Origin of the sequence: Polyangium sorediatum, from assembly GCF_029946465.1 — a bacterium.
GTDB lineage: Bacteria > Myxococcota_A > Polyangia > Polyangiales > Polyangiaceae > Polyangium > Polyangium fumosum.
Map to the genome: position 1 here is coordinate 1 of NZ_JARZHI010000066.1, position 57671 is coordinate 57671.

43 protein-coding genes and 1 pseudogene (1 of these 44 running past the window's edge) are annotated in these 57671 nt (G+C 67.2%); 27 read left to right on the plus strand and 17 right to left on the minus strand.

The genetic code is table 11. The annotated features are described in order from the left end of the window. Nucleotides 1–648 precede the first annotated feature (648 nt). From QHF89_RS40145 to QHF89_RS40175, 7 genes and pseudogenes are all read left to right on the plus strand, one after another. The gene (locus QHF89_RS40145) at nucleotides 649–2601 is read left to right on the plus strand and encodes a DUF2169 family type VI secretion system accessory protein (protein ID WP_284721546.1); all 1953 of its coding nucleotides are present in this window, start codon (nucleotides 649–651) and stop codon (nucleotides 2599–2601) included. A 183-nt stretch (nucleotides 2602–2784) separates the two neighbouring features. Continuing rightward, nucleotides 2785–4263, plus strand: a pseudogene (locus tag QHF89_RS50275) (type VI secretion system Vgr family protein); the annotation flags it as partial. Between the two features lie 952 nt (nucleotides 4264–5215). Next, nucleotides 5216–7903: a DUF2169 domain-containing protein gene (locus QHF89_RS40155; RefSeq protein WP_136972456.1), complete on the plus strand. Its 2688-nt coding sequence runs from the start codon at nucleotides 5216–5218 to the stop codon at nucleotides 7901–7903. Beyond that, the gene (locus QHF89_RS40160; RefSeq protein WP_136972455.1) at nucleotides 7900–8943 is read left to right on the plus strand and encodes a pentapeptide repeat-containing protein; all 1044 of its coding nucleotides are present in this window, start codon (nucleotides 7900–7902) and stop codon (nucleotides 8941–8943) included. Before QHF89_RS40155 ends, QHF89_RS40160 begins: the two co-directional genes overlap by 4 nt. Nucleotides 8944–8973: 30 nt before the next feature. Next, a complete protein-coding gene (locus tag QHF89_RS40165) occupies nucleotides 8974–9624 on the plus strand; it encodes a DUF3540 domain-containing protein (protein WP_136972454.1) in 651 nt (216 codons plus the stop codon). A gap of 10 nt (nucleotides 9625–9634) precedes the next feature. Continuing rightward, on the plus strand, nucleotides 9635–10024 hold the full coding sequence (locus QHF89_RS40170; protein ID WP_136972453.1) for a DUF4150 domain-containing protein: 390 nt from the start codon (nucleotides 9635–9637) through the stop codon (nucleotides 10022–10024). 11 nt (nucleotides 10025–10035) lie between these two features. Next, entirely contained in the window at nucleotides 10036–10482 is a 447-nt protein-coding gene (locus tag QHF89_RS40175) for a hypothetical protein (protein WP_136972452.1), read from the plus strand. Between the two features lie 5 nt (nucleotides 10483–10487). Here the strand turns inward: QHF89_RS40175 and QHF89_RS40180 are convergent, their stop codons facing one another. The 4 genes from QHF89_RS40180 to QHF89_RS40195 all read right to left on the minus strand — a co-directional run bounded on the left by QHF89_RS40180 (nucleotide 10488) and on the right by QHF89_RS40195 (nucleotide 16049). Continuing rightward, entirely contained in the window at nucleotides 10488–11441 is a 954-nt protein-coding gene (locus tag QHF89_RS40180; RefSeq protein WP_136972451.1) for a formylglycine-generating enzyme family protein, read from the minus strand. Next, nucleotides 11441–12385 carry a hypothetical protein gene (locus QHF89_RS40185; protein WP_136972450.1) on the minus strand — a complete coding sequence of 315 codons (945 nt, stop codon included), beginning with the start codon at nucleotides 12383–12385 and terminating at the stop codon, nucleotides 11441–11443. Before QHF89_RS40185 ends, QHF89_RS40180 begins: the two co-directional genes overlap by 1 nt. A gap of 34 nt (nucleotides 12386–12419) precedes the next feature. After that, nucleotides 12420–13757 (minus strand): serine/threonine protein kinase, encoded by a 1338-nt coding sequence (locus QHF89_RS40190; RefSeq protein WP_136972449.1) that lies wholly within the window; start codon nucleotides 13755–13757, stop codon nucleotides 12420–12422. Between the two features lie 810 nt (nucleotides 13758–14567). Then, complete coding sequence (locus QHF89_RS40195) at nucleotides 14568–16049, minus strand: monooxygenase (RefSeq protein WP_136972461.1); 1482 nt, start codon at nucleotides 16047–16049, stop codon at nucleotides 14568–14570. A gap of 136 nt (nucleotides 16050–16185) precedes the next feature. On the opposite strand from QHF89_RS40195, the gene QHF89_RS40200 reads away from it, so the two are divergent. The 14 genes from QHF89_RS40200 to QHF89_RS40265 all read left to right on the plus strand — a co-directional run bounded on the left by QHF89_RS40200 (nucleotide 16186) and on the right by QHF89_RS40265 (nucleotide 29648). Next, nucleotides 16186–16878 (plus strand): TetR/AcrR family transcriptional regulator C-terminal domain-containing protein, encoded by a 693-nt coding sequence (locus tag QHF89_RS40200; protein ID WP_136972448.1) that lies wholly within the window; start codon nucleotides 16186–16188, stop codon nucleotides 16876–16878. Between the two features lie 204 nt (nucleotides 16879–17082). Beyond that, a complete protein-coding gene (locus tag QHF89_RS40205; protein ID WP_136972447.1) occupies nucleotides 17083–17304 on the plus strand; it encodes a hypothetical protein in 222 nt (73 codons plus the stop codon). Continuing rightward, nucleotides 17301–17636 (plus strand): hypothetical protein, encoded by a 336-nt coding sequence (locus tag QHF89_RS40210; protein WP_136972446.1) that lies wholly within the window; start codon nucleotides 17301–17303, stop codon nucleotides 17634–17636. Before QHF89_RS40205 ends, QHF89_RS40210 begins: the two co-directional genes overlap by 4 nt. A 31-nt stretch (nucleotides 17637–17667) precedes the next feature. Continuing rightward, nucleotides 17668–18159: a Fur family transcriptional regulator gene (locus QHF89_RS40215; protein ID WP_136972445.1), complete on the plus strand. Its 492-nt coding sequence runs from the start codon at nucleotides 17668–17670 to the stop codon at nucleotides 18157–18159. A gap of 158 nt (nucleotides 18160–18317) precedes the next feature. Further along, nucleotides 18318–20117, plus strand: coding sequence for an ABC transporter ATP-binding protein (locus QHF89_RS40220; protein WP_136972444.1), 1800 nt, complete (start codon nucleotides 18318–18320; stop codon nucleotides 20115–20117). Further along, complete coding sequence (locus tag QHF89_RS40225) at nucleotides 20114–21883, plus strand: ABC transporter ATP-binding protein (protein ID WP_284721548.1); 1770 nt, start codon at nucleotides 20114–20116, stop codon at nucleotides 21881–21883. Before QHF89_RS40220 ends, QHF89_RS40225 begins: the two co-directional genes overlap by 4 nt. Before the next feature lie 274 nt (nucleotides 21884–22157). Then, on the plus strand, nucleotides 22158–22859 hold the full coding sequence (locus QHF89_RS40230) for a siderophore-interacting protein (protein WP_136972443.1): 702 nt from the start codon (nucleotides 22158–22160) through the stop codon (nucleotides 22857–22859). A gap of 160 nt (nucleotides 22860–23019) precedes the next feature. Next, complete coding sequence (locus QHF89_RS40235; RefSeq protein WP_284721549.1) at nucleotides 23020–23862, plus strand: class I SAM-dependent methyltransferase; 843 nt, start codon at nucleotides 23020–23022, stop codon at nucleotides 23860–23862. Between the two features lie 209 nt (nucleotides 23863–24071). Continuing rightward, the gene (locus QHF89_RS40240; protein ID WP_136972441.1) at nucleotides 24072–25073 is read left to right on the plus strand and encodes an alpha/beta hydrolase; all 1002 of its coding nucleotides are present in this window, start codon (nucleotides 24072–24074) and stop codon (nucleotides 25071–25073) included. A gap of 13 nt (nucleotides 25074–25086) precedes the next feature. Continuing rightward, nucleotides 25087–25674 carry a hypothetical protein gene (locus tag QHF89_RS40245; RefSeq protein WP_136972440.1) on the plus strand — a complete coding sequence of 196 codons (588 nt, stop codon included), beginning with the start codon at nucleotides 25087–25089 and terminating at the stop codon, nucleotides 25672–25674. A 14-nt stretch (nucleotides 25675–25688) separates the two neighbouring features. Beyond that, nucleotides 25689–26777, plus strand: coding sequence for a GlxA family transcriptional regulator (locus QHF89_RS40250; RefSeq protein ID WP_136972439.1), 1089 nt, complete (start codon nucleotides 25689–25691; stop codon nucleotides 26775–26777). A gap of 84 nt (nucleotides 26778–26861) precedes the next feature. Next, complete coding sequence (locus tag QHF89_RS40255; protein ID WP_136972438.1) at nucleotides 26862–27641, plus strand: hypothetical protein; 780 nt, start codon at nucleotides 26862–26864, stop codon at nucleotides 27639–27641. A gap of 306 nt (nucleotides 27642–27947) precedes the next feature. Next, complete coding sequence (locus tag QHF89_RS40260) at nucleotides 27948–28838, plus strand: alpha/beta fold hydrolase (protein ID WP_136972437.1); 891 nt, start codon at nucleotides 27948–27950, stop codon at nucleotides 28836–28838. Between the two features lie 90 nt (nucleotides 28839–28928). Next, a complete protein-coding gene (locus QHF89_RS40265) occupies nucleotides 28929–29648 on the plus strand; it encodes an SDR family NAD(P)-dependent oxidoreductase (protein WP_136972436.1) in 720 nt (239 codons plus the stop codon). A gap of 10 nt (nucleotides 29649–29658) precedes the next feature. On the opposite strand, the gene QHF89_RS40270 is transcribed toward QHF89_RS40265, so the two are convergent. Continuing rightward, entirely contained in the window at nucleotides 29659–30585 is a 927-nt protein-coding gene (locus QHF89_RS40270) for a LysR family transcriptional regulator (RefSeq protein ID WP_136972435.1), read from the minus strand. 279 nt (nucleotides 30586–30864) lie between these two features. Next, nucleotides 30865–32520: an FAD-binding oxidoreductase gene (locus QHF89_RS40275; RefSeq protein WP_284721550.1), complete on the minus strand. Its 1656-nt coding sequence runs from the start codon at nucleotides 32518–32520 to the stop codon at nucleotides 30865–30867. Nucleotides 32521–32605: 85 nt separating this feature from the next. On the opposite strand from QHF89_RS40275, the gene QHF89_RS40280 reads away from it, so the two are divergent. Continuing rightward, entirely contained in the window at nucleotides 32606–33040 is a 435-nt protein-coding gene (locus tag QHF89_RS40280; RefSeq protein ID WP_284721551.1) for a hypothetical protein, read from the plus strand. Here QHF89_RS40280 and QHF89_RS40285 read toward each other — a convergent pair. Then, nucleotides 32967–34154: a hypothetical protein gene (locus QHF89_RS40285; protein ID WP_136972432.1), complete on the minus strand. Its 1188-nt coding sequence runs from the start codon at nucleotides 34152–34154 to the stop codon at nucleotides 32967–32969. The genes QHF89_RS40280 and QHF89_RS40285 overlap by 74 nt on opposite strands. Nucleotides 34155–34484: 330 nt before the next feature. Here QHF89_RS40285 and QHF89_RS40290 point away from each other — a divergent pair, with 330 nt between their 5' ends. Both QHF89_RS40290 and QHF89_RS40295 read left to right on the plus strand, forming a co-directional pair. Beyond that, on the plus strand, nucleotides 34485–35420 hold the full coding sequence (locus QHF89_RS40290; protein ID WP_136972431.1) for a hypothetical protein: 936 nt from the start codon (nucleotides 34485–34487) through the stop codon (nucleotides 35418–35420). A gap of 125 nt (nucleotides 35421–35545) precedes the next feature. Continuing rightward, the gene (locus QHF89_RS40295) at nucleotides 35546–36706 is read left to right on the plus strand and encodes an ATP-grasp domain-containing protein (protein WP_136972430.1); all 1161 of its coding nucleotides are present in this window, start codon (nucleotides 35546–35548) and stop codon (nucleotides 36704–36706) included. A 32-nt stretch (nucleotides 36707–36738) separates the two neighbouring features. Here the strand turns inward: QHF89_RS40295 and QHF89_RS40300 are convergent, their stop codons facing one another. The 4 genes from QHF89_RS40300 to QHF89_RS40315 form a co-directional block, all read right to left on the minus strand. Then, the gene (locus QHF89_RS40300) at nucleotides 36739–42591 is read right to left on the minus strand and encodes an AAA domain-containing protein (RefSeq protein ID WP_136972429.1); all 5853 of its coding nucleotides are present in this window, start codon (nucleotides 42589–42591) and stop codon (nucleotides 36739–36741) included. A gap of 16 nt (nucleotides 42592–42607) precedes the next feature. Then, entirely contained in the window at nucleotides 42608–46306 is a 3699-nt protein-coding gene (locus QHF89_RS40305) for an AAA family ATPase (protein ID WP_284721552.1), read from the minus strand. Beyond that, nucleotides 46303–47433 carry a metallophosphoesterase family protein gene (locus QHF89_RS40310; RefSeq protein ID WP_136972427.1) on the minus strand — a complete coding sequence of 377 codons (1131 nt, stop codon included), beginning with the start codon at nucleotides 47431–47433 and terminating at the stop codon, nucleotides 46303–46305. Before QHF89_RS40310 ends, QHF89_RS40305 begins: the two co-directional genes overlap by 4 nt. A 162-nt stretch (nucleotides 47434–47595) precedes the next feature. Beyond that, nucleotides 47596–47943 carry a hypothetical protein gene (locus QHF89_RS40315; protein ID WP_136972426.1) on the minus strand — a complete coding sequence of 116 codons (348 nt, stop codon included), beginning with the start codon at nucleotides 47941–47943 and terminating at the stop codon, nucleotides 47596–47598. A gap of 680 nt (nucleotides 47944–48623) precedes the next feature. Between QHF89_RS40315 and QHF89_RS40320 the strand changes: the two genes are divergently transcribed. Together QHF89_RS40320 and QHF89_RS40325 are read left to right on the plus strand one after the other, a co-directional pair. Next, entirely contained in the window at nucleotides 48624–49748 is a 1125-nt protein-coding gene (locus QHF89_RS40320; protein ID WP_284721553.1) for a PDDEXK family nuclease, read from the plus strand. Nucleotides 49749–49944: 196 nt separating this feature from the next. Then, a complete protein-coding gene (locus QHF89_RS40325; protein ID WP_136972424.1) occupies nucleotides 49945–50946 on the plus strand; it encodes an alpha/beta hydrolase in 1002 nt (333 codons plus the stop codon). Between the two features lie 22 nt (nucleotides 50947–50968). Here QHF89_RS40325 and QHF89_RS40330 read toward each other — a convergent pair whose 3' ends face one another. From QHF89_RS40330 to QHF89_RS40345, 4 genes are all read right to left on the minus strand, one after another. Continuing rightward, nucleotides 50969–51517, minus strand: a complete 549-nt coding sequence (locus tag QHF89_RS40330) for an SgcJ/EcaC family oxidoreductase (protein WP_284721554.1) — start codon at nucleotides 51515–51517, stop codon at nucleotides 50969–50971. A gap of 58 nt (nucleotides 51518–51575) precedes the next feature. Continuing rightward, nucleotides 51576–52352 (minus strand): 3-oxoacyl-ACP reductase FabG, encoded by a 777-nt coding sequence (fabG, locus tag QHF89_RS40335; protein WP_136972423.1) that lies wholly within the window; start codon nucleotides 52350–52352, stop codon nucleotides 51576–51578. Nucleotides 52353–52461: 109 nt separating this feature from the next. Further along, entirely contained in the window at nucleotides 52462–53382 is a 921-nt protein-coding gene (locus QHF89_RS40340) for an SMI1/KNR4 family protein (protein WP_136972422.1), read from the minus strand. An 810-nt stretch (nucleotides 53383–54192) separates the two neighbouring features. After that, on the minus strand, nucleotides 54193–55437 hold the full coding sequence (locus tag QHF89_RS40345; protein WP_136972421.1) for a ferritin-like domain-containing protein: 1245 nt from the start codon (nucleotides 55435–55437) through the stop codon (nucleotides 54193–54195). A gap of 130 nt (nucleotides 55438–55567) precedes the next feature. Here QHF89_RS40345 and QHF89_RS40350 point away from each other — a divergent pair, with 130 nt between their 5' ends. After that, on the plus strand, nucleotides 55568–56173 hold the full coding sequence (locus tag QHF89_RS40350; protein WP_136972420.1) for a pentapeptide repeat-containing protein: 606 nt from the start codon (nucleotides 55568–55570) through the stop codon (nucleotides 56171–56173). A 67-nt stretch (nucleotides 56174–56240) separates the two neighbouring features. Here the strand turns inward: QHF89_RS40350 and QHF89_RS40355 are convergent, their stop codons facing one another. Both QHF89_RS40355 and QHF89_RS40360 read right to left on the minus strand, forming a co-directional pair. After that, the gene (locus QHF89_RS40355) at nucleotides 56241–56873 is read right to left on the minus strand and encodes an MXAN_6652 family MXYO-CTERM-anchored protein (protein WP_136972419.1); all 633 of its coding nucleotides are present in this window, start codon (nucleotides 56871–56873) and stop codon (nucleotides 56241–56243) included. 47 nt (nucleotides 56874–56920) lie between these two features. Beyond that, a protein-coding gene (locus tag QHF89_RS40360; RefSeq protein WP_284721555.1) for a hypothetical protein crosses the window boundary here: on the minus strand, nucleotides 56921–57671 show its 3' portion. The gene runs 422 nt beyond the window's last position; 751 of the gene's 1173 nt are visible here — the last part of the coding sequence; its start codon lies off the right edge, out of view; its stop codon occupies nucleotides 56921–56923.

Consider the following 57671-nt stretch of genomic DNA (forward strand, 5'->3'; position numbering starts at 1 on the left):
CCTGGCAGAGACGAACCGCCTCTGCCTTGAACTCCGCGCTGAACGACCTCCGCTTCCGCCTCGCCATGGAACTCTCCTAGCGCATCTCCGCGCCTTTGGGTTTGTCCACGGATCCGGGGGAGGATCACTGTTGCTGGGGCCGGAGGAGAAGCGGGGGGCTGGCACGAGGAGGCCACGGCGAGGACCTGGGACCGGCGGTCGAAAGGGAAGGGCGCGCCCCGGGATCGGGTGATGTTTTCTTCTCGGTCCCGTTTCCGGAGCAAAGCCGTCGACGGAGGCCTGCCCTCGCCGCCGTCCGGCCCTTGTAGGTCGCCCATCGCTCGTTACAATCGATCTCGTTTTTCGATTGTTGCTTACTCCACCCCTGACTTTGTATCCGAAGCTCTGACCGGGCAGAGCGACGCCAGTCCGGCGGATGCTTTCCTGAATACGTCGATAGATATCGGTTTTCGGCTGGCGCTCTCCTCGTCGTGAAGGGCTGTCCGGCATATCGCCGCGGCTCGCGTCCTGGGATCGTTCCTGGCGATGCGGCGCACGCCGCATCGCCACTCATCGTACACCTCCGATCGTACGCCGGCAGGATCGTGCATGCCGTCGTCCGAAAAGATCCGTTGTAGGGTGGAGGCCGCCGTGATAGGTCTTCGGGCCGTGCGTGAGAGCGCGCCTGTCGCCGATGTGATCGCTCTGCCGGCGTCGGCCGCCGCTGCCATTGCGTGGCGCGCCGCAGGGCACCTCCACCTCACCGTCATCGCCAAGGCCACGTTTGCCTTCGTGACCGACGCTGATATGCAGCGCGCCGAGCCGCAGCCGATCCTGCGGGCCGAGGTCCATCACGGCAACAACCCGAGCCGCAGCGTCCGTTTCACCACGGACGTGGCGCCGTATCTGGGCCGCGCCGATGTACTCTTCACGGGCCACGCTTATGCGCCCCCGGAGCGCGCCTTGCAGCCTTTGCCATTGCGCCTCGCGGTCTTCGATGGCACGAGGCCCCTGCTCGACAAGCGGCTCGTGGCCTATGAAAAGGCGGGCTTTCAGCGCATGCCCGTCGTCTACGAGCGTGCGTGGAGCGGCGCGCTGGGGGAGGAAAATCCGCTCGGAATCGCGCAAGGCGCCGGCGAGGCGAGCATCATCGATCCGAGCGCACCGCTTCGCCCTGCTGGCTTCGGCCCGATCGCGCGTGCCTGGCCTGCGCGCAAGCGGCTTCTGGGAGCCACGCCACGCAAGGCGCTGGAGGGCGCGATCGCGGAGATCCCCGATGGTTTCGACTGGTCGTATTTCCAGGCGGCGCCCCCGGATCAGCGCACGATGTTCCTGCGCGGCGATGAGTGGATCGTGCTCGAAGGCCTCTCGCCCGCGCGGCCGCACATCGCGACGCGCTTGCCGGGGGCGCGCGGCGTCGTGAGGATTTTTGGTCTCTCCCAGTTCGGCGTGCCCGAGGGACATCCGCTCGATCTCATGGCCGACACGCTCCGCATCGACGGTGACGAGCAGCGATGCACGCTCGTGTGCCGGCGCAGCTTCCCCGTCGCGGGCGAGGCGGCGCTCGCGGCCGCGCGCATCGTCGCAGGCATCGAGGTCGCGGGGGAGGCGCTCGTGTGGCCCGATCCGCGATGGATGGAGCAGGCCGCGGCCCCCGCATCACGCGTGACATCGCCCAGCGTAGGTGGCGACGACGCCGTGACGGTGGTCATCGGCAAGGGCGCGGAGACCGTGGTGCTCGCGGGCGACGAAGGAGCGTCGGCGACGCGCCCGATCCTGCCATTTTCGCGTGATTCGAGTCGCGACGCGCCCGCGGCGCAGACCAGCGCCGCGGCCTCGACATTCGTGCTGCCGCCCGAGGACGGCGTCGTCACGGCCTCACCGCTCCCCTTCGCGGATCCGGACACGCAGGGCGCGCCGCGCAGAGGGCCCGCTGCGCCGATCGCGGGCGCTCCCTGGTCCGGTCAGAGCGCGCCGCGCATCGTGGCGCCCGCCTTCGACGCCGGTACGATGATGCTCGCCCCGGAGCCCGAAGAGGTCGCGCCGATAGTCCCGCCCGAGCCGGAGCCATTCGCCGCTCCCGCACCCCGAGCCACGCCGGCGCCTCCGGCCGTGATGGCACCCATCGTTTCGCCCGGAGCAGAGCCCCCTGCCGCACCGGCGCCTCCCGCGGCCACTGCACGAGCGACCCCACCTTCACCGCACGACCGGATCGACCTCGAGCGCTGTGCCGCGATCGCGGCGGAGCTCGCCGAGCGTGCTGCGTCGCGCACCGAGATCCTCGCCGGGCACGGGCTCACGGAAGAGAGCTGGCGCGCCGCGGAGCAACGCTGGAACGACGCTGTGGATCAGGAAGTCAAGCGCGGGGCAAAGGCGCTGCGCGATCGCTTCGACGCGGCGTACGTCGCTGCGTGGGAGGCCATCCGTGGCCCGCTCGACGTAAAAACCTACGCAACACTCGTCGTCGCCGACGAGCACGGCAGCCTTTCTACGGCGCTCGATGCGCTCCGGATTCGGCGCACCGTGTGGACACGCGTGAAACGGCGGTGGGAAAAGCGGATGGTCGATCCGGAACTCGCCGCGCAGATCAAAGAAGAGATCGCCCGGGTCCGGTCCGCGTGAAACGGCGTCTCGAAGGTCTCGCTCCGGCTGTTCGGCGCGTACCGCTCGGAAGAGCCGACTTCTTCGAGCAGGACGAGGGGGGCGAGACGCTGGTCATCCCGTCTTTTTTCTCGGGAGCGGGATCGCTATACTCCGCGCCCGAAGCGCCGGGGCCCTCGGCGCCGCGATGAGAAAGGTACATCCATGCGCGACCTCATCACTTTTTCGTCGAGCGGACTTCCCCGCCCTTCGCGAGTCGTCGGCTTCCGTGGCAGCGAAGCCATGTCGCGTCCCTATCGATTCGAAGTCTACCTGCAATTTCACAGCGACGACGGCGACATCGATTTCGCCGAAGCCGTGGGTGACCCGGCCAGCCTGGTGATCGATCGCGAGAGCGACGAGATCCCGCCCTACGTGCTCGCCGGCGTGCTCGGCGACGTCGATCTGGTGCACGAGTATGGGGGCCGGGCCTTGGTGCGCGTCGTGCTCGTACCTCGCCTCGCGCGCCTCGCTCTCTCGCGGCACAGCCGGATTTTCACCAAGAAGAGCGCGCCCGACGCCATCCGGGCGGTCCTCGACGACAACGGCCTCGCCGGCAGCTACGAATTCCGCCTCACCCAGAGCTACGAGGTGGAGGAGCACATCGGCCAATACCGCGAGAGCGATTTCGATTTCGTCTCCCGCTGGCTGGAGCGCGAGGGTGTTGCTTATTTCTTCGAACACAACGAGGGGGGCGAGAAGATCATCTTCTGTGATGACAAGTCCTACCCCGCCGAGGGCATCGGCAAGCCCGTCCGCTATTTCCCCCAGACCGGGGAAGATCGCAGCGCCGGCGCCTCGTTCCGCTCCTTCTCCCTGAATCACGGATCCATGCCCGCCGAGGTCAAGCTCCGCGACTACGATTATGCGCGACCGAAGCTCGATCTATCGGGGTCTGCGGCGGTCTCGGCCAAGGGGGCCGGGAAGGTCAGCCTCTACGGCGAGCGCTTCTTCTCGCCCGACACCGGGGTCCGCCTGGCCAAGATTCGATCCGAAGAGTTCCTCACCCGGAAATCGATCGCCCGGGCCACGGGCACGCGGATGCACCTCCGCGCCGGCCATACCTTCGATCTCGAGGAGCACCCCCGCCCCCGCTTCAACACCAAGTATCTGGCCATCGAGGTCCACCACCAGGGCAACCAGGCCGCCGGGGATCTGCACCTCAAGGAGCTCATCGGCCTCGAGCACGACGACACCTATTTCGTCGAAGTGGCGGCCATCCCGGCCAGCACCCAGTTCCGGCCCGAATCCCGGACGCCCTGGCCGCGGATCTACGGTTTCGAGAACGGCGTCGTCGACGGCGGCGGGGAGAGCGAATACGCCCAGATCGACGAGTACGGGCGCTACCTCGTGAAGTTCAACTTCGACGAGAACGACTCCCCGAGCGGCTCCGGATCCACCTACGTGCGGATGATGCAGCCCCACGGCGGGAGCATCGAGGGATTTCATTTTCCCCTCCGCAAGGGCACCGAGGTGGTTCTGAGCTTCCTCGGCGGAGATCCCGATCGCCCGGTGATCTCTGGCGTGGTCCCCAACGTGCTCAACCCCAGCCCGGTGAGCAGCGGCAACCACACCAAGAACATCATCCAGACCGGCGGCCGAAACCGCCTGGAGCTCGAGGATCTGGCGGGCTTGCAGCGGGTCACCCTCTCCACGCCCTATTCCAACAGCTACATCCGCATGGGCGCACCCAACGACGGGCACGAGTTCATCGCCAAGACCGACGACAACGGCCTCGTCTCCATCGGCAAGAACTACGACAACGACGTGGGTGAAAACTGGACGGTCACTGTCAAGGGCGACATCAGCATCACGGCCGAGGGGAACCTCGACATAAAGGCCGAAGGCGACGAGACCAACGAGTGGCAGAACCAGACGGAGAAGGTCCTCGGCAACAAAGCCACGCTCACCGTGGGCGCCACCGAGGATCTCAAGCTCGCCACCGTGCTGGAGGTCGTCGGCGGATGGAAGCAGGAACTCCTCATCGGGCTCAAGACCGAGCAGCTCATGGGCGGCAAGGTCGCATTCACCTGGGGGAAGGTGATGGAGTACTACATCGGGCCCAAGTCCGAATCCATCAAGGGCAACAAGACCGAGAGCCTCACAGGCAACAAGACCGAGACCCACATCGGCAACACCAAATCGACGATGACCGGCAAGCAGACGTCGATGCACACCGGCAATGCCAACTCGCGGCACACCGGCAACCTCGACGAGTTCCAGCTCGGCAATGCCAAGTCGGTCCTCCACGGCAATTCGGAGGAGACGCACCGGGGGAACGCCACCGCCTCGCACTACGGCAACGCCAAGGATACCCATATCGGCAACCTCACCGAGACCCACCGAGGCAGCCGCACCTCGACCAGCACTGGAATCGTGCGCGAGACCCATAACGGTTCGGTGGTCTCGAAGCTCAACGGGCAGGTCCTGGAGATCTTCAATGGCCCCTTTGCCGAGGTGAAGATCAAGGCCCTGGAGCGCCACGAGGCGAACGTGCGCCTTACCAAGATGAGGACCGATATCCAGAACGAGGCCAATACCCTGCTCCGGACCGGGCGCTTCGTCGTCCTTTGATGTCCTTCGAGGTTCTCGAGCCATGCGTGTCGTCAAACCCAGCCGCCTCTCGGTCCTGCAGCGCGTGTTCACCCTTCGCGGGAAGCACTATTTGAGCGTCGGCCTGCTCGCGTATTTCCCTCTCGAGGCCCCGGAGCTGCCCCTGCCGGAAGTGGCCCTGTGGCAGAAGGCGATGGCGGAGATGGGCAAGGGCGCGAGCACCCCGCCCATCCTCGACGAGGGCATGCCCAAGCCCCGCGGCGAGGTTCTTCTTTATGGAAGCGCCTTTGCGCCCGGGGGGAAGCCGAGCCCGGCCATGGCCGCGCGCCTCGTGCTGGGCCCCGCCGAAAAGCCCCTGGTGGACAAGACCATTTACGTGGTCGGGGCCCGGCAGTGGCGCAATGGCGTACCCACCGACCCCGAGCCGATCGTGGAGATGGCCCTGGCCTGGGAGAATGCCTTTGGCGGAGCGGCGTATCCGCAGAATCCTCGAGGGATGGGCCTCTCTCCGGTGGAGGAGAATGGCCGCACGGTGCACCGGCTTCCTCACCTCGAGGACCCCCGGCACTTGATGACCTCGCCCCGGGATCGGCCTCCGCCGGCCTGCTTCGGGGCCCTCGATCCGGCGCTCGAAGCCCGCATTGCCAAACTAGGCACCTACGGTACGGCCTGGCTGGAGAAAGAGTTCCCCGGCTTTGCCAGCGACATCGATGTCGAGGCCTTTCAGGTGGCGCCCGCGGATCAACGCCTCGGCGAGTACTTCCAGGGAGGCGAGGCCATCGCGCTCGAAAACCTCCACGGAAGGAAGACCCGCCTCGAGAGCCGGGTCCCATGGCTTCGCGCTCGCTGCTTCGTCTCCAGCGCCGAGACGGCCGAGACGGTGATCGCCGAAGGGGCCCTGCGCGAGGTCGCGACGCGCCTCGAGACCCTGATCCTCCTGCCCAACCTGGAGCGCGGAATCGCCGTCTTTCGCGGGGTCATCGAGGTCGGCGAGAACGACGCCGGCGACGTGGCGCTGCTCCTCGGCGCCCTGGAGAAGGCGGATACGCCGAAGCCCATCGAGCATTACCGCGAGGCCCTGGCCGCGCGCCTCGACGAGGAGAAGGGCGCGGTCAACGCGCTGCGCGATCGCGAGCTCTTGCCCCCGCCGGATCCGAGCGCGCCGCTCTTCGAGGAAGAGCTCGGCACCGACATGGACGCTCTCCTCGACGACGAGGAGCTCCTCGAGAAGCGCGCCGAACTTCGGGCGGAGCGCGATCTCGAACGAGCCCGCGACGAGCTCCGCGCCGCCGGGATCGATCCCGAGGTGGCGCTTCCCAAACAGCCCGTCGCGGCCGCTCGACCGCCCTCCTCGCTCGATGATCTGCCGGACTACATCGACCGCGCCGACGCCGAGGCCCGAGCGATGGAGAGCGAGGGCGAAGCCCGCGCCAAGGAGGCCGAGGCCAAGGCGCGCCGCGATTGCGCCGCGCAGGGCATCGACTTCGACGCCCTGGTCAAGCGATCGGAGCAAGAGGGGGGAGGCCCGCCCAAGTTCCGCGCCGAGGCCGAGCTCGCCCAGATGCACGAGGTCGCCGGGGCGGCGCGCAAAGGCGGGGCGCCGATGCCGGATCTCGAAGCCAAGATCGCCGATCCCGCGTTCGCCGACGAGCTCCGGCAGATGGAGGCCTCGTCGCTCGAAGCCTACCGCGCCCACGCCCACCAGTGTCCGCCCGCCGCGCAGCTCTCGGAGGCCGAGAAGGCCGCGCTGCGGGCCGAGGTCGAGGCGGCGCTCGCCGCGGGCGAGTCGCTTGCCCGGCGTGATCTTACGGGCGCCGATCTCAAAGGCCTGCGCTTCGCCGAGGCGGATCTCCGCGAAGCCCTGCTGGAAGGCGCAGATCTCTCGGACTGCGACTTCACCGGGGCGGATCTCTCGGGCGCGGTCCTGACCCGCGCCAACGTGAAGGGCGCGCGCTTCGAGGACACCAAGCTGGTGGGGGCCAACCTCGGCTTCACCGAGGCCTCGGGCGTGCGCTTCGCCGGCGCCAATCTCCGCGATGCGGTCCTCTACAAGGCGCGCCTCGATGGCGCGCAGCTCGCCGGGGCCGATCTCACCGGCGCCGAGTTCTTCGAGACGCGGGTGTTCGGCGCCGACTTCACCGACGCCGACGCCCGCGAGGTGCAGTTCTTCGAGCTCGATCTCACCGAGGCCCGCTTCACCGGGGCCCAGCTCGGCGGGGCGACCTTCCTGCAATGCAAGGGAGCCCTTGCGAACTTCGACGGCGCCCACCTCGAAGGGACGAGCTTCCTCGACTTCGCCGGAGAGAAAGCCTCCTTCCGCGAAGCGCGGGCCCGCGGCCTGTGCATCATCGCCAGCTCGACGCTGCCGGGCGCGGATTTCTCGGCAGCCGATCTCGAAGAGGCCAACCTCAGCGGCGTGAACCTGGAAGGCGCCAACTTCGAGGGAGCCCGGGCCGAGGGCGCCGACTTCAGCGAGGCCGTGCTCCGCGGCGCGCGCCTCACGCAGATCGCGGCCCGGGAGGCGCGCTTCGCCGAGGCCGATCTCAGCGGCGCCGATCTCCGCGAAGCCAACCTCATGGAGGCCATCCTCGACAAGGCCAAGGTACCGGGCGCGATCTTCGAGAAGGCCAACCTCTTCGGCGCCAGCCTCCTTCACACCATCGGCGATGACCGCACGACCTTCGCCGGAGCCCTGGTGAATCAGGTGGTGTTCACGAGGAAAGAAGGATGACCCGCGACGAGCTCATCGCGGCCATCGGCGAGGGCGAGCTCATCGCCGGAGCCGATCTCGCCGGCCTCGATCTCGCCGGCCTCGATCTCTCGGGTGTGGTCTTCGAGGGCGTGAGCTTCCGGGGCGCGAAGCTCGCGGGCGCGAAGATCAGCGAGTCGATCTTCAACGCCTGCGATCTCGGCAGCGCCGATCTCACCGAGGTCAAGGCCCGCCACACCTCGTTCTACAAGTGCGCCATGCAGGGCACGGCGCTCCCGGGCAGCGATCTCGTGGACGCCAAGTTCGTCGACTGCGATCTCTCCCGGGCCTCCTTCGAGGGCGCGGATCTGAGCATCGCCAGCATGGTCAAGGGGCGCGCCGCCGAGACCAGCTTCCGCAAGGCCAAGCTCGATCGCTTCGCGCTCGTCGAGACCACGCTCGAGAAGATCGTCCTCGACGAGGCCGAGCTCGAGCGCTGCTGCCTGATGGCGGCCGACCTCTCCAGCGCCAGCCTGCGCGGGGCCAGGATGCATCTCTCGGTGCTCAGCGGAGCCAAGCTCCGGGGGCAGGATCTCTCCGGGATGCACCTGTCCTTCACCATGCTCGACGAGGCCGATCTCAGCGGCTGCGATCTGCGCGGAGCCGAGCTCGTGCAGACCAACTTCAAGGGAGCGAAGCTCATCGGTGCCAAGCTCGACGGCGCCAACGCCGAGCGGGCGATGTTCGCCGAGGCCCGGCTCAGCGGGGCCTCGGCCAAGGGACTCCACGCCCGGCAGGCGGTCTTTCAACAGGCCAACCTCGAGGCCGCGAGTTTCGCCGACGCCTGCCTCTACCAGGCCAATTTCCAGCGCGCCGCGTGCAAGCTCGCGAGCCTCCGCGGCGCCGATCTCAGCTACGCCGATTTCTCCCACGCCGGCGTGGAAGAAGCGGATCTGTCGCAGGCCAAGCTCTTCCGCACCCGCTTTCACCAGACGCGCGACAAAGGAGCGGTGTTCACGAGCCGGGCCGGGCTCCTCGGCGATGACGAGGAGCTGCTGGAAGCAGAGCGTTGGTCTCCGTGAGAGGCCTCTTGCGAGATAAGGAGACGAGCGATGCGAGACAACTTGGCGAGACAGCGGACCGAGACCCTGGCCACCCAGGAGGTGGGCACGGTGACCGCGATCCTGGGCAAGCGCCTCATGGTGCGCGTGGGCTCGGGCGAGTACGAGGCCCGGAGGGCGGTGAGCTGCCTGGTCGAGCCTGCGCTCGGGGATCTTGTGCTCCTCGCCCTCCACGACGAGGGCTGCCACGTGCTCGCGGTGCTGGAGCGCGAGGGCGGAGGGGCGACGCGGCTCGTGGCCGAGGGGGATCTGGAAATGAGCGCGCCCGCGGGCAAGGTGACGATCCACGCCCAGAGCGGCGTGTGCATGGCCACGCCCGGCGAGACCACGCTGGCCTCGGGCAAGGTGCGGGTCCACGCCCGGGAAGGGGCCCTGGCCGTGGAGGCCATGAGCTACCTCGGCGATCGGCTGGTGGCGAAGATCGATCACGTCAAGACCGTGGCCCGATCGGTGGAGTCAGTGGCCGATCGCTGGGTGTCGCGCGTGGCACGGGCCTATCGCTTCATCGCCGAATCGGAGCAGGTCCGGGCCCGGTATTACGAGGTCTCGGCCAAGGCTGCGGTGAACATCAAGTCGCAAACCACCCTGGTGACGAGCGGAGAGTTGACCAAGATCGACGGCGGTCAGGTCCACATCGGTTGAGGAGGAGCCCATGTTTGCCAACACCCAACGCGGGGGCATGGCCTTCGCGATTCCCGACGTATGCCTCACGCCCCCGGGGCCCGTGCCGATCCCCTATCCCAACTTCGCCGCCAACCCCATGGCGGTCTCTGCGGTCTACAAGGTCCTGTTCGTGTGCGCGCCGGTGCACAACATGCGCACCACAGTGCCCATGACCAACGGGGACAACCCGGGCATCAGTGGGGGCGTGCTCTCGCGCTCGGTGATGAGCACCTCGCGGCACGTGATGGGAGCCCGCAAGGTGCTCATCAAGGGCGCGCCGGTGACGCGATTGACGAGCCCCACCATGCAGAACCGCACCAACGCCCGGGGCATGACCATCGCTCCGAGCCAGACCAAGGTGCTGATTCTCGCGCCCTGACGACGCAGCACATGAAAGAGCAGAACCGCCTCCGCCTCGAGCGTCTCACCGCGCGTTATGCGCGGCGCATCGCCGAGGGGCGGACGCCGGACGAGGCCGATTTCCTCCGGAGCTTCGCGGCCCTCCGCGACGATTTGCTCCGGCCGCAGATGGAGGAGATCGCGGCCGAGCTCCGGCGGGCCGGGCACGAGGCCCGGATCCTTCTCGATCAAGGGCATGACACCCCGAGCATCGAGCTCGCCCTCGGCCTCCGCGGGGCCACAGGGAGTCGCAACGTGGTCGGCTTCTGCGTGATCCGCTGGAAAGGATATCCGCTCCAGATTCTCGCCTATCTGGAGGTCAACCCGCCGCCCTTCGATCTCGAACGCTTCGGCGACGCCCGAGCCATCGGTGCATTGCGGGTGGAGCAGATCCTCATCGACGCCGTCGAGCACATCATCATGTGCAACGCGCCCTGAGGTGCTCAGCGCGGCCGGCGAGCGCAGCGAAACCCCACCCAGCTCTTCGCTTCCGCAGGGTCGTAGGCGATCCTTTGATACGAGCTCAGGCTCGCCGCGTCGTTGTTCCAGTCGCCGCCGCGCGCCTCACGGCCCCCCATACCATTCGTCAGGTTGGCGCAATCGTCGCAATGTTCCGGGTACACGTCGTGGTAGTCCAGGGTCCACTCGCGCATGCTGCCGGCCAGGTCGGATTGTCCCCATTTCCCATCGCCCGCGGGAGATCTGGAGCCGACGTCCGAGATGTCAGCGAGCGTCGCGGTCGGACAGCCCTGATCCACCTCCGAGTAATTCGGGCAATACACCGCATGGTCATCGTCCGGCGCGGCGCTCCCCCACGGGTAATTCGTCTCTTCGCTACCGCGGGCCGCCGCGTAGTTCCACTCGGCCTCGGTTGGCAATCGACCGCCGTCCCAGGCGCAAAAGGCGAACGCGACATACCAGTTGACGCAATTGATGGGCTTGTTTTCGCCGTCGCCGGGCTCGTCCGTCCAGGTCTGATAATAGGAGCTGCATTTCAAAGAAGCGGTGAGTTCGGCCTGGTCCTGCGGCAACGGCCATGAATCGTCCCACCCGCTTCCCTCGATGTTCGGATGAGCCCCCGCGCCCGCGGCCGGAAGAAACCCAGAATAGGCGCTCCAGAACCTTCGAAACCGCCCGACCGTCACCTCGAAGCGATCCAGCCGAAAGTCGCTCACCGTGGCCGGATACGACTTGTTCTGTTCCAGATCGAGGCGCTCGTACGCTCCCCCCGTGACGAGCGCGTTCGCGCAGCATATCTCGTCGCCCTTGGGCCCGCACGTGGCCGCCAGATCCGCGCAGCTCGCGAGCGAGGAGCTCGGCACGACGTCGGCAATGCAACCGGCCGGGCCCATGGCCAGGGCGAGGGCGCACAGGAGAGACCCATTCGAAGCAGCCATCAGAATCTCCCGAACATCCACGCTCCCGCTGCGCCGGGAGCGATCCAGGGCGTCACCGCGACGACCTGCGGCTCGGCCGGTCTCGAGCGAGGGGCTGTCGCGATCCCATAAACGGCGGCGCCAAGCGCCAGGGCGCCTGCGCCGCCCAGCCCCAAGGCAAGGCCGAAATCGCGATTCTTGCGCCTGTTGTCCGCCTGGTAGTCGTAACCCGCGGCGCAGTACGTGCCATTGTAGCTCACGTCGCAGTTTTCATGCAGGGCGTCGATCGCGGCCAGGTCGTCGTAGACGAAATAGGCGCTGACGCCCGCGAGCGCGAGCCCAGCGCCGCCGGCGATCCACGCCCAGATGGGGACACCGTTCCTGGGTGGCGGCGTCGTGTCGACCTCGAGCGTGATCTCGACCGTGCTCGTCTTGCCTTCTTCGAGTGTCACTTCGACCGTCCGGGGCTTGCGGCCCGGGGCCCGCGCGCGGACCTCGTGTTTGCCCGGATCGACGGGGAGCGCCTCCCCCCACGCGGCGCTCGGCAAATCCTTGCCGTCCCGCGAAACTTCAATTCCGGCGGGAGGCGCGGTGACGACGACCCTCAGCCTGGGCAGGCGCGGCTCCAGGTCCTTGATCCCCTGGTTTGTGATGTCGTCGAGCTCCCGCTTGCGCGCGTTTCCCGCCGTCTCGCGATTCAATGTCCGTGCGCGGTGGTAGTCCTCCCACGCGGTGGCGAGCCTGCCCTCATGCTCGTGGCACTTGGCGATGTTGAGCATCGTCCCGGCGGATGGGTTCAGCTCGAGCGCGGCCTCGAACTTGGGGCAGCCCGCAGCATAGTCCCCCTTCTTGACGAGGTCGCGGCCCGCTCTGAACAGCGCCTCCGCAGCCGCTGGATCCGATTTCACGGGCTCGGCGCGCGCCGGGGCCGCACCCGTGACGATCGCCCATGTCACCCATGCCACGGCTGGCCGGAAGCGTGCCCCGCAGCGCACGACTTCACTGATGGTCGAGCGGATCATGGCCTGTCTTGGTCCCTTTTTTGGGCTGGACCGTGCCCTTGATGGGCCTTTCGGGCGGCGCCGTTGTGCCCACCGCCGTGCCGCTCGCGGACGCCGTGCCGCTCGCGGACGCCGCGGCGCTCGCGGACGCCGCGGCGCTCGCGGCTCCGGCGGGACTGGGCTCGGAAAATGCCGGACTTTTTCCTTCACCTTCCGGACTGGAAACAGGCGCGCTCGGGGCCGAGGAGCGCGACCACGCGAACACGCCCAGCCCGACGGCGAGGCTGGCAGCGAGAGCGATGCCGACCGCCACCGCGATCGTGCGCGGCTTGCTCGCCGGCGACTGCGCGACGCTGAGCCCCGAGGGCGACAACGTTCCGCCCGCCCCCGAAGCTGCTCCCGGCGCGCTGACGGCTGCTGGCCCCGGCTCCGGCGGCGGGCCGAGCGCGTGATTCTGTGACGAGGTGCTCATCGGGATCGGCCCGCTGCCCCTCGCCACCGCCGCGAACGCGTCGGCGAGCTCGCCCGCGCTCTGGAATCGCTTGCTTACGTCGCGTGCCAGCGCGCGCTCGAAGAACTGGTCCACGTCGGGGCCGAGAGCGCCGTCGATGCTCGATGGGGCAGGGATCGGGTCCGTGCAGATCTCGACGAGGAGATCGCCGATCTCTTCGCCGGAGAATGGCAGCCGGCCCGTCACGCAGCGGTAGACGATCACCCCGAGCGACCACAGATCGCTGCGGGGATCGACCTCTTTCCCGCGCCGCACCTGCTCCGGGCTCATGTATTGCGGCGATCCGATCAGCGTGCCCGTCCTGGTGGCGTTTCCAGCGAGCACCGGACCGTTCGCCTTCGCGATCCCGAAGTCGAGGACCTTGACGAGCTCTTCGTCGTCGTGGCCTGACAAAAAGAGGTTCGCGGGCTTCAAATCACGGTGCACGAGCCCCAGCTCGTGCGCGCGGCGAAGGGCCTTGCAGACCTGTTGCACGATGTCCATCGTAGCCGCGAGCGAGAGACGCCCGACGCGGACGAGCCGGCGCTCGAGGTCCTCGCCGTCGAGCAGCTCCATCACGATGTACGGGCAGTCGCCCTCCACGCCGTAGTCGTAAACCTGCACGACGTTCGGGCTCTTGATGACCGCGGACGCCTGCGCCTCACGCTCGAAGCGCGCGCGCGCGTCGGCGGAGGCGGCGAGCGCGGGCGCCATGAGCTTGATGGCCACGCTGGTGCGGAGCTGGAGATGCTCCGCGAAGAAGACAGATCCCATGCCGCCCTTCGCGAGCGGGCGACCGAGCCGGTATCGGCCGGCGATGATGCTGCCTTCTGTGAGAGCGCTCATGCACCTTCTGTTACGGATCGCCGCCTGGCGGATACCCTAACAATAGCCGAAACCGTCTGCTCGTCCTAGCAGCCGTTGATTTCCTGCTGCGCGCCCTGCTGCCGGTCCGACGCTGGATGCGTGGAGCGGTATCGAGGACCAGGAAGCACAAAAGATTTCGCGAATGTCAAGTGCTTTTGTGCGCCATGGCCCAGGAGGATCAGGTCGCCTGCCGCGCGTGCCCCCCAGCGCCCACAGCAGGCAGTCGGTCCACACGATGCGGAACCTGGCGTGGTCGTGCCATGCGGGGGCTGTTCGTGTGAGGAAACCACTCGGAGGGCCCTGGGGCAGCTCACCCAGAGGGCCGTGCGGCAGTTCGGCCGTCCTTCGTAGGCCCAATCCTGGTGTCTGCATTATGGACGTGTACGCGGTTTGCTCGACGATTCGACGTGTTCCGCCGACGCCAAAAGAAGCGTGATGAGCCGAAGACAGGCCCGCCAGTCCGCGGCTGTCAACTGTGGGAATTCCTTGCGAACGGCTGCCGGGATAGGTGCGTCTTCGAGAACGTTTATCAACTCCGAGACCATCGTGTCATGCCCTCGTAGCTTGATGCCTCGAACCGTGACCGGTCGGGCGAATCGGCGACGAACAGAGCCGACCTCGATGTGTTCCGCGCAGGATAGGTTGTCGGGGCTTGCGGAGCCCGCTGCGAGAATGCAGGCGCGCAGCCGCGTACTTGCGCGCGCGCCCTGGACGTCGCCTCGCCGTAATGCCAACGACATCTCCAAGAGCTGCACGTACGCGTCTTGGCTCATCGCTCCCGTCCTTACCCTAAGCGGGCCCGCACCAGTGCGCGAGCGCAGCCCGGAGATCGTCGAGGCGCGTCGCGCGCCCGCTCGCCCAGGCGATGTGCCCGTCCGGCCTCACCAGAAGCGCATCGATAGCAGATAAATCGGTCTGCGGAGCCGCGACCTTGGCCTGGAGGACGTCGACGCGATCGCTCCACGCCTCACTCGCGGCCTGGAGTTCTTCATCGTCGGCGAAATCGAGCAGCACATACCGACCCGCATGCAAAAGCTCGTGGAGGCGCGCCGCGCCGCGCATCGTCTCGAGCGCGCGGTCGGGCGCCCTCTTGCCGACCCATGCGTGCGCCGTCGCGCCCTCGGCAGGAGGATAAGCGACATCAATCGCGCTGATCTGCCCGGCGAGGCGCCGGTTCACGGCTTCGATGCCGAGCAGGTCGCTCATCATCTCGCGGAGGGCCAAGCCGGGTTCCGAGACGTCCATCAGTCGGATCTGGGCCTCCGTGTTGCGCACCAGGGCGCGGCCGACGGGGTGTCGCTCGTCGTGGTAACTGTCGAGCAGGTGGGGCGGCGCCCAGCCTTTCACGGCGGCAGCGAGCTTCCAGCCGAGGTTCATCGCGTCCTGGAGACCGACATTGAGCCCCTGGCCGCCGGCAGGAAAATGAATATGCGCGGCGTCGCCCGCAAGAAAGACGCGCCCTGCGCGATATCGCTCCGCAAGCCGCGTCGCATTGCCGAAACGCGACAGCCAACGAGGGTCTCGCATTCCGAAGTCCGTGCCGAGGATCCGCTGCACGGAGCTCCGCAGCTCGTCCAGCGTGACCGGCTCGGACCTGTCCGCGTGCATCCTCTGCGGATCGAAGACGACGAACCGATAGCCTCCGTCGCCGAGAGGCACCACCATCACGCCGCCGTGCGGCCCCACGCGGGAGCCCGGCCGGGCAGGGGGCTCCGTGACCTCGACGTCGCCGAGAAAAGCCGTCAGCGTCGTCTCGCTCCCCGGAAAGGCGATGCCGATCGAGCGGCGCACCACGCTCACCGCCCCGTCGCAACCCACGACGTAGCGCGCGCGTTCGTCGCGCAGGCCCTCGGGACCCTGGACCCGCAGCGCGACGCTCCCTTCCCGCTCCGTGACCTCGACGACCGCGTGGCCGCGCAGAATCTCGGCGCCCAGCTCGCGCGCCCGCGCCTCCAGGAGCTCTTCGCTGCGGGCCTGAGGCAGGAACAACGTGTAGGGGTGCGCTGTGTCGAGGCGCGAGAAGTCGAGCCGGGTGTCGAGCATCGCGAAATGCCCCGTGGGGATCGGGATTCCGCGTTCTAGAAAGCGGCCCGCGATCCCGCGCTGATCGAGAATCTCGATGCTGCGCGGGTGCAGCGTGAGCGCGCGCGACTGCTCCATTCGCGCCGTCCGCTGCTCCAGCACGCGTACCCGGACCCGCGCGAGCGCGAGCTCACACGCCAGCATCAGCCCGACCGGGCCTCCCCCCACGACCACCACGTCCGTATCCATCATCACGGAACCTCCAAGTCTCAAACTCTAACAACGTTAGAGTAACTCGAACAGTGTTAGAGTCAAGGCGGCGGCGCGGGCCTTCCCGGCTCGGCGGGGCAGAACGGCAAGCAGGAAGAAAAGAACGGGAGCTGCGATGCGACTACGACGCGAGCAGGTGGTTTCGACGGCGCTGCGCCTCCTGGACGAGGTCGGGCTCGACGCGCTGACGATGCGCCGGCTCGGGCAGGAGCTGAACGTGCAGGCGGCCACGCTCTACTGGCATGTGAAAAACAAGCAGGAGCTGCTCGACGCCATGGCGGAAGCCCTGCTTTCGGACTGCGTGGCCCGCGCCCCGGAGGGGCTCACGTGGATGGACCGGACAGCCAACATGGCCGAGCGGCTCCGCCGGGCGCTGCTCGCGCACCGCGACGGAGCGCGGGTCTTCGCGGGAACCTACGTAACGCAGGAGAATACGCTCCGCTTCGCGGACACGTGGGTCGGCGCGCTGCGCGAGGCGGGGCTCTCGCCGCGCGCTGCCGCGTGGGGGACCTGGACGATGGTCTATTACACGATCGGCTTCACCCTCGAGGAGCAAGCCCTGGCGCCGCTCCCCGGTGTGGAGGACGGCAAGGTCGATCCAGCGCACCTCCGGGCGGCGCTCGCCCGCGGCGCGTACCCGCACCTCGGGGAGGCCTCCACGCACTTGCTCGATGCCGACCTCGATGCGCGATTCCGCTACGGGATCCAGCTCATTCTCGCAGGCCTCGAAGCAGCGCCGAGAGACGAGCCGTCAGATCCGGCGCCCGAGGGCCCGCGCCCCCGACGGCAACCCCGCAGAAACCGGTGACGATTTGGGTGTCCCTCCCGGGCGCTCAACCCAATGAAGACACCGAGAAAACAGCGAGCCCCCGCATGATGTCGGCGGTGCGGTTCGAGACGAGCGCCATCTGGATGTTCAGCAAGTGTCCAGATCGTCGAGTCTGTACGTTCCGGTAGGCTGGTTGTTGACAACGCGAGTCATTCGCATCATCGTCACCGACCGGAGGACCTCATGCTCGCGCCCACCTGCCATCATGTGACGCTCGCCAAGAACGACATCGCCCACGTGCAGCAGTGCACCGAGTGCGAGTGCGTGTCGATCCACCTCGGCACCACCACCGTGCGCATCGACGCGTTGGCCCTCGAAGAGCTGTGGGCCGTCCTCGGCGAAGCGGCGGCGACGCTGTATGCGCAACGGAACGCCAAGCTCGGCGCGTTGCGAGGGTTCGCGTGAAGACGCGCCGCTGGTGCTGCCGCTGCATCGAGCGCTGGTCCACCTGCGTTCTCGGGCTCGGCATCTTCGGGATGGTCGGCTTCGTGGCCAGCCTCGCGGCGGTCGCGGCAGATTGGGTGGGGACCAGCGGGTTCTTCAGCATCGCGAGCGTCTCTCTCACCTCGTACGTCGTGAGCCTCCTGGTCGGCCACCTCGGCGACCCCTTCGATCTCCGCCATCGCCACCCGCTCGAAGACAGGCAACCCTCGCCGCAGATCACGCGCAGCTCGTGGGCCTGGCGGGCGAGCGCACGTCGCGGGCTGAGCCGGGCCGCTGGCACGTGGGGCTCTTGAGGATCCCGCGAAGCGCTCGCACGATATGACCATGCGTAGGGCAACCCAGCCTCCCGTCCTCGACGCCGTCGGCATCCACCGAGCCCTCGAACAGCTCCATGGCGTCGTACGCGCCAAGGGGCTGAAGAACTCGGAGGTTCGTGACGCCGTGGCTCGCGGGGCCCTCGCGTACGACGGGCACTTCACGGTCGAAGACCTGGTGAAGACGCTCCGAGAGACGGGCGCGGTCGAGGCGCACCCGGCCACGGTCTACCGCATCGTGCCCTTGCTGGTGGAAGCGGGGCTCATTCAGGAGACGCTGGTCTCCGCGGGCGAAGGACACCGCTACGAGCGCGCGTTCGAACGCGAACACCACGACCATCTCATCTGCACCTCTTGCGGCAAGGTCGTCGAGTTCGAGTTCGAGGCCATCGAGGTGCTTCAGCGCGACATCGCCGAGCAGTTCGGCTTTTCTCTGACGGGACACGTGCACGAGCTCTTCGGCGTTTGCTCCAGGTGCGCGCCCAAAGGGAGGGCGCGTTGATCGGCGCTGCAATGCACCGCCCGGGGCCACGCGCGTCGCGGGGCGCAGCTCGCGCGCGCGGCATGACCCACGTCTAGCGCTCCCGACTCGATGGGGGATCCGGCTTTCGAGAGAACGATGCAAATGACTCGCATTATCTTTATAACCCCGAGGTCGCCATGAGCGAGGCGACGAACGCCCACCAGGAGCAGGCGCTCAAGGGGCTCGGCGCGCTGCTCGCGTTGCAGGGGTCGCTCGTGGCGGGTGCTGCGCTCGCCTCGACGTTGGCCGCTGCGCTGGCGCTGGTGCCCTTCTTCGTGGTGGCCCGGATGGCCACCGCCATTTATGCGACGCCGCCCGACCTCGATGCCGTTCGCTCGCTCGCCTTCGCCGCCGCGGGCGCGCTCGTCGTCCGTTACGCCCTCGTCGCCGCGGCGAACATGCTCGCGCACGTGGCCGCGTTCCGCGTCCTGCACGACCTGCGCCTCCGTCTCGCGAAGAAGCTCGGCGCGGTGCCGCTCTCGTTCTTCAGCCGCCGCGGCGCGGGCGAGCTCAAGAAGACGCTGCTGGACGACGTGAACCAGATCGAAGGCTTCGTCGCCCATTACTTCCCGGACGCGATCGCGGCGTTCGTCGTGCCGCTCTCGACCGCCATCGCCCTCTTGTGGGTCGACTGGCGCATGGCGCTCGCCAGCCTCGTGATGGCGCCCATCGCGATCGTGGCGATGGCGATCGCGATGCGCGACGTCGGCAAGGCGCACCAGCACTGGAACGAGATCCAGAGCCGGATGAACACGTCGCTGCTCGAGTACCTGCGAGGCATCCACGTCATCAAGACGTTCGGCCTGACCGCGCAGCGCTTCGGCGATCTCTCGCGCTCGATCGAGGACGGGCTCGCGTGGATGGTCGGGTTCATGCGCACCAACGGCCGGGGCTACGGCGCATTCGGTACGCTCATCGGATCGAGCCTCGTCGTCCTCGTGCCCGTGGGCGGATGGCTCCACATGCGCGGGACGCTCTCGCTCGAATCGCTCGTGCTGTTCCTCGTCCTCGGCCCGCAGCTCCTCATGTCGCTGATGCGGCTCATGTTCGCGTGGGGGAACGTCGACCGCATCAAGGCGAGCAACACGCGCATCCAGGCGATCCTCGCCGTGCCGGACCTCGAGACCTCCACCGGCGACGCGCGCCCTGCCCACGACGGCATCACGTTTCGCGAGGTCGGCTTCCGGTACGAGGATGGCGGGCCCGAGGTCCTCCACGACGTGTCCTTCGAAGTTCCCGCCGGCAAGGTCACGGCGCTGGTGGGCCCTTCGGGCGCGGGCAAGACGACGCTCGTCCGCCTCGTGCCAAGGCTGTGGGAGGCCCACAGCGGCCGGGTCGAGCTCGGCGGCGTCGACGTGCGGGCGTTGCCGCTCGATACGCTGCTCTCGCGCGTCTCGATGGTGTTTCAGGAAGTGTTCCTCTTCCACGGCACGGTCCGCGAGAACCTTCGCCTCGCTCGGCCCGACGCCACCGACGAGCAGATCGACGCCGCATGCCGCGCCGCGCGTGCGTACGACTTCATTCAGGTGTTGCCCAGGAAGTACGACACGTTGCTCGGCGAGCGCGGCGCGCGACTCTCGGGCGGCGAGAAGCAGCGCCTGTCGATCGCCCGCGCATTGCTCAAGGACGCGCCGGTGCTCTTGCTCGACGAGGCAACGGCCTTCGCCGATCCCGAGAACGAAGCGCGCATCCAGGAGGCGCTCTCGGAGCTGTGCGCAGGTCGAACGGTGCTGGTGGTCGCGCATCGCCTCTCGACCATCGCCACCGCCGATCACATCGTCGTGCTCGATGGCGGGCGTGTAAACGATCAGGGCACGCACGACGAGCTGCTCGCGCGCTCGGCGCTCTATCGACGTCTGTGGAAGAGCCATACCGAGGCGCTCGACTGGTCGCTCGGCGAGCCAGGCCCGTCGCTCGTCGCAGAGGAGGTGGCATGATGCTCCGCGAGGTCTTCATGCTCGGCGAGCGTCTCGCGGGGCGAAAGGACGCGCGCTTACGGCGCGGCCTGCTCTTCGCGTTCGCCGAAGCGCTCACGATCGCTGCGCCCTACGCGCTGGTCCTGTTCTTCGTCCGAGAGGCGCTCGAACACCGGCTCTCGATGCAGATGACGTGGTGGATCACCGGAGGCATCGTGCTCGCGGTGGTGCTGCGCCTCGCCTTCTCGGGCGGGGCGATGTCGAACATTTTCATCGCCGCGCACGCGCTCCTGGGGCAGGCGCGCATCCGCACGGCGGATCACCTGCGCCGCCTACCGATGGGGTTCTTCACGCACCGGCGGAGCGGTGAGCTTTCGGGCGTCCTGACGACGGACATCGCGCTCGTCGAGGACGTGTGGTCACACACCATCGGCATCTTCGCGGCGAGCTTCGCGCTGCCGATGCTCGTCGGCTTGGGGCTCTGCTTCCTCGATCTGCGCCTCGGGCTCGTCATCCTGGCGGCGTTGCCGGTGGCGGTCCTCGTGCTGGCTGCGACCACGCCCCTGTTCGTCCGCGAGATCGAAGCGGTGCTCGAAGCCACGGCCGACGTGAGCGCGCGCGTCGTGGAGTACGTGCAGGGCATCGCGGTGCTTCGTGCCTTCGGCCGGCACGGCGAGGTCTACCAGCGCTTCGTCAAAGCGATGGAGCATCTGCGCGACGCCCTCATCCGCGCCGACGTGTTGCCCTCACCGCTGCTCGCCGTGTTCGGCTTCGTCATCGAGGTCAGCTTTGTCGCGGTGGCCTGGGTAGGCAGCGCGCTTGCACTTCGCGGCTCGATGCAACCGGCGGTGCTGCTCGTCTTCCTCGTCGTGACCGTCGGCGTCGTGCGCCAGGTCGCGGATCTCGGCGTCGCGCTGCTCATGCTGCGCGCCTCGCAGCGGGCCCTCGGGCGCGTCGATCGACTGCTCGCCGAAGAGCCGCTCGCAGAGGCAACCACGCCGGCAGCGCGGATCGAGCGGTTCGACGTCCACATCGATGATGTGTCGTTCGCCTACGAAGACGAGGCCGTGCTCCACGGCGTCTCGACGACGTTCCCCGAGCGCTCGCTCACCGCGCTCGTCGGAGCTTCGGGCTCGGGCAAGTCGACGCTGGTCCATCTCGTCGCGCGCCTGTGGGACATCCCGCGTGGCAAGGGCGGAATCCGCATTGGCGGTGTCGACATCCGCGACGTGCCTTTCGAGGAGCTGCACCAGCACATCGCGATGGTATTCCAGGACGTCGTCCTCTTCTCGGGCACGATCCTCGAGAACGTTCGCGTCGGCCGCCCCGATGCTTCGCGTGAAGAGATCGAGCGCGCCGCGAAGGCCGCGCGCGCCCACGATTTCATCACGGCGTTGCCGAGCGGCTACGACACGGTCCTCGGCGAGGGAGGCGGGACGCTCTCGGGAGGCGAACGCCAGCGCCTCTCGATCGCCCGCGCGATCCTCAAGGACGCGCCCATCGTGCTCCTCGACGAGGCGACGGCCTCGGTGGACGCGTCGGCCGAGGCGGAGATCCAGCGCGCGATCGACGAGCTCGTGAAGAAGAAGACCGTCGTCGTGATCGCCCATCGCCTGCGCACCGTGCGGCGCGCGCACCGCATCGTCGTGCTCGACAAGGGGCGCGTCGCGGAGTCGGGCACGCACGACGAGCTGCTCGTGAAGGACGGCGTCTACGCCGCGCTCTGGCGAGAGCAGGAGCGCGCGAAAGGCTGGCGCCTCGGCGCGGCCGTGAGGGTCTCGGGATGAACGACGCGGCACCGCGCCAGCACTTCGGAGATGACGGCGGTCTGCCGCTCAAGCTCCTCTGGGCTGCTCGTCAGCCTCGTGCCGCTCGCCTGGGGTCTCGTCGCGTGGCGCAAAGGCAGACGATGGAAAGCGAGGGCCGATGCATCGAAACACGCATGACCAGCCCGTCAACCTCACGGACGGCCCGAGAGCACGTTCGTGGCGTACCGATCACTTCGAGTGACGGGCCGCCGAAGCACATCACCCATCCACGGAACGGAAATGAGGCAACGACATGAGCACCATCAAGCAAGCCCTCGGCGGGCTCCTCAAGCCGATCCTGCGCGCCGTTCGGGTCGAGCGCGTCACCGACGTGGCGGATCGTTTTCGCCTCTTCGTGCTGGCGGGCGAGGCGCTCACCGGGCCGCGCTGCGCGCCGGGGGACAAGATGCAGGTGATGATCGACGGGGACTTCCGAACCTACACGCCCTTTGCGTTCGATGCTGCAGCGGGGCGCTTGAGCCTGCTCGCATTCATACACGGTGACGGGCCGGGGGCGCGCTGGGCGCGCGCCCTCCGCGCAGGCGACGAGGTGCATTTCTTCGGGCCGCGTGGCTCGTTGCCGCTCCGGGAGCTGCCCTCCCCGACGCTGCTGGTCGGTGACGAGACCTCGATCGCGGTGGGTCGCGCGCTCGGGGAGCTGGGCAAACCCAGCACGGTGGTGCTCGAGGTCGACGACGTCACCGCCACGCAGGCTGCGGCGGACGCCATCGGTCTTCGCGACGTCTCGTTCGTTGCCCGTGCCGCCGGAGACGCGCACGTCGATGCGCTGTGGTCCGCCGTGAAGGCGGCCTCGAAGACACCGAGCGCATTGGTACTGACCGGCAAAGCACAGACCATCCAGGCGATACGACGGCTGGCACAGAGGGAGCGAGTCACGTTCGCGGCGCAGAAAAACAAGGCCTACTGGGCTCCCGGCAAGCGAGGTCTCGATTGAAGCGGGCGACGAATCGCGAGGCGGGGTGGCCTTCGCGCAGCATTCTCACCAAGCCGCTGGGGGCTGGCGGAAAGCGTGGATTCTGATGGCGAACGAGCATCCTACGGCGTCCGATTGGGCGGCTTCCCGAGGCCAAAAATGGCGAGCCCAGCTCGACGGCATGGAAGCGATGCTTTCGCCGATCGACGAGCCACTGATCCGTGCGCTGCGCCTCGACGCGCCGGTGCGGCTCGCCGACATCGGCTGCGGCGGCGGGGGAACGACGCTGGAGATTCTGCGGCGCGCGCCGAAGGGGAGCATCGTTCATGGGTTCGACATCTCGCCGAGTTTGATCGAGACGGCGCGCGCCCGCACGCCACCCGACGAGCACGCCATCTCCTTCACGACTGCGGACGTGGCGACGACGCCACCTCCTGGACCGCCCTACGAGCGGCTCGTGTCGCGCTTCGGCGTGATGTTCTTCGACGACGCGCCCGCCGCCTTCCACAACCTCGCAAGCTGGCTTTTGCCGGGTGGCCGCTTCGCATTCGCGGTCTGGGGGCGCCCCACCGACAATCCGTGGGTCACGACGCTGCGCGATGTCGTGGCCGAGTTCGTCGACGTGCCCCCTCCCGTCCCCGACGCTCCAGGCCCGTTTCGTTATGGCCAATCCGACAAGCTGCTGACGCTGCTCGAGAGCGCTGGTTTCGGCGAGGTGAGTGTGAGCGAATGGCGCGGAGGGCTCGCGATCGGTGGCGGCCTCGCTGCGGCGGACGCAGCGGATTTCGCGCTCGCGGCCTTCTCGATCGCGGAAGCCGTGGCAAAGGCGGGTGACGTGGTGCACGACAAGGCGCGTCGAGCTTTGATAAAGCGTTTCTCGAACCACCTGCAAGATGGCGTCGTCCGACTGGACGCGTGCGTCCACCTCGTGACAGGCGCGCGAGGGGAGTTTGCCGGCGAAAACGACCGCACCTCGACGCCCCCCCATCCTCTGCGAACAGCCGGCTCTCCCCGCGGCGGTTGACTTTCCAGATTGGCGTGCTCGGGTCCTTCCCGGTCATCCCAGCCGAACTGCGAGGGACACGAGATGGGCTGGAAAACGCTGTGCGCGGGCGCCGTCCGTCGCGGCCCGCTTTTCGTCCGAACCTGCCCTTCCAGCAGGGTTCGAGGCTTGCCATCCTGACCTCGGCCCTGGCGAGGCAGAGCTCGGATTCGGGGGCGAGGAGTCGACGGATGAAGTGGACGACAGTGGGATGTGCGCTCGTGCTGCTCAGCGGGTGCGGCGCGTTCGAGATGCGGGCGCCGCGGGCTTTCGTGCCGCGCACCGTGGAGAAGGATGGCGTGCGCGTGGCCGAGTCGACCTTCGAGAGCGCCGATGGATGGGTGCATTTCGAGCGCTCCTGGAGACCGCAGGGCGACGCGCGCGGAATGCTCATCGTCGTGCACGGCCTCAAGGACCACAGCGCCCGGTACGCCGACTTCGCGGTGGGGCTCGCCAAGCGGGGATTCTCGGTTCGCTCGTACGATCACCGCGGCCATGGTCGCTCGGACGGCAAATCACAGCGCGTGGACGACTTCGATGATTTCATCACCGACCTCGATTCTTTCGTCCAGCGCAGCAAGCAGGTCGAGCCGAAGGTGCCGGTGTTCGTGCTCGGCCATAGCATGGGAGGCGCCATTGCCACCGGCTATGCGCTCGATCACCAGAAGGACATCGCGGGCCTCTTGCTCAGCGCGCCGGCGCTCGCCGCGGACGCGAGCGGCGCGGCGCGATTCGGGGCGCACGTCGCGTCCACACTTTTTCCTGGGGCGGGCGCGGCGGCGCTACCGATCGACAAGTTCTCCCGCTCCCCGGAGGTGATCGCCCAAGCGAAGAACGACCCGCTCGTCGACCTCAGCGACGTGCCCGCGAGGACGATCGCCGGCTTGCTCGACACGATGGATCGTATCGCCGAAAACCGCTCGAAGTTCGTCCTGCCCATCCTCGGCATGCACGGGAAGATCGACGAAATCACGTTGCCCTCGGGAACGAAAGAGTTCCTCGGCGGCGTGTCGAGCAAAGACAGGACCTTGTGGATGTGCCCCAAGCTCGTCCACGACCTTTTGCACGAGCCCGAAGGCGCCGCGATGGCCGACGGCGTGGCTCGCTGGCTGGAGGCGCACACGACTGAAAACGTCGACGGCGCCGCGGCAGCGCTCCCGCCGCCCACGCCGTGCGATGTGGTCCCATTTTGAGAGGAGAGCGCGCGTGAAGCTCACCGCCGCTGCTCTTGTCGTTGCGATCGTGGCCATTGCGCTCTCCTTTGCGGCGCACGGGGCGGGCGAAGAGGGGCTCCGGAGCGCGATACGCGCGACCGCGAGGGTATCGGCGGTCCTGCTCGCCGTGACGTTCATGGCCTCGTCCCTGCACGCCATCGGGCGCGCGAAGTGGACCCGATGGCTCCTGTTGCATCGGCGCAACCTCGGGCTCGGGTTTGCGATCGTGCAATTCGCGCACCTGGGTGTGGTGCTCGCGCTCGCGGAGCTCCACACGACCTCGTTCCGGGCGACGACGGCGATGAGCAGCGTGGTGGGCGGCGCCATCGGATACGTCTGGATCGCCGCCATGGCCGTCACATCGTTTGAGGGTCCACGCAAGCGGATGGGACCTCGCGCATGGAGAGCGCTGCACGTCTCCGGGATGTATTTGCTCTGGGGAATCTTCGTCGCGAGTTATGGTCCTCGCGCGCGTAGCCAACCCCTGTACGCAGCGTTTTTGGTCCTGATGTTGCTCGCCCTTGCGGTCCGCATCACGGCGAGAAGGGTGCGGCGGACGAGCGACCTCGCGTTGCGGTAGGATGCCGAGCCAGGATGGCACGTCGAACCTCGCGGGCGAAGGACAGCGGTGCACGGAATTCGAGCCTCGGGCCACGGCCCCTCGCCGTGAATCTGGTCGTCACGGATCGCTGCTTCGGCTCCGGCATCGCCGTCACGCTCGACGTCCTCGGCACCGCGAACCTCCTCTCCAGCACGCTTGGCGGACCGCCGCAGCTCTTTCATTGCACGGTCCGGTCCTTCGATGGCCACCCCGTGCGCTCCTCCGTCGGCACGTCGATCACGGTCGACGGCCCGGTCGACGCGGGCGCGGCGGACGTGGTGCTCGTATTCGGACCGGGCATGGCCGACGCGCGACAAGTCCTCGTCGATGTCGCCCACCCGAGCATCCGGACGCTGTCGACCCACCTCGAGCGCGCGGCTGCGGCCGGCGCGATCCTGGGCGCGAGCTGTTCCTCCACGTTCTTGCTCGCGGAGGCGGGTGTCCTCGACGGGGGCCCGGCGACCACGAGCTGGTGGCTCGCTCCCGCATTCCGGGCGCGTTATCCGGCCGTGAGGCTGGTCGAGGACGAGCTCGTCGTCGCGTCGGAGCGGACGATCACCGCGGGCGCGGCGCTCGCGCAGATCGATCTCGCGCTCCATTTCGTCCGTCGTTTCGCCGGCGCGGAGCTCGCGCACGCCGTCGCACGTTATCTGATCGTCGACGATGCGCGAAGCGCGCAGGGGCCATTCGTCATGATCCAGCACCTTGCCAATAGCGATCGCGTGGTGACGAAGGCCGAGGCCATTCTGCGCGCCGACCTCACCCGCCCGCTCGACGTCGACGCGCTCGCGCGGGAAGTTGGCGTGACCCCCCGCACGCTAGGACGCCGTTTCGTGGCCGCGACGGGGCTTCCTCCGGCGAGTTTCCTGCGGCGGCTCCGGCTCGAGGTCGCGGCGGGGCTGCTCCGTTCGACCACGGACGCGATTGCGACGATCGCCGCGCGTGTGGGTTACGAGGACGAACGAGCGTTCAGACGCGCATTCACGAAGGACATGTCGGACAGCCCCTCTCGATTCCGCCGCGCCGGCGCCACCGTGCTCGACCTGCCCCTGCACGTACGTCCTCGCCCTCCCTCGTCCTGAAGGAGCCTCGACATGCATACGCATAAGAGCGCGCGTGTGCGACACCTGTTTGCTTTCGCCAACTTTGTTCTATCATCGCTGCCAATGGTCGCCTCTCCCTCGGTGAACACGATGCTCGACTCCCGCGCCCTGCTGCTCGTCAGCACAGGCTTGCTCCTCGCGTCCTGCCACGCTCCCGATCGGCAGGCCGACGCGCACGTCACCGATTCCGCGGCGACCACGCGGGCGGTGACGCCTCCCGCGCTCACGTCTTCCCGCGGCGTGGAGCCCGACGCCGGAGTGCCGCCCGCGGTCGAGCGCGCCTGCCAGCGCGACGACGAATGCGCGGTGGCGCGGGTGGAGGTATCGGGCGGTAGCGCGTGCTGCCCGGCTTGCGGGACCACGCCTGGCACGCGCCGCTGGCACGCAGACCTCCAGCGATATTGCGCGGCGCATCCGCCTTCGACATGCCCGCCGCTCGCGTGCCCCGAGGGACCCACGCGCGCCGTCTGCCGCGACGGCCTTTGCCAGGCGACGGCGACCGGCCCCGACGGCCAGCCCACGCGCATACCGGTCGAGCAGCAATGCCTGCCCGCAATGGTCTGCGATGCGTGGGCGGGCTGCGCCCTCGTGAATGGAAACACGCAGGACGGGTGGTTCATTGCCGAGGGCGAGCAGGTCCCACGCGGCGAGATAGCCATGGTGAAAAACGTGTGCACCGTCGGAAATCGCTGCGATGCGGCGATAGTCCTGCCGCCGGGCGTGGTCTGCGCGCCCTGGAGCGTGCCGCCACGCATCGAGGCGCCGCGCTACACGTGCGCTTTGGAAGGCGGGAAATGCCTCTCTCGCCCCGCGCCCCCTCCCCCTGGCCCACGCGTCCCGTGAAACCACGTCGGCACGCACCATTCGCACGGATGTCCTGACCACGCCGCCGCGGGCGCGTCGAGTGGCGGAACGCCCACGCGCGCCGTCGTTCCAAATCCCGAGCATGTGTACCCCTCGCCTGCCCCGGCGTCGCCGTCCACGAGCGCAGCGAGGAGACGACGCTCGCCATCGGCAACTGTTGCACAAAATGAAAGAGTGAATTCGACACAGCATCTATTCTTACGACAAACGCGATGATCTAGGATCAGGGATGTCGACGGCGCGAACCGTCGAACACCACCCGGCTCCAAGCGAGAGAGAATCCTCATGTTTGCCACCACTTCGACTACGATTCCCGTCACCCACCACCGGACCGCGACCGTCGAGGGACTGGAGATCTTCTACCGCGAAGCCGGCCCGGCCGACGCCCCGGTGGTCGTGCTGCTCCACGGTTTTCCGAGCTCGTCGCACATGTACCGCAACCTCATTCCCGCGCTCGCCGACCGCTACCGCGTGATCGCCCCCGACCTGCCGGGTTTCGGCCTGTCCGCGATGCCTCCGCGTGAGGAGTTCGAATACAGCTTCGCCAAGTTCGCCGAGATCGTCGACGGCCTGCTCCAGCAGCTCGGCGCCGAGCGCTACGCGCTCTACGTCATGGACTACGGCGCGCCCACGGGCTTTCGCCTGGCGCTCGAGCATCCCGAGCGCGTGGCTGCGCTCGTCACCCAGAACGGCAATGCTTATGAGGACGGCCTCCAGGCCTTCTGGGATCCTATCAAAGCGCTATGGGCCGACAACTCGAAGGTCCATCGCGACGCGCTCAGGCCCTTCATGACGATCGAGACCACGAAATTCCAATACGTCGATGGCGTGAAAGACGTCTCGCGGCTCGATCCCGCGGCCTGGCTCTACGACCAGATCTTCCTGGATCGTCCCGGCAATGTTGAGATTCAGCTCGACCTCTTCTACGACTATCGCAACAATGTCGCGCTTTATCCCAGGTTCCAGGAGTTCTTCCGGACGCATCGGCCGCCGACGCTGATCGCCTGGGGCGCGAACGACAGCATCTTCCCCGCCGAGGGCGCCAGGGCCTTCCTCCGCGACCTGCCCGATGCCGAGCTCCATCTCCTCGATAGCGGCCACTTCGCCTTCGAGGACAAGGCCGACGAGATCGTGCCGCTGATGCGCGACTTCCTCGCCCGCCACCTGCCGGCCTGACCAGCCGACCGATGGGTCGATCCCCGTGCCGTCCGGAACGCGCCGGCAGCGCACCGCTCCACGTATCTCGATTTTCAAGGAAAGAGACCCATGCGCAAGAAAGTCGTCATCATCACGGGCGCCTCGCAAGGCATCGGCGCCGGCCTCGTCGAGGGCTATCGCACGAAGGGCTGGAGCGTCGTCGCCAACTCGCGCTCGATCAAGCCCGGCGCCTTCGGGGGTGATCCCGACGTCCTGATCGTCGACGGCGACGTCGGCCATCCCGAGACGGCAAAAAAGGTCGTGGACGCCGCCGTCGCGAAATTCGGCCGGGTCGACACGCTCGTCAACAATGCCGGCATCTTCATCGCCAAGCCGTTCACCGAATACACGGTCGAGGACTTCACGAAGAAGATCAACGTCAACGTCGCGGGCTTCTTTTACGTGACCCAGGCGGTGGTCACCCAGTTTCTGAAGCAGGGCACGGGCGGGCATATCGTCAGCATCACGACCACGCTCGTCGACCAGCCGATCAAGGGCGTGCCCTCGGTGATTGCATCGCTGACGAAGGGCGGGATCGACGCAGCGACCCGCAGCCTCGCGATAGAATATGCCGCCCACGGCATCCGCGCGAACGCTGTCTCGCCGGGCATCATCAAGACCCCGATGCACGCTCCCGAGACGCATGCGACCCTCGACGCCCTGCATCCGCTCGGCCGCATGGGCACGATTGACGAGGTCGTCCAGGCCGTCCTCTATCTCGAGGATGCGAGCTTCGTCACGGGCGAGACGCTTCACGTCGACGGCGGCCAGCACGCCGGCCACTGGTGATCAGCACCCGTCAGCCGCCGGTGCAGGCAATCTGGCGCCGGGTGAATTCTGCTTTCAACCGTGGGCCCGCGAATTCGAAGAAGGCGCGCACCTTGGGCACCGAAAGCCGGCCCTCCGGCGTGATCAGATGAACGGGGAGTGGTACAGGCTCCGCTTCGGCGAGCACGATCCGCAGTTGACCCGCCGCCACCTCGTCGGCGACCTGGTACGAGAAGACGCGTGTGATGCCGTTGCCCTCGACCGCGGACGCCACCGCTGCCTCGACCGTGTTCACTACCAGCCTCGGCTCGATCGCTACGTGCCGCGTGGCGCCCGTGGCCTTTTCGGGCGGGAAGTTCCAGCTCTCCTGGCCAAAGGAGGTCATCTGGATACAACGATGGCGGACAAGATCGGCCGGGCTTACGAGCGGTGGCGCCGCTTCGAGATAGGCGGGCGCCGCGCAAAGCACCTTGCGCACCTCGCCGATTCGGGTCGCGATGAGGCTCGAATCGGGCAAATGCGCGATTCGCAGCCCCACATCGATTCCTTCCTCGACGAAGCTGACCGTGCGGTCCAGCAGCAGCAGCCGCGCCCGGACCGCGGGTTCTTGCGCAAGGAACGCATCGAGGATCGGGCGCATGATCTTCGTTCCGCTCACCAGCGGCGCGGTCACGGTGAGCAGACCTCTCGGCGCGCCGCGCTCGCTCGCAGCGAGCATGTCGGCTTCCTCAAGGTCGACCAGCACACGCCGACAGGCTGCGGCATAACGCTCGCCAGCCTCGCTCAGATGGATCGAACGCGTCGTGCGGTGAAGCAACTGAACGCCGACATGGTTTTCGAGAAAGGTGATCGCGCGCGTGACCGCCGCCGGCGAGCGGCCGAGTTTGCGCGCTGCGCCCGCAAGGCTCCCTTCGTCCAGCGTCGCGACGAAGACGCGCATGGCGTCGATCCGGTCCATGATCCTGCCTCAGGGAAAACATTGCTTTGCCCGAGCCCAAGGCGGACAAACCAGCTTTTCCTCCTCCCCGACGCGTAGCACGATTCCCTTACGCCGCGCAACCGTGACGCCACCCCACGTGACGGGCCCGCACGTGGTGTCCACGATCGTGTCGCGAGTGCCGAGCACGGTGGCTGACTCGACAGAGAACAAGGCCGCAGGGACCTGTGCAGAGGTCGCCCCCGGTCCTCGCGCTGGCCCATGGCGCTGCTGCCCGCGCGGTACCGATCGATGCCCTCGTCACACCACGGGCAGGCTCTGCGCGAAACGAAAGACGTTCTGCGGATCGTATTTTGCCTTCACCTGCAGGAGCCGCGGCAGGTTTGCGCCATAATAGGCGTGCTGCCAGTCGGCGAGGTCCGGATCGATATAATTTTGATACGCCGCTCCGGACATGTACGGGCGCAGGGACGCATAGAAGTCATTCAGGCCGTCGCGGTTCTCTTGTTGCGCCTCGGGCGTGTCCGAGGGGAGCTCGTAGGCGAGATATTGGCAAGAGAACAGCGGGGAACGATGCACGAACGCCGTCGCGTCCTGCGCGACGCGGCCCAGCGCGCCGCCGTAGGCGTCGAGCAGAATGCCCCCCGTCGCGGTCGCGCCCGCGCGCGCGGCGATCCACGCCATCATGATATCGATCGCGGCGGCCGGCAGCGGCTCCGTGACGTAATCCGATTTGGCGCGATAGGTCTCGCGCTCCAGCGTTCCTTGCGGCGCGAGATGGCATGCCGCCGCGGTGCTCTCGCAGCCCGCCCACATCAGCGTGATGTTTTCGTAGGAGTCGGAATCGACCACCTTCGTCGCCGGCGTCCCCAGCGCCGGCGCCAGCATCGGGAGCAACAGCGCCTCGAGCTCCGCCACCGGCCCCAGGTACATGCCAATGACCCGGACCCACGGCTCCTTGCCAGGACGGCAGAACAGACCGCATAACGATGTGAGCTCGTCTGGCGCGTACGGGGCCCAAGCCTGCCACGCATCCACGACCTTCGCCGCGTCCGGCCATCCCCACGTGAGAATGAAATAAGACGCCTCGCTGACGGTGTACACCTGCAGCTTCAACGACGTCACGACGCCGAATTGCCCGCCACCTCCGCCGCTACACGCCCAGAACAGATCCGCATTTTGTTTGGCATTGCAGGTGAGCAGATCCCCGGCGGCCGTGACCAGTTGGACCTCCAGCAAGTTGTCTGCGGTCAAGCCAAATTTGCGAGAAATCAACCCATACCCACCGCCGAGCGCATGACCCGCGATGCCGACCGTGGGGCAGGTGCCGGCTGTCAGCGCGAGTCCGTGGGCGAAGAGCGCGTCATAGATGTCGATCAGCAATGCGCCGGCCCCAACCAGGACCGTATTGTTCGTCGTGTCCACTTCAATCTGCGCCATGCCGCGGACGTCGAGGACCAGCCCGGACGTCGTCGAGAAGCCACCATAACTATGCCCGCCGCTACGCGCTGCGATGTCAACCCCGTTCCGTCGCGCCCACCCCAGCGCCTTTTGCACGTCGCTCGGTGATTTGCATTTCGCGACAGCCAGCGGTCGAACCGCATCGAACCGGGTATTGTAGAGGAGGCGTGACGCATCATAGGCGCCGTCCGTCGGTAGCACGACGGTGCCCTCCATGGATTTCGCGAGCGCGCCGATATCGTCGGGGACGGGCGCGGGCACAAGCACAGGCGTGGATCCGGATACAGGCGCGGGCGCATCCGCGCAGGCATCCAGGAAAGCAACCCCAAGCGCCCCAGCGGCCGTCTGGGTAAGGAACGTGCGGCGTGAAGTCATGCCACGCAAAGTCATGCGCGGAACGTGACAGCAAGGGTTCCACAATGCAAAGCTTGGTAGCGTCGCTGCGCGTATTTGGATGTATTTAACGCGTTCCCCGCCCAGGCCGATACGGGGCATCGGTGGCTTCATCCAGGACAGCACGGACCCAGGGCCTTCCTGGGTTCTCACCTCGCGCCCTCCCCCCGCGGGCCGCGTGTATGTGGTGTCTCCGAGCGGCACGTATTCGGCGATCGATCCCGCCGCCGCGAATACGACGCCGTTGTTCCGCTACCAGTTCACCCCCACGACGCATCTCGCGTGCTGCACCGTGGTCCGCGGCGAAACGTTGTACTTCCCGGGAAACGTTATCGAGGGCGGCACGGTGCGGTCCGCGCTGCTGGCGTTCGACGCCGTGACGCTCACGCTCGACGGCGCGCCCATCGGCGTCGCCAGCGGCTTCCTCTATTACCGGCATAACCACGAGGCGAAGCGCGTGCCGACGGCCGGCGGCGTGGCCGAGACCCCGCATGCCGTCGCGCCATCGTTCGGGGATCCGCGTGACGACGTGGCCGCAGTCGTCGACATCAAGGCGTGCAGGGATCGACCGGCGGCGGGTCCGGCGGGGCCACGGCGCCCAGCTCGACCGCCTTCATCGTGAATCCGATTCCGATCGAGATCCCGTCGCACGTCTTCGTCGGGTCCTGCGTCCCGTCCTTCATGATATCGGACGCCTGGCGCATTTGTTGGAGGATCGATTGCAACGTCGGCGAGCTCGGATCACAGAACGATTCGTCGAACTTCGAGGCCGACTTCGCGACCTCCGCCAGGAACGCCTCGGTATCGATGATGCCGCCGAGCTGCCCCTCGATGGCCCCGGCGTGGTCTGGAGAGAGCTTCATTTCGAGGCGCGCGTGGCGGATGGGGATCGCCGAGAGGATCGCACCGCTTCCATCGCCGAGCACCAGGTCGAAGTTTGCCCCGAGGCCGGATTGGTACACGTCCTGATCGATCACGCTCTCCAGAAACACGTTCTTCGCCGAGGCCGGATCCGCCGGATCGTTCAGGAAATCCGAGCCGAGGGGCCAGACGTCGGTCCCATCCCATGCCGGCAGCGTCCCCAGGTTGTCGCCGCGATAGAACTTGCTGGTCGCCGCGCACGATGTCGACGCGCCCAGCCCCTCGATGGCCAGCATGTAGGTAAATTGGCCGGCCTGCACGTCCTGGTTCACCTGGCTCGAGTAGTCGCCGTAGAGCCCCAAGATGATAGGCAGGAGGTTCTTGCCGAAGGAGTTGTCTTTGCCATCGTACCCGTCGGGGTACGCTGCGGCGGGGACGCCGCCGGCCGCCGGCTTGCACAAACCGACGGAGTTCTTCGTCGATGTCACGCCATCGAGATTGAACCCATATTGCTTCCAGCCCGCGGTGACGTTCGGCGTGCCGTCGGGCTCCGTATCGCCTATCAGAAACTTATCGATGGCCAGGACCGTCGTCGTCCCGTCATTGCAGGCCGGCAAGCTTCCGCCACCTCCCTGACCGCCGCCGCCTCCCTGACCTCCGCTACCTCCGGGACCTCCGCTGCCTCCCTGACCTCCGCTGCCGCCTGGACCGTCGCCAACGCCCCCGCTGCCGCCTTGGCCCCCCTGGCCTCCGCTGCCTCCCGGGCCACCGGCACCCGCGCCGCCGCTGATCACAGTGACATTGCAGCCGGTGGCGAATGCGAGCGCCGCCGCCAGAATGCCCCCACCCGCTCGAAACAACAAGGAATGCTTCATACCCATCTCCTCTCGATTTGCCCTGCCGGCAATGGCAGCATTTCGACCCTTCGGGCCTGAAGCACGGCAACGTACATGCCGCGACATGGTGGCTTTCGTTTCCGGTCAGCGCCCTCGCGCCTTGGCAACCTGGTTGGCATTCCGCTGGTTAGGTTGCCAACCAGACACGAATCCGACGTTTCTTGCAGGGACGGGGACGATCTCGGCGACGACCGCCTCGCGCGCCTGGCCGCGTCTCGACGGCGCCCGCGTCCGTATTTTGGCCGCGCCACGAGGCGACACGCACACGCCGTCCCCCTGTGAGACGTTCGCATCTGCTAGGCTGGCGGCATGTCGCCGATGCGCCTCTTGACGTGGGGCTCTGGCCTCGCCCTGGTTTGTCTCGCCTGCTCCAGCAATGACGCGAGCGAACCGCCTGCCCCCTCCCCGGGAGGTAACGGCGGCAGCGGCCCAACGTCCAGCTCGAGCAGCAGCGGCGGCGGCTTCCTCGACGCAGGCGTCGACGCAGGCAATCCCGCCCTGCTCGACTGCGGGATCAGCACCACGGTGGCCAATCCCTGGATCCAAACCGAGTTCGACGGCGTGCCCGATTTCACGGGCGACTTCACCAAGCGCACCGCCGTCGAGCTGCCCCGGCGCATCCACGATGCGAGCGTCACCCAAGGAAAATATGGCTTCGACCTCAAAGACGAGGTCGAGCCGATCGACCCGCGCGTTGCGCTCGTGAACGTCAACATCCACGACCTGACGAGCCCCGACGCCTACGGCGCCTCGTTCCAGACAGCCGGCGCCCCCGGCGCGAAAATCTATCTCTCCAACGTGTATCTCGAGCCGAATTGGCCTGCGTGGGTCAGCTACGACACCACCAACTACGACGGCATGGTCCTCGACAACTCGGAGGAAATCTTCGCCGAAGATCTCACCGTGAAAAACTGGAACGCGGACACCGCGGCCGACGTCAAATCGAAGCATGCGCAATTCGTTTGTCTACGCACCGAGGGCAACGGTCATCGCACGCTCCGCTTCTGGAACGTCGGGCCGCACTACCTCGTGAAGTCCTCGATCAACAATGGCACCGGCGCTCTGGTGTGGATGAAGACGTGCACCGGCGCGCGCATCCACATCTACGACTCCACCTTCAACGGCGCGCCGCAGCTCCCCGCCGACAAGATCTCGTGCGAGGACGGCGGCGAGCCGGAGATCGTCTACCTCACCACCGATCCGCGCACGACGGGCGAGATGCACCCGATGTTCTCGTCACGTTGAGGCAAGCCACACGTTGAATCGAATCGAAGCGAAACGGGCGTTCGCTCGACGCGTGGCGCCCTGTCGAGGGCCGATGACGACATATCGTCGAACACTTCCTCCGCCGGGTGTGCGAAGCTGAACCGGTGCCCCGCATCGCGCTGATCTCCGACCTCGACCGCGCCTTCGACATCCACGCCGACCCCCGCAACGTGGCGATGATCAAACGCCGCCACGCCTTCTGGACCGAGCTCGCCCGGATGCATTCCTGGGACCTCTCCATCCGTCACGCCGGCGCGCTGGACACGGCCCCGGGCGATATACGCGGCAGCGTTTGCTGGATCGACCTACCGATGCTTCCCCGCGAGAGCTACAGGGCCGTCTACCATCGTGTCGGCGCCCTCGAGCCCGCATGCGTCCTCGACTCTCCCGACGACGTGGAGCAGGTCCTCGGGCTCGATCGTTCTCATCCGGTCCTCGTGCGCGCCGGCATTCCCACCCCGCGCACGGCCTTTTTGCCCATGGATGATGCGTGCGCCGCGGCCATCGACTCACCCGCGGCCGTGCGCAGCAAGTTGACCGAGGCGATCTACAATGCCCTCTCCGATGCGGGGCTCGATCCTCACGAAGGCATCTTCATTCGGGGCTTCGATTCGTCGACCAAGTCGACCAACCCGGAGCATTACTTCGGCAACAACCAGGCGGATATCGAGGCCACCGTGTTCGAGGTGATCCGCCGCCTGCGCGTGTCCCTCGACGTCGGCGGCCTCGCATTGCGCGAGCACCTCGATCTCGAACGAATCGAGCTGCCAGCGCCCGCAGGCGCGCGTGATGCCATTCGTGTCCCCTTCGAGGTGCGGCTCACGGTGCTGGGCGGTCGTCTCCTGATGGCGAGTTATCATGGCCCGTTCGAGGCCCTCGCCGACGAACCACGCCAGGCCCTCGAAAGCGCGCTTGCCGCGCGGCGTTCGGTCGTCGACGATGCCGTGCGCTCTCTCGCGCCGGCCCTGCTCGCGGCGGAGCTACCGCCGAACTACGTGGCGGATCTCGCCTTCCTTCGAGGCGGCGGGCCGGTGGTGCTGGAGCTCAACCCGCTTTATGCCGCAGGCTACAACGTGCCCGCGGCGCACGCCTTCCTCGTCGCTGCGCTGGGCGCCGATCTCGCGCGTCGTGCTGGGTATGCCGAATCGACGCAGGCCGAGATTCTCGAGCGTGCGGCAGAGTTCGTCGGGGGACGCGTCGAACAGAGCCCCGGGGTCATGTGGCCTCTCTCCAACCTCGCGCAGCGCGATACGTCGCCCCGATAGGGTCGCGCTGAATTGAAGATAAACCTCGGACCTCACGAAGCTGCTGTTCGTCCCTCGCTGGATGTGATCGCAGACGCTCCCGATTCGACCCCCAACGCTTTCATGATCCGCGCGAGCACCGCATCCGAATTTCGCGCCCAATCCCTCGCCGTCACGCGTAGGACCTTCCAGTCTCGCGCCCGCAACGATGCCGGACGATGAACGTGACGCTCGAACGCTTCGCATGTCTCGTCCCCTTCGTCGCACAGGACGGCAACCGCATAACGCGACGATTGGACGCGATCCACCACAGCCAGCGGAACCTTGAAATCGGATGTCCCCACATCGAGCTCGCAGGTGACCCCGCGTTGTTGAAGCGCCATCGCGATCTGCGCCTTCAGCGGGACATAACCCGGCGGGAGGTCCGTCGTTGCCGACGGAGCGCTCGTCGGACGGCTCTCGCGGACGACGCGCAACACGCGCTCCGCCAGTGCACGCTGTCCGCTCGAAAGGTGGAATGCAAATTCGAGGAACAGCTTGAAGAGCTTGGGGCCTTCGTTCTTGGTCCGGCCAACCGACAGCATCCCCGGCTCGAACGAGGCGACGATGATGCACTCGCGTTTCGCACGTGAGACCGCTACATTGAGACGGCGCTCGCCGTCGCGCTGACCAAGAGGCCCGAAGCGCGCTGGAACGACTCGCTCCGTGCCCCTCTTGGTGACGCGCTCGACGGGCGCATACGCAGGTGAGAAGAGGATGATGTCGCGCTCGTCCCCTTGCACATTTTCGAGGTTCTTGACGAACGGCCGCTCGTCCAGCCGTTCAGCCAAACACGCCTGATCCCAGCGCTCCGCAAACACGCGATCCGACGCGCGGCGCCGATCGATTTCGTCGAGGATCGTTTGCCGTTGCTGGATGTTGAGCGTCACGATGCCGATCGTCGGTACGGGGGTTCGTCCCAAAAGGTCCATCACGGTGTCCATGACCACGCGGGCTTCTGGCTCGTTGCGACCGGCATCGTATTTGCCATCGGGAACCATCACGGTACGAATGGCCGGGGGAGCCGTGCGGCTCGCCGTCGAGGGAATCGTGAGCAGCGAACCGTCATACATGGCGTAGTTGGAGAATGCGATCAGCTCTTCGTGGGCGCAGCGGTAGTGCCACGAAAGGCCGCTTCGAGGCACGCGTGATCGCGCGAGCGTGAGCAACGATTCTGCCTCGAAAAGCTCACGCGCTCCGGTCGCCTCTTCGTCCTCGGAAATCTCGCCCTCGTCCGTTGATCTCGCTGTGAAAAACGACGTCGGCGGCATCTGCTTCTCGTCCCCCGCGATCACCGAGCGCTGCGCACGAAGGAGCACTGGGAGCCCGCTCTCCACGGTGCACTGGGAAGCCTCGTCGAAGATCACCAGATCGAAGAGCGGCTGCCGGGGGAAGAGCACCGTCATGGTCTCCGGCGAGAGGAGCCAAACGGGAACGAGATCGAGCAGCCCCTCCGGCGCGAATTTCCGCATGAAGGTGCGCATCGGCATCACGTTCCGCTGCTTGCGACACTCCTTGAGCATCGCCTCTTTCATCGCCTGATCCGCCGTACGACGACGGCCTCGCTGCGCTGTCCCCGCGCGCAGGAGCGCATGGTTGTCGAGCCGCGCAGCAATACGTTTCCGCTCAAGGTCCGCCGCACGTCCGACCGTCGCTGCCATGCGCTGCTCAGCGGCCTCCTCGTCTCCGTACGGCGTGGGACCATCGAGCTGCCGGAGCTCCGGCGTCGAGCGCTCCAGCGCGTCGAGGCGGGCAACGGCCCACGTCTTGACCAGCGATTCGGACCATCCCGAAGCATCCGCCGTCGGGAGGTGCTCCGAAAATGCATGAAAGACCGCGGGCGCCTCGGGGCACAACGTACTAAATGCAGCAAGGCGACGATCCGCCTCGGCAACCCGAGGGGCATCGCGCCGGAACGCCTCCAGGAACGCCTCGAGCTCGGCGCGTCCCGGCAGCCGGCCCAGCCAAGGGAAGAAGCCCGAGAGCGATTGCGCCGCGGTGTGGTGCGCTTCCCGCGCCGCGAGAACGTGGAGCCTCGCATCGAGGGCGCGATCCCATGCCTCGATCTCCTCGACCGAAAAGCGGGCCGGCCACGCATGCACGGCCTCGAGCAGATGTCTCGTCGCGACGAGGGCCGTCAGACGCCGATACGTCTCCCCCACCTTCCGAAGCAATCCGCCCACATGCGCCGCTGAGTTCGACGCGAGCGAACGCAAGCTGAAAGCTTCAAGGCATGCTTCTGCTTGCTCCCAAGCGCGCGTCGCGCGCGCCCGGGACAAGAGCTCCGTGAGAAGCGGCGGGTCGAGGGACGCACCGGCTTTCTCCGGTAGGAGTGTCGTTACGGAGCCACGAACGACGCCCCGCGCTCGCCACCAAGCTGGCGAGAAGTACCGGAAGAATCGATTGCCCCATTGCAGAAGCACACCCATGGCGGCTTCGGCCGTCGGCCCTGGATTGAAAGCCACGCGTTGTGAGAACTGAAGCAACACCTCCTGCGCCTGCGCCCACGCCTGCTCGGCCTCCCCGAGGTTGCGAGCGCGATCCGGGTAGAGCGTCGCGACCGTGAGGGCATTCGCGAAGAGCATCTGGTCTTCCGGATGGACGCGAAGATCACGTGTCCCCCGCGCGGCCTCGAGCATGCCTTTCGCTGATTCCAGGCGCTCGATGGGCGTCGGCGCCACCGTCGCGAGCCCCTGCTCCAGCTCCGCGGCCGTCGTCACGGCCCTGGCAATCGTAGGCTCGAAGCTCTGGAACCAGGACTCCGCCTTCTCGGCGAGGGAAATCCGCCCCGACCGCCACTGCGAGCCCTTTCCGAACAAGTCGGCATAACGTCTCAGCGCCGCTATCTCGGTTCGAGCGCGGTGCAATTCACTGTCGCGGAGCCCCATGCAGCCTGATGCTGCGGGGACGCCTGCCGCGGGCAGTCCTGCGCTGAGCGCGTGAAGCTGCCCGACACGCATCGAGCATCCTGGGAGGTTTCGACCGAGCAGTTCGGCGCGCCGATCGAAGACCTGCGTCAACGCGGCAAGCTCCTGCGTGGTCTGCGCCGCGGATGCCGTGTCGAAATCCGGCGATTGTCCCGCTTCGAGGCGCGCCGCGATCTTCTGGTAAACGGGTTTTCGATCCTCCTGCACGTCGTGCACGAGGGCGACGGCATGCTCGAACCCCGTTTGCTGGAGTCGTTGCGCCACGACATCGAGCGCGGCCCGCTTCTCGCTGACGACCGCAACGCGCTCGCCTCGCCCGATGGCATCCGCGACGAGATTGACGATGACTTGGCTCTTGCCCGTCCCTGGAGGCCCGTCGACCACGAGCGCGCGCTTCGTCCGGGCGAGCGCGAGGACCTGCCGCTGGCTCGGATCGGACGCAATCACGGGCACACCGAGGCTCTCCTCGCTCGTGGTCTGCGGGGGGCTCGGCGTCAGATTCGACCCGAACCTGTCCCGCATCTCGGCCGGGAGGAGCTCCAAGGCGCCGCCGAGCAACGTACCGATCGGAGTGTCGCCGCGTGCCAGATCCGCGAGGAGACCGTCGTAGTCCTGGAGGAGATCCGAATTCGACTGAGGAAACAGCCCAAGGACGGCGATCTCCTCGACTTCGAGGAAGTCTTCGCGTCGTCCCAGCACCTCTTCGCGTCGATCTTTGAGGGGGGAAAGCTCGCCCGTCAATTTGCTAGAGCTGATGCCAAGGCGGGAGAGCTCGCCAAGCAGCGCCTCGGGCCCGTGCGCCAGATCTGCAGCCAATTCATCGAGCCGCGCCGCGAGGTCGTCCTGCAGGGGAAGCCCTTTTTTGGTGAACAGTACCCGAAGAAGCGCGAGGTTTGCCGTGGGCGGCTGGTCCTTGTGCGGCCTCAAGGCGAAGCTGCGCGCCCCCCGATCGTCACGCTCGAGATCGACGGGGTAAAGGACGAGCGGTCCTCGCACGAGGTATCCCCCAGCGAGCCCGATCAGGAACGGATACCCAAGGGCCAGATCGTTTGCCCCCGTCTCCTCGAGGCGCCCCTTGTGCTCCCGGTCGAGCATCAACAGATCGCGCAGCGCCTGGTTTGCCCCCGTGTGCCGTCCCGCCTCCGCGGCCTTCACGAGAACGGCGCGCTCTCCCGACCGCACCTGCGCGAGCACCCGCTCCGACAAACCGACCGAGATCTGCTCGAGCATTTCGAGATCAAACGCGCGTCCGGGGCGAGGCTGGTACAGGCGGACCGACGGGCTCCGGCCATCGCCCGAGACGAGCTGCTCGCGCAACTTGCCGATCCCGCGAAGGACGACGCTTTCGGGGCTACCGGGGACGACCGACGACGTCGATGCCGTGGGAGGAGGCGGCGTGGCGCTTCGAGCCTCCAGGTGAAGCACGGTATCCAGCTCCACGGAGGCGATTTCCTCGGCAGGCCGCAACCCTGCACGCTGGATCGCCTCCTGCACGGTGCGCAGAAGCTCCGCTCCTTTCCGTTTTGCGCCAAGGAGACGCAAAAGACGGCGAAGCGTCGCCTCGCCTCCACCACGGCGCGCCATGGCACCGAGAAAGGCGTCGAGCGCGCTCTGCGCTTCCCTTGCGCGTGGAGGGAGCGGGACGTCCAGCACCGGCTGCGGAATCGCATCGGGGGACAAACCAAAACGGCGAATGAGGACGACCGCCAGGCGCTGGAACAAGGCGCCTGCGCCGATCGCATCACCGATGGCCAAAAGCGTACTCACTTCGCGCGGATCCAGGACCCCATCCGCGCCGATCACATGCGCCAGGAGGCCAAAGAGAGAGCGATGGGACGCCGCTCCGAGAGAGGCCATCAACCCCGCGAGCTCGCCGAAGCGCCGGCGAGCGAACTCGACGTCGAAGTACGCCGCGTACTCCGAAACGAGCGGAGCAAATACGCGCTCGATCGCCTCTGCCTCGGCGTCTGCCATTTCCCCGTCGGCGGCTGCCACGAGGACGCTGCTGGCGAGCGCGCACGCATGAAGCTCGGCAGGTTGGGGCTCCAGCATGTGATAGCTGGTGTCGAATCCTGGCACCGCGAGGACCTTGGCAAGCACGGCATTGATGTCGGCCATGCTGCGCGAGCCGGGGCCACGGCCGGTCAGCGAGCGATACAGATCGGATTCGCTGAAGAGCCATGCGGCATAGGCGCGGAGGTTGTGCTCGGGATGGGTGACGCCCAGGGTGCCGGATCCTTCCCGCAGGCACTGCTCGATGAGCTCCTTGCACTGTGCCAGATACGCTTCGGTATCCCACGTCAGGGCATTGCCAGGGAGCCCCGTGGTGCTGATCATTTCGAGCCGCAGGAGCGCGTGCAGATCCTGGCACGCGAGCAAGCCAAAACGGTCGGCCGTGAGCTCGCCCGCCATGCTCAGGGAGCTGGACAATTTCTGGATGGGCTCGGGCACATCCTCCGCGTCGGCAAGCACGCTCGCCATTCGACCCGACTGCCCGAGCGGGGTCCACGGTCCGTGCGCGAGGTAGTGCCCCAGCTCGTGACCGAGCACGGCGCGCATGCTCCCTGGGTCGAGCAAGGTGATCATGCGTCCCTGCACCTCGACGAGGATGGGCTCCTCGATGAAGTGAATCGATGCATTCTCGATCCCCGCCGACTGGTAAATCTCGATCGGACGTGTGATGCCGAGGACGCCCAGGCATTCCTTGGCGCTCGCGTGGAGCTCGGGAGCCATTCCCTCGCTCAGGCGAAGCGACTGCCCCATCAACTTGCGGCGGACCGCTGCGGGGTCGGGCAGGGCAAGGGAGCCTTGGATCGATGCCACGAAGGGCTCGCGCTGGAGCTGATCCGCGAGCTCGCGTTCGAGCGGGAGGCGTACGGCCTCCGTATCGAGATTGCGGATCGGGGTGGGCTTTTCTTGTTTGGAAGCGACGCCGGTCATGAAGATGGCTCCTGGCTCAGATCATTTCTGCGGCGGCATTGCGACGAAGCTCATCGAGATCCACGCGATACTCCGGCTGCAGCCGGTCGAACCGCGTCCCGTGGCACGTGAGAAGAATGACTTGCAGCTCCTTGGCCGCATCCCGCAGGATCCGCACCATCGAGAGAAACCGCGCGTCGTCCGTCCAGCCCATCGTATCGTCGAGGATCAGCGGAAGCGGCCGCCGGTCCTTCGCGAAGACCCGCGCGAGCGCGATGCGCACGATGACCGAGAGTTGCTCTCGTGTCCCGCCCGAGAGCTGCCCGAAATCCTCCTCCATCCCGCGACGAACCACCTTGTCGAGACGAAGATCCTGCGTCATCCGGAGCTCGGTCCCGGGCCTCAGGTTGTTCAGGTAAGGCGCGGCCTCGTTCAGCACGGGCCCGAGGAAGATACGTTGCGCATCGGTATAGGCCTCCTCCGTCAAATCCCAGAGGATCCGGGCCGCGCGCGCCTGCCGCTCCACCCGCACGAGCGCCTCGGCGGCGGCGGCTTGTTCTGCCTTCGCTTCGCTGAGGTCCTCGAACCGGCCCTCGGCCGCGGCTTTGGCGAGCAGCGCCTGCAAGCTGCTCACGTCGTCCCGCAATTTGCGCAGGTGTCCCTCGTGTGACTCCAGGGCAAACTGCGCGCGCGTCTCTTCATCCCGGAGGAGCTCCGGCGTCGCGGCCGCGAGCTCCGTGGACGCGTATTCGACCTTCGACCTTGATTCCTTGAGCTCGCGACGAGCCTCTTCGAGCTTCGCTTCGAGCACGGCGTCGGGCTCTTCCCTCCGGGATCCCACGAGCTCCCCGGCGCGCCTCTCGTGCTGGGCCTCGAACGCCCTCCACCGGCCGCGGAGCTCCCCGACCTCGTGCATGCAATCCCTCTCGAGCTTCTCGGCCGCAATCGCGTGCTCTTTCGCGGACGCCTGCGCAGCCTCCAGCGGCAAGAGATCGGCCTCCAAGGCCTCGATCCTTTGCCGGAGCGCCTCGACGGGCATTTCCGATTCCCCCGCGGGCCCCTCGATCGTCGCGGCCGCTTCGAGCGCGCGTTTGCGCCCGCGTAATGCTTCGAGGCCGTCCGGGGCCACGAGCTTCAGCGTTGCGACGAGCCGCTCGCGTTTGCCGACGAGGTCCCGGGCCGCCGCCCACCGCGCTCTCGCAGCGCTCACGTCCGCGACCTGCGCCCGCTGGAATGCCTCGTCGAGCGCGCGCTCGGCCTCTTCGAGCCTCACCCATTCGCTCGATTCCCCGGGGATCACCGTCCACCCCGGCCCGCCGGAGATATCTTCGATCGGCAAAGGCTCTCCCACGACGAGCTCCCGCCCCGCGAGCAGGCCGGACAAACCACGCAGGCGCGCAGACTTCGTCGTGACCGTCGCCTCGCGCGCGAGGAGGGCCTCTTCGAGCTCGAGGAGCCGCGCGAATTTCGCCGCGCTCACGGAATTGGCGCCGAGCACGACCTCGACCTCGGCCTGCCGGGTGAGCGCCTCCCGCGCCGCCGCGAGCTCGGTCTCGGCGGCCTGGGCTTCGCGCTGCATCCGGTCCACCTCGGTGCGCAGCAGGTCGAGCCCGCGCGGCGCGGCCTCGGCGAGGCGCTGCTCGACGGCCGTCTTTTTCCGCGCAATCGCGTCGCGGGCCTGCGCCATCACCTCCGCCTGCTCCAGCGACTCGACCGCGTGCACGCGCAGCGCGGAGGCAAACGCGCGCTCGGCGTTCTCCAGGCGCGCCGTGGCCCGGACGAGCTCCTCGCCGCGCGGCGTGAGGAGGACCTCGGCCAGGTTGCCGATGGAAACCGTCGTCGGGCGCGTGACCTGGCGCGTGATCGTCTCGCCGGACGACAGGGTCACGGACGGCTCTTCGTCCCCCACCCGCACGGTGACCTCGGAGTTGGCCCGGAGCAGGAGCTCCGTGCCCATCGCCCCCCGCGACTCCCTCGCGAGCGCGACCATCTTCTCGGCGGCGCGCAACGCCTGGATCACGTCCGCGTCAATCGTGTGCTGCGCGAGATCGGCCCGGATGCGATCAAGCTCCTCCTGCGCCTTCAGGGCCGCGCCGAGACGCCCTTCCAGGCGCGTGTGCTCTTCGGCCCGCTGGGACGCGCGGACGGCGAGCGCGTCGAGCCCCGACGGCGCGAGGTGCTTGATGCGCCGGCGCAACACCTCCGCTTCTCGCTCGGCCTCCTCGCGCGCCGCGCGCCGCTCCCGTGCGCGCGGCACGTCCTCGACGCCGAGGTTGTAGAGCGCCTCCTTCAGCGCGGAGCGGGCCTCCTTCGCAAGCACCACGGCTTGCCCGAGGCCCGGCTGCGCAGCCCCGAGCTCGACGCTCCCGAGCGCGGGCACCTCCATCCCCTTGCCCGTGCCGATCCACACACGCCCGTCCGATCGAGCCTGGATCCGCGTCCCCTCAATCGACAGCTTCGCGCGCAACGTCTCGGCCCGCCCCGAGAGCTCCTCGATGTCCTCGTAGCTCCGCGCGTCGAGGCCTCCGCTCGTGCGGGCCCGGTCCACCTCCTCGATCTCGAACGCGATCGTCGCGGCCTGCGCGAGCCCCTCCGAGACACGCTGGACTTCAGACCGCGTGTGCGCGCGGTCGAGCGCTTGCCGCAACGAATCGAGGGCGTCACGCCTGTCGCCGAACTCGCCGTCCGCGCGCCGCAGCGCCGCCTTCGCGTCTTCGGCTTCTTGCCCGCGGGTGGCGAGCAGGCCCTCCAGCGCGTCGAGGTTCTGCCGAGCACGCGCCACGCTCCCTTCGAGCTGCGCCGCCTCCTCCGCGAGGACCACGCGCGCCGCGGCGTCCCGCTGACGCGCCGCGACCCGTGCCTCCGCCGCGTCGACCATCGCGCTCGCCGCGCGCAACCGCGCTTCCTTCTGCTGGAGCGCATTCGCCTGCCGTTGCGCGTCTTCCCGCTCCGCCTTGAGCGCTGGGAGCTGCCGCTCCGCCTCCTCGAGCCGCGCGCGCTGCGCCTGGAGCCGCGCCGCCAGCTCCTCCACCTCCCGCACGGCGTTCTCGATCTGCGTGACGTGCGCGTCCGCTTCCTGCTTACGGTCGAGGGCCGCCTTGTACTCCCCGGTCGGTTTGTCGGTCTTCGGCGTGTAGAACCGCTTCAGCTCCTCGTGGACCCGGGCCCGGATTCGCTCGCCGTGTTTGCCGCCCATGACCTTGCCGACCTGTCGGCCCACGGCCTCGGCGAGCGCGCCGCGCACCTCTTCGTCCAGCGTGCCTCCCGGATCTGCGTGCGCGGACTCGTCCTGCGTCACCCAGAGCAGCCCCCACACGCCCATGTCTTCGCGGGAGAGACCACTCTTCTTCGGTGCGCGGCCTTCGAGCTTGTTCCGGAGATAGTCGTCGGCGTCCTGCGCCTTGAGGATGGATCCGTTCGCGAGCCGGACCTCGGCCATCGGCTTCTCGATGAAGCGCTTGAGGACCTGGAGCCGCTCGCCCTCGAAATCCAGCACGATGTGCACCTCCGGCGCGTGCTTCGTCCCATGCGGCTGGAGCGCCATCACGCCCTTGTTCTTCGTCGCGTGACGCTCGAAGAGCCCGATCTTCAGCGCCTCCACGAGCGTCGACTTGCCCGCCTCATTGCTGCCGCTGATGACGTTGATCCCGGGCGCGAAGGGTCCGAGCTGGATCGGACCACGCAGCGTGCCGACGTTCTCGACGCGCAGCTCGACCAGGCGGATGGCGCGGCTCACGACGCCTCCTTGTGCAGCCGATACAAGAGCCGCAGCGCGCGCTCCGTGTCCTCGGTCGGCTTGTCGGGCAGGCCTGTCTGGAGGCGCTCCGCGACGCGCCCGATCCACCCGCTCGTGCGTAGCGCGGCGATGTCCTCGTCGCCGAAGATCGTGTGCAGGTTCTCGTCGCGCACCCGCAAGAAGCGGAACCTGTCTCGCGCGCGCGCGAGGACGTCGTTCTCCAGGCGGCTGCGGAGCTCCATGCGCGGAGCGCCCTTCAACGTCAGCTCGATCAGCGTCGAGTCCTTGCCCTGGTACGTGTCGAGGAAGCGTTCGAGCCGCTCGAGCTCATCCTCCGTCTCGACCGTGAATTCGTGCTGCTTCCAGTGGAACGTGCAGACCTGTTGGCGAGCGACCACGGGCCGCTCGCCTTTGCCGCCGACCTCGACGAGCAGCACGCTCCCAGGGTTCTGCTCTTTGAAGCGTGTCGCCTCGTGCGTGCCCGAGTACCAGGTGCGCTCGTCGATCTGCAGGAGCCCGTGCCAGTCGCCGAGCGCGAGGTAGTCGAGCCGCGCGCGCCCCGCGAGGTCCTTGGGGATCGCGTTGTGGATCGTCTCCTCGTCATCGACGAGCGCCGCGAGGAACTCCTTGATGCCCCCGTGCGCGACCCCGATCCGCACGTGATCCTGCGGCCCGTACTCCGCCGTGAGGTGCTCGGTCACGTCGCCGAGCTCGTGCCGCTCGAAGAGCGGGCATGGCAGGAGCGCAACGCCCTCGCGGAGGATCATCGGCGCGCGCGAGTCGAGCACGCGGACGTTCGGCGGGCACTCCTTCTTCCACAACGCCGTCCGGTACAGCGCCTCGGGCGTGAGCGGGTCATGGTTGCCAGGAAGCAGGAGCACCTGCGCGGGGATGTCGCGCATCTTGTCGAGCGAGCGCCGGATGGTGTCGGGCTTGAGGCCGTGATGCTCGAAGACGTCCCCCGCGACGACCACGAAATCCGCCTTGAACTCGCGGGCGATCGTTCCGATCTTCTGCACGGTCTCGAGCCGCGCGTTCCGCACGACGGCGCCGGCGTCTCCCGGGATGAAGTGCGCTCGAAGCCCGAGCTGCCAGTCAGCGGTGTGGATGAAACGTACGGGGGTCATGGTGGAGGGAAGCGAAACCTACCGTGAACTCGGATCGCGTGACGTAGCGCAGAACCGTTTGCGCGACAACACACAATCGTGACGGGTTTGGCTCGCCGGTCGCGACAGGGAAACGCGGTGCGTCGGCCATCTCGACCACCAGGTTCATTGCGGCACGGCGGCTCAGGGCACCGGATCGAGAATATCCGCGTGCATCCACCCCTCGTAGGCCACACCGTTCACGACCGCCCGCACGTGATACCACATCTGGCCCGCTTCTGTTTTCGCGCGGCCCACGTCGACGAGGGTGCCATGAGGCACGAACGCAGCCCTGGGCGTATCCAACCCGGGGAGGGTCCGCAAGACGCCGTTTTTCAGATCCGGCCGTCGAATGTTGACGACCGCTTTCCGCATCCGCGGACGCTCGACGGGTGCAGGCACTTCCGGGGCATTGCCGGACACGACCATGGGAACCGGCGCGGGCGGCAAAACGTCGGCCTCCGAGCGCTTCCACACGGCCACGAAGCTCATTGCGAAAAACATCGCGAGGAGGAGAAAGCTCGTCCCGACCAACACGGCAAACGCCGAGATCCCCGACCCCGAGGCGCTCTCCTCTGAAGCGCCGGGCGGCGTAAGGGGAGCGTTCGGCGAAGCAGCGTGGCCGAGGTGCGGGGGGATCATCGGGTCCTACCTGGCATCACACACCCTCTTCTGCGCGTCGGTCAAGCCCCCTGCTACTGCCCCTTACAAAATATACGCACCCGAGCATGTTTGTCGTGTATCGTGGCCATGTGCAGCCGGTCCACCAAGCGCCCGCCCCGTGTCCTCGCTGCGGTCAAATCCTCGTCGTTCCCACGGTGGACTTGCAGTGTACGGTCCAGTGTCCTCGCTGCACGGTGGTGCATGTCGTGGGACATCTCCTGCCGACGGCGACACCGATCGCTGCGGTCCCAGTCGCGGTTCGGCAAAGCGCGCCCTCTTTCTCGGCGCTCCAGGGGATGCCCGGTCCGGCCATCGACGGACAAACCTACGGAAACCAAGCCCCGCCGGCCAGAGTTCCGGTCGCGAGCTATCACGCGGCTCCGGTCGTCACGCCCCTCCCTCCCGCTGCGGTATATTCGCCGGGGGCGACACCGATGCCGGGCGCCGCGACGCCACTGCCTCCCTCCGCGCGAGCTGCGCAGGCCGCAGGCAAGGCGATCTCGCACGCGATGCTCGCAGGCGTCGAAGGAACACGGCAGATCGGCAATCTCGGGCAGAAGTTTCTCGGAATGGCGGATGATGTCGATGCTGCACTGTATGGAAAGCGCGCGCTCGTGGTGAGTGGAGTCGCGTTTTTCACCGTCGCTGTCACAGCCATCGAGGAATGGAATCACCCCCGCGCGCCCTTCGGGATGACGATCACGACGGGCCTCTTTTCGTTCCTCCTCTTCGTCTTGTTCGTCGCGCGGCTCGGCGCGCTCCGCGATGACGACGGGAACTGGTCGCTCGGCCTCGTGGCGGATCGGCTGCGAAGCGCAGGGACAGCCATCCGCGAAGGCTTGTCGGCGTTCGGGGACGCGAGTGGACCGCAGCGCGCAGCGGCGATCGGGAAAGGTCTCGTCGGGCTCTCGCTCGTGGGCCTGGCGCTCCGCAACATCGTCGTATTGCTCGTGATCATCGCGGACGAGCTGTTCGATGCGAGCATTGGCACAGCGCAATCGCTCGACGAGACGATGATGTTTGCAGGGATGGTCACTCTGGCGCTGGGAGCGGTTTGCTGGCTGCTCGGCTGGTGGTCGATTCACTCGTCCCCCGAGGCGCAGCGGCTTCAACCGAATGCAGCGGAACGGGACCATCTCGTCGCTGCTGCACGGGGATTGCCCATCCTCATCGACTGTACAGACAAGGCGAGGGCCCTGGAGCTCGCGGGACGCTCGGGACATCCCGTCCTGGAAGCGCTCATCAAAGTCCTCGTGACGTGGCAACCGCGCGGAGCCGAAAAAGAGGCCGACTACCAGGCATCGCTCCATCGCAAGCTACGCCGTGACCTTCCTGGGGCAAACCCCGAGCGAGAGCGGCCGATCGGGGATCGCGCTTCGGGGATACGGGGACGCGCGGATCTCGTGGTGAGCGATTCGGTTTTGATCGAAATGAAAAAGGGGCTCACGACGACGACGGCACAGCGGGCCGTGGGGCAGATCCAGATGTACCTTCGAGCGTGGAACCGAGGGCCCGTGATGCTGCTCGTGTGTGATACCGATCCGACGACGCAGCCGTTCCTGGTCAAGGAGATGGAGGAGCTCCGACGGAGCCGGCAGGCGCCGGTGGTGATGGTCTTTGCCGGGCGGAGGTGATCCGGCGCCCATACCCTCGAGGCCGACGCAGAATTCCGTTCATCTGCCGGAGGGCGCGTGCACCACGTTGCCCTCGCGTCGCGCACGGCTGTGTGGTTCGTTCGTCCGCTGGGTTCGTGCGTGTCGTCCAGGTGCCGGGCCGTCGCGGCATGACATCCAGGCGCCATCCGCTACAACTGGGCGCAAAGGAGACTTCATGAAGCGCCCTCTCGCGAATCCCCCGTTCGACCCACAAATCGCACCGCTCCTCCCGGCCCTGGAGGGGTATGTGCCGGTCGGCATGACGCCCGACCGCCTGGAGCATTTCCGCGCATTGAAGATGCCGACCATCGAGGAGATCATCGGCGACCTGCCCGTCCAGTGTGTCGACCACACGATCGCCGGCTACGAAGGTGCCGAGATCGTCGTCTCGGTGATCTCCCGCAAGGACCACCAAAAGCCCGGCCCCGGGATCTACAACATCCACGGGGGCGGCATGGTCATGTGCAATCGGTTCGCGGCGGTCCATCCGCTCGTGGACTGGGCCATGAAACACGACGCGGTGGGCGTCACGGTCGAATACCGGCTGGCGCCCGAGCACCCGGCCCCGATCCCCGTCGAGGATTGTTATGCCGGCCTCGCATGGATGGCGGAACATGCCGAGGAGCTGCGGTTCGACCCCGAATGCCTGGTCATCTTCGGCGGCAGCGGCGGCGGCGGGCTCGCGGCGGGCACTACGCTCCTTTCACGCGACCGGCAGGGACCCAAGCTGGCCGGGCAATTGCTCCAATGCCCGATGATCGACGACCGCAACGAGACGGTCTCCTCCCACCAGTATCAAGGCACCGGCATATGGGATCGCACGAGCAATCTGACGGGTTGGACGGCCGTGCTCGGCGACAAGCGGGGCACCGAAAACGTTTCTCCTTACTCCGCGCCGGCGCGCGCCACCGACTTGCGTGGCCTGCCGCCGACGTTCATCGACGTCGGCGCCGCCGAGGTGTTCCGTGACGAGGACGTGGCGTACGCCAGCGCCATCTGGGCTGCCGGCGGCGATTGCGAGCTGCACGTATGGGGCGGCGCCTTCCACGGGTTTTACGACATTGCACCCACGTCGGAGATCGCCAAGGCCTGCCTCGCCGCGCGCGAAGCCTGGCTCGCGAGGCTGCTGGCCCGGTGGCGCGCGAAGCAAACGCACGCCACCGAAGACCCTCGCTGATCCCCTCCCCGCTCGCGCCCGCTCAGCCGCCCGTGGACGCCGGGGCCGCTTGGGACGGCTGTGCCGGCGCTGGCTTCACGTCCGTGTTCTGGCCCGCGACAATCGACCACGTGCCCCCCGATTGCTTCATCACGTAGCGCATGCGGGTGCGCAGCACGCCCTGCTCGGTCGCCTGCACCCCCGGGGGCAGCCCTGTATACCCCATGACCACGTGGTCGGTGTCCACCACGGCCACGGTGGGCTCGACGAAGCGCAACTTCCTCACCGTCACCTCCGTCCGGCTGTCCTTGAAGACGCTGGCAAAGACAATAGCGTGCCGCTTTTCGATCTCGTCACGGCCATTGAAGACCGTCCCCACGATATTGATGAACTCGGCGTCTGAAGCGAAGGACTTGCTCCACGCCGCCGCGTCGTGGCGATTCCAGGCCTCGGTCTGCTCCGTGACGAGCTTGCGCAGGCTCGCCTCCTCGTTTTGGGACGGGCCCTGGCCCTTCTCGGCCGGACCGGGTGAAGAAACACAGCACGTCAAGAACAAGGCCATGACGGCTGAGCTTCGCGCGAACGTATTCATGAAGAGATCTCCTGGGATCCAAGGACGAGGGTCAAGACTTCAGTCGTTGAAAACGCGATCAATCACTCAATGCCGCGAGTGATTCGGGCAGCGTCTGGCCGCCGTCGACGACGAGGGTTTGTCCGGTGATGAAGCCGGCCTCCTTCGAGGCGAGGAAGGCCGCGGCGTGCCCGATGTCCTCGACGCTGCCCAGGCGCCGCAGGGGGATCGCCGCAATCATGGAATCGACATAGTCCTGGCCGAGCTCGATGAGGCCCTCGGTCGCGATGTTGCCCGGCAGGATCGCGTTCACGGTGATCCCCTTCCGCGCCAGCTCCAGCGCGGCGGTCCGCATGAAGCCGAGCTGCCCGGCCTTGCTGGCGGCATAGTGCGACCAGCCGGGGAATCCGGTGATCGGCCCCGTAATCGAGGAGGTCAGAATGATGCGCCCGGCCCCGGCGCGCGCGAGCGCGGGGATGCTCGCACGGACCGACAAGAAGCAGCCCTCGAGGTTGATGCGCATGACCTCGCGCCACTCGGCGAGCGACATGGTTTCGAGCCGGGCGGCGGGAAAGATCCCCGCGTTTGCACAGAGCACGTCGAGGCCCCCATGGCGCTCGACGGCGGCGTCGACCATGGCCTTGACCTGCTCCTCGTCGCTCACGTCGGCGGCGAAGGCCGAGGCAACGGCGCCCGATTGCGCGAGCTCCGCAGCGACCTCGGCCGCCGCGCGACCATCCCGCGCGACGAGCAGCACCTTGGCGCCACCTTGCGCGAACACCCTCGCGATGCCGCGGCCGATGCCCTTGCTCGCGCCGGTGACGATGACGGATCTTCCTTCAACGAGTCCTCGCATGGGTCGATCTCAATTGCGTTCGTCGGGAGGTGTCAAGCGTGGGTTTGTGATAACGCACGACGCGGCGTCGCGCGCGTCCTCGAAGCGACCTTGGGCCAAGGCCTTCGCCTCATCCGCCTGCCGGCGGACGCGTTTGATACAGCATGTCGCCGAGCAGCTCGAACCACGTCCCCGCCGCCAAGGAAGCTCCGCCGATCCTGGCCGCTCTGCGCAACGTTCCGCTCGAGAGCGCTCGCGCCTCGCCTTGGAGCACGACGCGTGTCTCGGCCGCGAGCGGAACGCCGCCGACGTCGTGATCGCGATCGAGCACGCCGGAGACGGAGGCCGAGAAGACCGGATCGTACACGGTGACCTCGTGCCCCGCGCGGAGCGGAAGCCCATCGATCACGAGCGGCTCCGCAGGCGTGAAGCGCAACGGACGTCCCGTCACCGGATGAAGCGACAGGAGCGTCCCCGCCGCGCACACAATTTCATCGACGACTGCGCGGGCCGCGAGCGTCAGGAAGTGGATGCGTCCCTCGTCGGTGAGGTAGATCGACTCGCCGCCGCGCGCGGGAAAACCGGCGGCGAGGACGTCGTGCGCGGCGACGACTTCGGCGGGCCGGCGCGTGCGCGCATGCATGCGCCTCACGTCGACGAGCCCCTCGATGCCGGGGACGCGCACGGCGCGCGGTGGGTTGGCCGATGCTTCTTCGTCGAGCGTGGGCAGGTCGTACGGGTCGAAGCCGAGAGAGAGCCGCGCGAGAAGCTCGACGTACGACGGCGCCACTCGCCGCGCGTCGCCGTAGCCGCCGGACATGTGGAGGTGAACGATCGATCCCGCGCCTCCGCCGAGGTGGTCCTCGACATCGCAGTACCAGACGCCACCACCGCCATCAGTTCCGAAGGGCACGAGGCTGGGAAGCTCGTCGCTATCGTCCATGCGGTCGGCGAGCCTGATCCGGCTGTTTGGGCCGGAGATCGTCCATGATCGGGTCTCGCGCGCTTGTGCGAGATCGTCGAGGAGCTTCGGCGGAAGACGTGCGTCCATGATGGCGATGCGAGCTTGGTCCAAGCGGCGTCGGCGCGCAATGGGGCACGTCAGCGAGCGGGAGCTCACGGTTCGTCACGATGCACGGCTCTCGCGTGGTTGCCGAGACAACCTGTCGCTCATTGTTGCGACGAATGACACCCTGTCATGCGTTCGACGACCTGCGTGTGTTTTTCCTCGCGGGATCGCGTAGTACATCCCTGGCACACGTCATGCCCCCGCACGGGCCATGCGCTTTGCAACGTGGTGCTTGGTTGGTTTGTCCGTGTTGATCTTCGGCTGTGAGGGCGCGCCGCTCGGCGAGGAGCCCAGTGGTTGCCCCGGACCGGACGGGCTGGATGCGTCGTTCGTCCAGTCGACGTTCCTGCTGCCCGACGAAGCGACATCGAACGAGAATGATTACATCGGGCCATTTTGTTGCACGGGCGTCACGGCGACCATCGAGTCCATCGAAGGTCATCCCGTTGGATACGCCTACTTCTTCAATTGGAAAGGGCAGGCGTATAATGGTGCGTCGAATCATTCGTATGCGCCGGACGCGCAAATCATGGTCGCGGGGTTCGAGGACGTGCATGACCGATACAGTTCGAGCAACGTCGCTCCTACCCGACACGAGGAATGTCTTGGCCCGCCCTCGTGCCGCTCCTCTCGCCAAATGAGACCAAGAGCTTCGTAAAAGCGTCTGGAAGCGTCGATGTCGGAGGATCGAATGACGAGCAAGGACAGGTCAACCACCATCTCACTCCCCTTTGCGGAGAACGTCGAGGCTTGCCGAGGGACGTCGGCTCGAGCGAGCGACGGATCAGGCCGCTACGCGCCCGCGAGCTGATTCTGCATGTCCCCCGCGCTGCCAAGGAGTGCGCGGGCCGCCGGAAGAATGACCTCCGCCAATGCCCGACGCGCCGCCCGCCGAGAAGCTTCGCGATCGAGCAGCCCCACCTGGGCCAGCACCGCCGGGTCGTCACAATCCCCCATGAGCGGGACCGCTACGCCCATTCGAGCAGCGCGCGCGAATACGTTTTCGACGGCGGCCCTCACGTCGGGACCTCCGACACGCAAGGCCCAAGCCACGGTCCGCCATCCGAGCAGAGAATGCCGCTCCTCGTCCTCTGCGATTCCCAAGAGCACCGCTCGAATCTCGGGTTCTTCGCAAATCGCCGCCGCCTCGCGGGCCAGCAGGGAGGCCACCGCTTCGCCGATGCAGCCGTCCTCCGCCGCCTCCGCCGCGACCTCCGCGAGCCCCGCCGAGAGCGGCACTTCCATGCCCAGCGGGAACGCCCCCGGACCCACCGGCGATCCCATCAACGCCGAGGCAATGGCGAATCCCTGTCGGGCATGGCGAACCTCGTCCAGGGCGGCGACGTGGGCTTGCTCGATCAACTCGGGCGGCGCCCCGAGCCGAAGCAGATCCAAAGCCACACGGCTGAACGCCGCAATGGACGCGTGCTCGTCCAGCGCCGCACGGCACCACCTTTCGGCCAGCGCATGCCGGGCCTCCGTCGAGAGCGGGCGCAGAAGAAGGCTCGCCGCCCAGGTCGGGTCTTTCACGAGGCTCGATCGCAAGGCCTGCGCCTCGATCTTCAAGGGCCGACCATAGACGCAACTCGGCTCGGTTTCCAGGACCGGATAACAACAGCCGGGCATGGGCTCGGGCGGCACGCCGTTGAACGGCACCTGATCCACCCGCGTGCCCTGCCCGATCACCTCGGTCACCTCGACCCCGCAATCCTTGACGGTGAGATCGTCGGGATCCACGTCCGCGGCCGCGGGGCAGGTGCGCTGGCTGGGGGCGATCTCCATGCAGGCGGTGCTCTCGGTGTTGGCACAGGCGGGGAGCACAGCGAGGATACCAAGAAGGAAGGTATGGTAAGCGTTTCGCATTCGTTCATCATGGCATGCGGCGGCGGCGAAGGCGACACGTTGTTCGGCCCGGCGCAGCAGCAGAATCCTGCTCCGATGGGTTGAAGGCCTGGCGCCGCAGGTGCATCGGACGAGCCGATGCCCTGAACCGGGCCAAACCTTCCGCATCAGCTTGACACCTCGCGCGCTCGCCAAGTAGCCTTGCCCAATGCGGGTGGGATTTCAATCGATCGTACAACCTGCCATTTGAACCAACCAAACTCGACGACGAGCAGCGGTCCGCTGCCCTCAATGCGCACGTGGTCACGCACGGCTGGTGGAGAAGATGAATCCATTCGAAGGCAAGAGTTCGTTCGACAGCGAGACATTCGACAAGCTCACGCTCGAACGAGCGGACCTCCGGGATCGCGAGTTTTCCTACTGCACATTTCGACGCTGCAAGCTCGGTGAGAGCCGATGGACGCGGGCTCGGCTCGAAGGCTGCGTCTTCGAGGAATGCGATTTGAGCCGCGCCGACCCCACCATGCTCTCGCTGCGGGGCGTGACGTTCACCTCTTGCAAGCTGATCGGGATCAACTGGACGAAGATCGCAAAGTTTCCCGACGTGTCGTTCGAGGACTGCGATCTACGCTATACCGTGATGGACTCGCTCGCGCTGCGCAAGACGCGCTTCACGCGGTGCGCCATCACCGAGTCGGTCTTTGCGTCGATGGACTTCACCGACGCCGTGTTCGAGGAGTGCCGTTTTGCCGGGACGCGCTTCGACGGTTGCGATCTTCGCAACGCGCGGTTCCCCCGCTCCTCGGATCTCTTCGTCGATCCCGCGAAGAACAAGGTGAAGGGCGCCCGCGTCCCGCTCGATACGGCGATCCTCCTCGCGACCTCGTTCGGGATGCGCGTGCTCGGCTTCGACGAATCCAAAGACGAATGACCCCCGGCTCGAAAGGCCGGAGGTCAAGTTCCGACGAATGGCAGAGGGAACAGGCCCCGTGCGCCTCTCACCGCTGCGGGCGGCGGCGCCGGAACGACGCCAGGCGTACCATCACGAGGCTCCACACGGGCGCGCTCCCAGCCGTCCCACATCCGCCGCCGCTGTCATTCTCACCTTCTCCATCTGGAACCTCGACGGGCGACCCCTCGCCCACCCTCACCGTCAGTTTCGTCGCTGCGGCCCTGTCCCCCTCGGGGAGGAGGTCCGCATTGGAGGAATTGCCGGCACCGAAAAGCGTAAGGGTCACATCGGTCGCGGGCGCGACGAGCGAGAAGTCGAAGCGTAGCTCGCCGGCGTTGAAAGGCTGCGGGGCGGAATGCGTCAGCTCGGCGCCGAGCTTCTTCATCCCGCTGCTGCCGGTCTCCAGGCTGGCCTCCTCGTGGTCCACGGAGATGTCCATCCCTCCCGTCTTTGCGGCGCCCCCCCGAATCACGAAGACGTATTGGCCCGTGGCCCCCGGCGCCAGGGTCGTGGGGCCCTCGAACTCCACGGTGCAAGGCTCTCCGCCCTTATGGCACGTGATGCACGTCGCGCCCTTCTTGCCGGATTGCCCCGTGATGCCCGCGCTCGCGGCAAGCGCAGGAGACGACCCTAACGCCAAAATGGCGAACACACCTACGACACGAAACAAAGAATGCATCGAATCTCCAAGAGGGGATGAGAGCCGGTGTTGCGTTTGCAGTCGCGCTAGCGAAGCTGGAGGAAGGAGAAGGAGAGACCCTCCGTGGTCACCGTCGGCTTGCCGTTGTCCTCCAGCACCCGCAAGGTGGTGGACGCGGCGCCCTCGCCGAACTCGGTGTAGAGGGTCTGGTTCTGCGACTCGAAGAGAAAGACGCTGCCCGAGGTCGCCGGGAAGCTGGCTTTCTGCGTCGCGGTCAGCGTATCGAGCTCGAGCTCCCACCATTGCCAGCCCGTCCCGCTCGCAATGGTGCGGGGATGGGTGCCTTCCAAAACCGGGGCAATGGTCTCATCGAGCACGCGCACGTATGCCGTCCCCTCCGGGCCTGGGACGAGCGTGCCCGCGGTGCCACCGCCCACGAGCTCTTCGAGCGTCCGGTAAAAGGCGGGGTCGAAGGTGCGGGTCTCGGGATCGAACCTGAGCAAGCACGGCGCGGGCGCTTCCTCGCCCACCACACGGCGCACCGCCGCTCCATACGCCTCCGTCGCGAGATACACCTTGCCATCGAGGCCGACGGCAGCGTCATGCGTGTACCCGCACCGATCGTCTGTCGCAATCGTGGGCTCGTCGGTCTCCGTATCAATGGACACCACGCCCGCCTTGGGGGTAATGCCCACGCCCGAGACGGGACGCCAACCCACGGGCATGAGGACCTGACCGTCGCGTCGAATGGCTGCGCCCGAGAAGGCCATGACCGTGTCCGGGATCATCAGCGCGTCGAGCGCGATGTGGCCCGTGACCTTCATCTCCTTGGGATTC

Bases quoted from the DNA above. Each gene is read 5' to 3' on its own strand.
- QHF89_RS40155 (WP_136972456.1), top strand. From the start codon at position 5,216: ATGCGTGTCGTCAAACCCAGCCGCCTCTCGGTCCTGCAGCGCGTGTTC.
- QHF89_RS40160 (WP_136972455.1), top strand. From the start codon at position 7,900: ATGACCCGCGACGAGCTCATCGCGGCCATCGGCGAGGGCGAGCTCATC.
- QHF89_RS40165 (WP_136972454.1), top strand. From the start codon at position 8,974: ATGCGAGACAACTTGGCGAGACAGCGGACCGAGACCCTGGCCACCCAG.
- QHF89_RS40170 (WP_136972453.1), top strand. From the start codon at position 9,635: ATGTTTGCCAACACCCAACGCGGGGGCATGGCCTTCGCGATTCCCGAC.
- QHF89_RS40175 (WP_136972452.1), top strand. From the start codon at position 10,036: ATGAAAGAGCAGAACCGCCTCCGCCTCGAGCGTCTCACCGCGCGTTAT.
- QHF89_RS40180 (WP_136972451.1), bottom strand. From the start codon at position 11,441: ATGGCTGCTTCGAATGGGTCTCTCCTGTGCGCCCTCGCCCTGGCCATG.
- QHF89_RS40190 (WP_136972449.1), bottom strand. From the start codon at position 13,757: ATGAGCGCTCTCACAGAAGGCAGCATCATCGCCGGCCGATACCGGCTC.
- QHF89_RS40195 (WP_136972461.1), bottom strand. From the start codon at position 16,049: ATGGATACGGACGTGGTGGTCGTGGGGGGAGGCCCGGTCGGGCTGATG.
- QHF89_RS40200 (WP_136972448.1), top strand. From the start codon at position 16,186: ATGCGACTACGACGCGAGCAGGTGGTTTCGACGGCGCTGCGCCTCCTG.
- QHF89_RS40205 (WP_136972447.1), top strand. From the start codon at position 17,083: ATGCTCGCGCCCACCTGCCATCATGTGACGCTCGCCAAGAACGACATC.
- QHF89_RS40215 (WP_136972445.1), top strand. From the start codon at position 17,668: ATGCGTAGGGCAACCCAGCCTCCCGTCCTCGACGCCGTCGGCATCCAC.
- QHF89_RS40220 (WP_136972444.1), top strand. From the start codon at position 18,318: ATGAGCGAGGCGACGAACGCCCACCAGGAGCAGGCGCTCAAGGGGCTC.
- QHF89_RS40225 (WP_284721548.1), top strand. From the start codon at position 20,114: ATGATGCTCCGCGAGGTCTTCATGCTCGGCGAGCGTCTCGCGGGGCGA.
- QHF89_RS40230 (WP_136972443.1), top strand. From the start codon at position 22,158: ATGAGCACCATCAAGCAAGCCCTCGGCGGGCTCCTCAAGCCGATCCTG.
- QHF89_RS40235 (WP_284721549.1), top strand. From the start codon at position 23,020: ATGGAAGCGATGCTTTCGCCGATCGACGAGCCACTGATCCGTGCGCTG.
- QHF89_RS40240 (WP_136972441.1), top strand. From the start codon at position 24,072: ATGAAGTGGACGACAGTGGGATGTGCGCTCGTGCTGCTCAGCGGGTGC.
- QHF89_RS40250 (WP_136972439.1), top strand. From the start codon at position 25,689: ATGGCACGTCGAACCTCGCGGGCGAAGGACAGCGGTGCACGGAATTCG.
- QHF89_RS40255 (WP_136972438.1), top strand. From the start codon at position 26,862: ATGGTCGCCTCTCCCTCGGTGAACACGATGCTCGACTCCCGCGCCCTG.
- QHF89_RS40260 (WP_136972437.1), top strand. From the start codon at position 27,948: ATGTTTGCCACCACTTCGACTACGATTCCCGTCACCCACCACCGGACC.
- QHF89_RS40265 (WP_136972436.1), top strand. From the start codon at position 28,929: ATGCGCAAGAAAGTCGTCATCATCACGGGCGCCTCGCAAGGCATCGGC.
- QHF89_RS40270 (WP_136972435.1), bottom strand. From the start codon at position 30,585: ATGGACCGGATCGACGCCATGCGCGTCTTCGTCGCGACGCTGGACGAA.
- QHF89_RS40275 (WP_284721550.1), bottom strand. From the start codon at position 32,520: ATGCCCCGTATCGGCCTGGGCGGGGAACGCGTTAAATACATCCAAATA.
- QHF89_RS40285 (WP_136972432.1), bottom strand. From the start codon at position 34,154: ATGAAGCATTCCTTGTTGTTTCGAGCGGGTGGGGGCATTCTGGCGGCG.
- QHF89_RS40290 (WP_136972431.1), top strand. From the start codon at position 34,485: ATGTCGCCGATGCGCCTCTTGACGTGGGGCTCTGGCCTCGCCCTGGTT.
- QHF89_RS40300 (WP_136972429.1), bottom strand. From the start codon at position 42,591: ATGACCGGCGTCGCTTCCAAACAAGAAAAGCCCACCCCGATCCGCAAT.
- QHF89_RS40310 (WP_136972427.1), bottom strand. From the start codon at position 47,433: ATGACCCCCGTACGTTTCATCCACACCGCTGACTGGCAGCTCGGGCTT.
- QHF89_RS40315 (WP_136972426.1), bottom strand. From the start codon at position 47,943: ATGAGCTTCGTGGCCGTGTGGAAGCGCTCGGAGGCCGACGTTTTGCCG.
- QHF89_RS40320 (WP_284721553.1), top strand. From the start codon at position 48,624: ATGCTCGCAGGCGTCGAAGGAACACGGCAGATCGGCAATCTCGGGCAG.
- QHF89_RS40325 (WP_136972424.1), top strand. From the start codon at position 49,945: ATGAAGCGCCCTCTCGCGAATCCCCCGTTCGACCCACAAATCGCACCG.
- QHF89_RS40330 (WP_284721554.1), bottom strand. From the start codon at position 51,517: ATGAATACGTTCGCGCGAAGCTCAGCCGTCATGGCCTTGTTCTTGACG.
- fabG (WP_136972423.1), bottom strand. From the start codon at position 52,352: ATGCGAGGACTCGTTGAAGGAAGATCCGTCATCGTCACCGGCGCGAGC.
- QHF89_RS40340 (WP_136972422.1), bottom strand. From the start codon at position 53,382: ATGGACGCACGTCTTCCGCCGAAGCTCCTCGACGATCTCGCACAAGCG.
- QHF89_RS40350 (WP_136972420.1), top strand. From the start codon at position 55,568: ATGAATCCATTCGAAGGCAAGAGTTCGTTCGACAGCGAGACATTCGAC.
- QHF89_RS40355 (WP_136972419.1), bottom strand. From the start codon at position 56,873: ATGCATTCTTTGTTTCGTGTCGTAGGTGTGTTCGCCATTTTGGCGTTA.